Here is a 57,671-nt window from a genome sequence, read left to right on the forward strand (position 1 = left end):
CGCGTTGGGGTAGTCCACCAGCACTTCCAGCAGGTGGGTGCGCATGCGCAGGTCGAGGTTGTTGGTCGGCTCGTCGAGGATCAGTAGCTGCGGCGGCCGGGCGGCGATGCAGGCCAGGGACAGGCGCGCCTTCTCGCCGCCGGACAGCCCCGCCACCGGAGTCTGCACCGCATCGGCCTGGCGGAACAGGAAGTCCGCCAGGTGCGCGCGTAACTGTTCCTGCGGCCAATCCGGCACTAGTCGCGCCAGGGCTTCCTGCACATTGGCATCGGCGGGCAGGGTGTCGTAGTGCTGGTCGATGTAGCCGATCTGCTCGGGCGCCGGCAGCAGCCAGTCGCCACGGCGCCAGACCCGCGGGTCGCCGAGGATCGCCCGCGCCAGGGTGGACTTGCCGCTGCCGTTGTTGCCGGTCAGGGCCAGGCGTTCGCCGCCGTCCAGCTGCAGGTCGATGCCGCTGAGCACCGGCGCATCGGCGTAGCCGACGCTGCCGCCACGCACCTGGATCAGCACCCGCGACGACTGGCCCGTCGCCGGCAGGTGGAAGCGTGGCACGATCACCGGCTCCGGGCGCAGCTCGGCCAGTTGCTCGCCGAGCTCGCGCTGCTGCTGCAGGATCTGCGCCTGCTTGCGCCCGGCGGTGGTGTTGCCGCGGCCCAGCTTGGTCGGCGAGCGCACGGTCGCCCACTTGCTGTTCTGGATCGCCTTGACCCCGCGCTTGCGGGCGCCGGCGGCGCGGGCCTGTTCCTGCATCAGCGAGTCGTGGGCGTCGTCACGGGCACGGCGCACCTCGGCGATGCGCTTGTCGAGCACGCCGCGCTGCAGGTCGCGCTCGGCCATGTAGTCGGCGTAGCTGCCGTTGAACACATCCAGGCGCCCGTGGTGCAAGTGCCAGAGCGTGTCACAGGTCTGGTTCATCAGGGCCACGTCGTGGGTCACCAGCACCAGGGTGCCGTGGAAATGCTCGAGCATGCGCGCCAGCGAGCGGCGGTTGGCGGCATCCAGATGGTTGGTCGGCTCGTCCAGCAGCAGCAGGTCGGGGCCCAGGGCCAGGGCCTGGCTCAATGCCTGGTTGACACGCTGCCCGCCGCTGAGTGACGACTCGCCGTCCAGTACCTGGGCCACATGGCCGACACGCAAACCGCCGTGGCGCTCGAGGTGCCCCTCGCTGGGCGCCAGGCTGCCCTGCAGCAGGCGCAGCAGTGACGACTTGCCGCTGCCGTTGTCGCCGATGATGGCGATGCGCTGCCCCCATTCGATGCGCGCGTCGAGTTCGCTGAAACAGTGTTTGCGGCCATGGTGCAAACCCACGCCGAGCAGTTCGATCATTGCCATTGGATGGCGGCCCTCCTGGCCGGGCCGGTCAGCGTCGTGGCCAGGGCATCGAGCAGGATGCGCCGGATGGCCGCGGCCTGGGGCCGGATGAAGAAGTGGTCGCCGGCGAAACCGTGGTGGCTGCAGCCGGCGCTGGTCTCGTCGGCCCAGGCGACGAGGTCGGCGGGGGCAACATGGGGATCGTCGTGGCCGGCCAGCACGTGGATCGGCACCGGCAGCGCCGGGCGCTGCCGGTAATGGTAGTCGCCCACCAGGCGAAAGTCGGCGCGCAGGGTCGGCAGCACCAGGCCGAGCAGGTCCGGGTTGGCCAGCACGCCCGGGGGCGTGCCGTTGTAGCCGCGCAACTGCTCCAGCAACTGTATGTCGTCGAGCCGGTGCAGTGGCGGCTCGAGGCGGCATACCGAGGGCGCGGCGCAACCGGAGGCGAACAGCCGCAGCGGCAGGGCCAGGCCTTGCTCGCGCAGGGCCTGGCTCAGCTCGAAGGCCAGCAGCGCGCCGAGGCTGTGGCCGAAGAAGGCGAAGGGCAGCCCGTCGTCGCTGGCGCGCAGCATTTGCAGCAGTTCGGCGACCAGGCGTGGCAGGTCGTCGCGCGGCGTCTCGGCCATGCGCGAGCCGCGTCCTGGCAGCTGTACCGCGCACAGTTCCAGGTGCGGGCCCAGGTGCGGGTGCCAGTGCAGGTAGTCGGCGGCGCTGCCGCCGGCGTGGCTGAAGCAGAACAGGCGCAGGCGTGGCGCGCTGACGGTACGGCGTATGAACCAGGTATCGCGAGGGGGCATCGGCTCATCCTTGGCGAGGCGGCAGGGGCTGATCCTGGCGCAGCAGCGCCAGGGGCAGGTTGATCGACGGCAATGCTGGCTGGAAACGGTGGCGCGTGGTCTTGTAGGGCAGCACCTGGCCGGCGGCGATGGTGCCGTACAGGCGAGCCAGGTCGAAGGCCTGGCCATCGGCCCAGGCGCTCACGCTGACCCGGCCGTCGGCGTAGTCCAGCAGCACGCAGGGGATCTGCCGCAGGCCCAGCAGGCGCGCGGCGAACAGGCGATGATTGCCGTCCATCACCAGGCCGCTGCCGCGCTCGACCGGCAGTGCGGTACGCCACTGCTGTTGGCTGAGAATGTCACGCGCCAGCGCCCGCGCATGGCCTTCGTCGATTGCCTCGCTGGCGCGCAGGGTATCGATGGCGGTCAGTTCGATGTCATAGCGGTGGGGCATGGTTCACCTCGCCAGGCGCAGGTCCAGCAGGGTCATGCCGTTGTCCAGCCGGCAGGCTTCGGCAAGGGCCAACCCGGCCTCGGCGGCGAGGGCCAGGTAGTGCGCCTGGCTGCGCTCGCGGCCCGCGCCGATCAGCAGGTTGTGCAGGTCGAGCCAGCGCGCCAAGTCGAAGCCGGGGTCGGGCGCAAGCATCAGTTCCACCAGCAGCAGGCGGCTGTCCGCGCCCATGGCGGTGGCGCAGCGGCCGAGCAGGGCGCCGGCGTGGGCGTCGTCCAGGCGGTGCAACTGGTGGGTCAGCAGGTAGGCGTCGGCAGCGCTCGGCAGTGCCTGCGCGGCATCCTCGATACGCACAAGGCAGGCGCAGCCGGCGAGGTCGAAGGCCGCCTGGATCGCCTGGTCCTGGGCCTGGGCGTCGGCCGCCAGGTAGTCGGCATGCAACCCCGGGCGGCCGGCGCAGTGCTGCAGATAGCGGTAGTAGGGCAGGCCGTGGCGCTGCTCGAATACCGGCCAGCCGAGGCGCACGGCCTGGTACAGGTCGCCCCAGCTGGCGTAGTGCTCGGCACCGTAGAGGCTGGCCGCCAGGTATTGCGATTGCGGATGGTCGCGGCGCAGCAGTGGCGAGGCGCCGGCATGCACGAACCCGTCCTCGTGCTCGGCGAACAGGCCGATACCGCACAGCGCCCGCAGCAGGCGCTGCAAACCGTCGACCGGGCAGCCGCAGGCGCGGGCGAGTGGCTCGATGGCTACCGGTTGTTGGCCGATGTGCTCGGCCACGCCCAGGCGCGCGGCCACATGAATGGCCTGGGATATCTGGAAACCGAAGATCCACAGGCGCAACTGGCGGGCATCGGACATGGTCGCGGGCTCCTTATTCTGGGACAGGTTGGCGTGAGTGGGCGCCGACCAAGGGCGCGGTGCGCTGGTGGAAGCGGCCGAGCATCAGCACCGCGCCCAGGCCGAAGGCCACCAACAGGCCGCCGTTGATGCCCCACAGGCCCAGGCCACCGGGGAACGCCAGCAGGTAGCACAGCGGCATGCCGAGCACCCACAGCAACCCCATGTTCAGCCACATCGGGCCCCAGATATCGGGCAGCCCGCGCAGCGCCGCGAGCATCAGGTTGCGTAGCGCGTCGAGGGCCTGGCTGAAGGCGACCACTGCCAGCATGCCGGTGGCCAGCGTTGCCAGGGCCGGGTAGTCGGCCCGCGCCGGATCGAGGTAGGCGTTGATGATCTGCCCTGGCAGCAGCAGGTAGACCAAGGCGAGCGCGGCCATCACCGTGCCGACCAGCAGCGACGCGGCCAGGCCGATGCGGCGCACCGCCTGGCCGTCGCCACGGCCCATGGCCCGGCTGATCAGCAACGTGCAGGCCTGGCCGGCGCCCATCGGGATCATCAGCGCCACGGTGGCGCACTGGATGACGATCTGCTGCACGCTCAGCGCGCCGACGCCCAGCCAGCCGACCATGATGTTGACCAGGCTGAAGGCCAGCAGCTCGCTGGCGAACTGCACGGTGATCGGCACCCCCAGGACGAAGAATGCCTTGAGCCGATCCGGCGCCCACAGCCGCTCACGGGTGAACAGCCGGTAGCGGCGCATGGCCGGAGCCAGGGCCAGGTAGCCCAGGGTCAGCGCCAGGATCACCCAGTTCAGCGCCGACACCGCGTGCGCCCAGCCGGCCATGCCCAGCGCGGGCAAGCCCCAGGCGCCTTGCAGCAAACCGTGGCCGAGCAGCAGCACGCCGCCCAGGTTGATGGCGCTGAACAGCATCACCAGGCGCCCCTTGCCGGCTGGGAAGAACAGCTGGTGGCAGCAGGCGGTACACATGAAGGGCAGCATGCCCCAGGCCATGCCGCGCCAGTAACCGGCGGTCAGCGCCTGCAGGGCCTGGGGTTCGCCGAGCAGCGGCATCAGCGTCGGCAGGGCCAGCAGCGCGAGGGCGGCAAGGATGCCGATGGCCACGCTCATGAACAAGCCCTGGCGCAGGTCGATGCCCACCCCCTCGGCATCGCCCTGGCCCAGGCGCCGGGCAATGCAGATACCGGTGGCCAGCAGTGGCGACAGGGCGATGACCTGGATGCTGGTGCACAGCACCGTGACCAGGGCACCGGCGGCCAGCTCGTCGGGCCCCAGGCGGGCGATCAGCAGCATGCCGATGACGTTCACGGCGATGTGCAGCACGCGCACGCCGAGGATCGGCGTGGCCAGCTTGATGATTTCGCGGCACCAGGTGCCGAGTGTGGTTTCAGTCATGGAGGGTCCGTGGTACAGGTGAGCCGCAGCGATGAAGGCTAGAGCGCCGGGAGCGGTGGCGACAGGTGCAATTCCTCATGGTTGCGCGGTATCGCCGGGAACATGCACGCGAACCAGGGTGAGGCCGTGACGTTCGTGCACACTGACTTCGTGGCCGAGGATCGCGCACAGGCGCAGGACGATGGCCAGGCCCAGGCCAACCCCTTCTGGCGGGCAAGGGCCGTCCGCCGCCTGGTAATAAGGGCTGAAGATCCGCTGGCGGTCCTGCTTGGCGATACCCGGGCCATCGTCCCACACCTCCAGCGCCACGCCGCGGCCGGTGCGCCTGGCCGCCACCAGGACTCGGCCCCGGGCGAACTTGCAGGCATTGGCCAGCAGGTTCTCCATCACCCGCGCCAGGCGATGATGGTCGCTGTGCAGGCTCAGGGCGCTGGCGCGCACGCGCAGGTCCAGGCCACGTTGCAGGGCGACATCCTCGAAGCCCAGCTCCAGCTCCTGCAGCAGCGACTGCGCCTGCAGCACCTGGCAGCAGGGTGGCGCCGTGTCGCCGCGCAGGCGCGCCAGGTCGAGGAAGTCGCGCACGTAGGCCTGCAGATTGAGTACCACGTACAGGGTCTTGCCCAGCAGCACGCGGCCTTCGTGCGCATCGCACTGCTGCACGGTGTGCAGCAGCAGCTGCATGGCGTGCAGGCGCTGGCGGAAGTCGTGGGAGGCTTCCTGGAAGAACCGGCAGTCGCGGTCGACCTGGCAGGCCAGCTCGCGGCGCTGACGCGACAGCTCCTGGTTGTGGCCGCGCAACTGGGCAAGGTTGCGTTCGATCTCGGCAAACAGCTCCTGGGCGCGACTGCGCAAAGCCATCAGCACCGCCACGCAGGCCAGCAGAAGCGCCAGCAAGGCCTGGCGGCCCAAGCTCTGGTAAGGCGCCAGCACCGGCGCCAGGGCGCTGCCGAGCACCAGGGTCATGTCGCTGTCGGGCACCCGGCGGAAGGTCAGCAGGTAGCTGTCGCCGTGGGTGTCCTCGCTGATGCTGCTGGCCACCGGCACATGCTGGCTGCGGCCGAACGCCGGGCTATCCGCCAACGCCTGGGTGGCCGCTGACGGCTTGCGTGCGGCGGCGTAGGCGACGTGCCCTTCGGCGTCAAGCAGGTACAGCTGGCGATGGGCGCGCAGGGACGGTGCCAGGTGGGTGTCGAGGTAGTGGGCGAGCGCGTCGCCGTCGAGGTGCTGCGGCAGGCCCGCGACCATTTCACAGGCAAGGATCTGCTGGGCCCCGCGCAGGTTTTCCAGCAATCCGGCCTTGAAACGCTGCAAGACGGCACCGCCCAACAGTGCGAAAAGCAGCGAAAGGCCCAGCGTCACCGCCAGGGCGGCGCGCCAGGAGCGGCTGCGGGCCCTGGCCAGTGGCAGGGCAAGCGCCTCAGTGCCAAGCGGTTGGTGTGTCGTAGTCATGCAGATACCCAAGGTCCATTGCACGGGACACCGCGTGGGTGCGGTTGGTCACACCCAGCACACGCATCAGGCCGGTGACATGGTTGTTCACCGTGCCCAGGCTCAGGCCCAGCTCGGCGGCGACCTCCTTGGAGGCCAGGCCGCGGTGCAGCAACTGCAGGATCTCCTGCTGCCGGCGGGTCAGGCGCACGGCGTTGGCGGGGGCGCGGTCATCGCTGATCGGAAAGGTTTTGCGGCCTTGCAGGATTTGCTGCATGGCCGTGGTGAAGTCCTCCAGGTTGGCGGCCTTGACCACATAGCCGAGCAGCCCCATGGCCTGAGCCTGCGCGCTCCAGTCCTGATTGTGGGTGGCCGTCACCACCGCACAGCGTTGTGCCACGCCCAGGCGATGGAAAGTTCTCACCAAGGAGAGCCCGCAGGCATGCGGCACATTGATATCAAGTAATATCCGATGCCAGTCATGTTGATCTTTGAAAGTTTCGATGGCGCTGGGGGCACTGTCGCAAATGAATACATTCAGTGAGCTGTCCATCTTCAACAAGAGTGTTCGGGTGGCATCGGCCACCAAGGGATGATCTTCGACGAGCAATATTCTTTTTACAGTCTGAAAGTGCATCGTTTCAATCCTCGTCACCGGCGCGGGGTGAACCAAAGGCGATGGCGGCCTGCGCTGCCTGAACCTGCGCATACATTGATATGCCTGGGCGCGTGGGCAGGTTCAGCGGGCGGGCGACTCGTGACGCGACGAGGGCATGGCCGCGGTGCTGACGGAGGGGGAGTTGCACGATGAATCAATTTGCTTGCGGATCATGAGGGGTCTTCCTTGATATTGTAATTCCATACCCTGGAACCGGGCCAGGCACTCATACTCTAGTCCGGATATGCGACGCTGGCACGGGGAAAGTATAGGGGTATTATGACCGTGGTTCATCGGCGAAGTTTGCAGGACAGGTAAATTTCTGAAGTTTCCTGTAAAGCGCAAAGTTATTAAACAGCTAGTTTGGCTAACCTTCGCCCCGGCAAGGCCGGGGCGAAGAGGCTGATTCACGCCACCCAGCTGCCATTGACAAAACCGCGGTAGTCGGCCGGCACGAACCACAGGAACAGAATGCCCAGCCGGCCTTGTTCGAGCTTGTCGCGCCAGTGGGGCATCTGCGGGTCGATGAGGTGACCGTCGCCGGGCAGCAGGCGTGCCTGGTGAACCTGGCGCGGGGTTTCCACGCAGATCGGCCAAGCCAGCTGGCGGTCATGCTCCGGCCGGGCTTCGATGGGCAGCGACATCACCCAGGCGAATGCCTGCACATCGTCCTGGTGGCGGGGCAGGGTGGCACCATCCTGGTAGATGGTCAGCGCGTTGTGGCCTGGCTTGACGGGCTCGGGCAGGACCTGGTTGAGCAAGGCGCAGACCATGCCGTGCAGGTAGAAGGTGAACGCGTCGCGGTGGCACCAGAAGCGTTGCTCGGTCTTGCCGTTGACCCGGTCCAGCAGCAGGAAGCGCCCCTCCATCATGAAGCGCAGGTAGCGGCGGGCAATCGCCAGCTCCAGGGGCGGCAGCACCTGTTCGAAGGTCACGCAGCCATCCTCTGCCATGCGTGCGCTCAAGGTCTGCAGGTGCCTTCGCCAGGCTTCGCGGCGCGTGGCCAGGCTGGCCGGCTCGTGCAGGATGCCGGCTTGCAGGAACAGCGCGCGGGTGGCCGGGTCGAGCGTTGCCGGCGTCAAGCGGCCCTCGCGCAGCGCGGCCAGGGCCTGCTGCTGTTGCGCGGTCAGCCAGCGCATGGCGACGATGCCCTTGACCGGGTCCTCGAGCCACAGGGTCGGCGCGCAGGACTGCGCCCAGTCGGGGTCGACCACCTGGCGGCGCAGGGCCTCAGGTACCTGCTCGAAGCGCTCGTAGAGGCCTGGTACCAGCGCCAGGCCAGGGCCGTCGAGGCCGCCGGTGTGCAGCGTCGGGCGATAGTAGGCCGGCAGTTCGTCGAACAGCGCCGGGTCGAGCTGGCAGCGCTCGGCAAGGAAACGCTCGCGCCGCGGCAGGCGCTCGACCGCGGTGACCAGGCCGTGCTTGTCCAGCCGCCGCCTTACCCGGCCTGGCAACGCGCGGTAGCCGGGCTCGTCCAGGCCGTTGGCGGCGATGCGCAAGGCGTGTTCGGCATAGCCCGGCGACCAGGCGGGCAGGATCACCCGCTCTTCGAGGAATTGCCCGGGGCGCTGGGTGTAGAACGCCATGAACACCAGCGAGGTGACATGATAGTCGCGCCCGCGAAACGGCACGCGGCGCAGGCGCCCGCTGTCGAGCACGCGCCACAGGCGCCGGGCCTGGCCACGCCAGCCGAGGCGGTCGATCGGGGCGAGGAAACCGTAGTCGATCAGTTGTTCGAACAGGTGCTCCGGATAGTCTCGCACCGCGTCGCCGTCGACCTGGCCGCGGGCCAGGCGCACCAGCAACTCGCACATGCGCGGCTGCTCGAGCACGGCGAACGACACGTAGCGCGAGCGGGTGGCGTGGGTGCTGTAGTTGCGAAACCCGACGATGACCTTGCACAGGTCGTTGACCGCCCACCGCGGGTGGATCTCAATGGCTTGCATGGTGGTTCCTCCTTTTCAGGCCGGCCGCTTCAGCCAGCAGACGCGCGCCTCCCAGCGCATGACGAATCAGGTGTACCCGCCACTTCCAACGGCGGTGCCGACGCACGCCGTCGCACAAGTGGCCTTCAGCGCCATCGAGCAGGTCGCCGATCAGCGCGTCGTGCACCCAGCGCACCAGCAGGTGCCACATCAGCCAGTGGTACGGACTTAGGCGCAGGCAGGTGAAATGGCTCAGGCAGGTGCGTCCGTCCTCCAAGGCCTGGATGCGAAAGCCATGCACGCCCCGGTAGCCTTGCGGGGTGATAAAGCGGAACAGCGCCTCCTGGCCCGGCACGTAGCGTTCCAGACGATAGCGGGTCGCGCCGTGGCCGCCGATGCAGCCTTCGCCCATGGGCCCCTCGCAGCGGTCTCGCGGCCAAGTGGCGTGCGGCCACAAGGGGGAGTCTGCGGCGTCGAAGCCGGCCAGCAGCGCGCCGACCGCCGCCGGGTCGCTGCGCAGCGGGCGCTGGTGCAGGCTGACCACATTGGCTCGCTCAAGTCGTGCCAGGGCCTTGAACTCGGCGGGCGTCATCGCGCCGCACCGTCGCGCAGCAGGCGCTCGGCCTGGCGCCGCACTTCGCTTTCACCCACCAGTTGCGTGGCTTGCTCCAGCACTTGTCGCCAGCCTTGGCCGCCGCCGCCCTGGTCCAGGCGCCGGGGCAGCTGCTCCAGCCACTGCAAGGCCAGGCAGCGAAGCTCGCGGGCGATGATGGCGAAGGCAATGAAGCCGCCCTGGACCCGGTCGGCGCGTCGGGCGTCGGTGGCCACCGCGCGAATCGAGGTGCGCTGGGCCTCCTTGCGCACCTGCAGGCGCACCGGGCGGCGAACCGCATGCCCGGCGACCGTCACCTCGTAGTCGCCGTCGGCGACATGGCCGCCACCGCTGTGCGCCGCGCCGGGCAGCCAGTACACGGCAACCTGGCGTGGGTTGAAGAAGGCGATCTCGCGGCCGCGGTACTGGGCGAAATCGGCGCAGCTGAACTGGGTCAGCAGGAAACCGCGCTGGCTCGGGTGCGGGGTGACCGTGGGCAGGGCGCCAGGGTCGCAGCGGTACATGCGTTCGAACAGCAGGTACAACGGGTCGGCACGCCAGCTCAGCCAGCGGTAGCGCACCTGGCGCAGGTGGTGTCGGGTCATTTCGAACATGTCGGCTCCTGGTCCTTCAGCAACTGTTCCAGATGGCGGATGGTGGGTTGGCGGTAGAACGCCTGCAGGCGCACTTTGTGGCCATGAACCTGCTCGACCGCGGCGAGCATCTCGATGACTTTCAACGACTGGCCGCCGAGCGCGAAGAAGTCATGGTCGATACCGAAGCCGTCGCTGCCCAGCAGGCGCTGCCACAGCGCCTGCAACCGCTGCTGCAACGGGGTGCTCGCCTGGCTCGCCGGGGCGTCGTGAGGCACTGCCTGGCTGTGCAGGCGGCGCAGGTCGGGCTTGCCGTTCTCGGTCAGGGGCATCTGGCCGATGATCAGCAGTTCATCGGGCAGCATGTAGGCGGGCAGGCACTCGGCCAGGTACTGGCGCAGCGCCGCCGGGTCGCATGGCGGGGCGGGCGGGGTCGGTTCGCGCAGGCCGCTGTGGCCGACCCAGATCGAGGGGTCGTGGTAGTAGGCGCGGTCATTGGCCAGGTCAACCTGCACCGGCTGCAACGCCTCGTCGACCTGGTACGGGCCGGCATGCTCGAAGCGCGCGCCGGTCCATTCCCGCCACTGCGCCAGGCTGCCCTCGATACGCTGCGACTCCAGCGCCACCCCCAGTTCCCGGGCACCCAGGCGCAGGTGCACGCGCAGCCAGAAGTCCAGGGGTTCGCCCTGCTCGTCGCGGCTGTCCGCCCATTGCTGCACGGGCATGCCCACGGGCATCCCCACCGGGCGTACCGGGCCAAGGAAGTGCTCCAGCCCATGGCGTCTGGCCAGGGCCCGGAAACCTTTGGCCAGGGTGCTGGCCAGGCCCTGGCCCTGGCAATGTTCGGCGACGATGCCGGCCAGCCCGACCACGGTGTTCGGCGTGATGCCCGCGTGGTGCTGTTGCAGTGCCAACTGCAGGGCTGCGTCCCAACCGGCGGGCACGGTCTGTGGTTGGCCGTCCCAGTACAGCGGCACGCCGTTGGCCACGCAGGCAACCTGGTCGGCGGCGTCGACCAGGCAGAACTGGTAGTGAGGGAACAGGCTGTACAACGATTGCCAATGCCGCGTCAGCACCTGGCTGCCAGCGAAGTAGCGCGGCCAGGTGCCCTGGTGGATGAGGTTCATGTGTACCCGCAGTTCCGGACGCTGGGCCACGCTGAACTGGCGCAGTACCTGGCCGCGGGCTTCGATGCGCGCCACCTGGCGCTCGCGCAGCTCGACGAAGGCGCGCAGCCGGCCGCCGTCGTCTTCCTGCCAGGTGACGGCGGCGCGGGCTACATCCGGGTGGCTGGCCAGCGCCGACTCGATATCGCCCAGCTCGACGCGGTTGCCGCGCACCTTGACCTGGTGGTCGAGGCGGCCGATGTAGTGCACCTGGCCCTCGGCGTCGAAGCGCGCCAGGTCGCCGGTGCGGTACAGCCGCAGTGGCGCCTCGCCCGGCAGCAAGGCCTTGCTGAAGAAGGCCTGGCGGGTCTGCTCCGGCGCCTGCCAGTAGCCTGGGCTGAGGCTTGCGGAGGCCAGGCACAACTGGCCGGGAACGCCGATCGGCAGGGGCTGGTCGTGGCGGTCGAGAATGAACGCCTGCACATGCGGCAGTGGCCGGCCGATGGGCACCCGTTCGCCGACGCAGGGCTGCGCGCAATCGTGCCACAAGGCATCGACCGTGGCCTCTGTGGGGCCGTAGTGGTTGGCCAGGCGGCAGTCGAACGTGGCCAGGGCGCGCTCGGCCAGCGACCGGTGCAGGGCCGCCGCGCCACAGATGATCAGGCGCAGGGCCGGCAGGCGGCGCCCCCCGCGCCGCGCGGCCTCGACCAGCGCTTCGAGCATGGCCGGCACGGTCTGCAGCACGGCGATACGTTGCGCCTCCAATACCTGCAGCAGGTGCTCGGCGGTGCGCGCCAGCCCCGGCGGCCAGGGCACCACCTCGGCGCCCGCGCACAGCGGCCAGAGCATGTCCAGCAGCGATGCGTCGAAGGTTGTCGCGGTCCAGAACAGCATGCGTTCGCCGGGTTGCAGCGCATGCCTGGCTTGGGTCGCCTCGATCAGCGCCAGCAACCCGGCATGGTGCACGGGGATGCCCTTGGGCTGGCCGGTGGTGCCGGAGGTGAACAGCAGGTACGCCAGTTGCCCGGCGCTGGCTTGGCTGGCCAGGCGGGGCTGGCCCGCAGGCTGTTGCGCAAGGCGCTCGATGAACAGGGTCGGTACGCCCAGGGCGTGGGCCTGTTCGTCCTGGGCCTCGCGGCTGACCAGGATGGCCAGCCCGGCCTGGTCGGCCACCGCGCGCAGGCGGGTCAGTGGCCAGTCCGGGTGCAGCGGCACGTACAGCGCTCCGAGCCTGAGCACCGCCAGCAGGGCAATGACCGCTTCGGCACCGCCATCGAGCAGCACGCCTACCGCCTGGCCGGCGCCAACGCCGCTGGCGACCAGCGCGCGCGCCAGGCGGTCGACCTCGCCGGCCACGGCCGCCTGGTCAAGGCTGCCGTGGACGCTGGCCAGGGCCGCGGCGGTGGGTGCCTGGCGGCAGCGGGCCTCGATCAGCTCGAGCACGGTGCCGGGCACAGGGGTGCCGGCCCGCGTCGGCGGGTTGAAGCCCCGCAGCACCTGCCGCGCGGCCTCGGCGGACAGCAACGGGTAGCTCGCCAAGGGTTGGTGCGGGTCGTCGATCGTCGCCTGGAACAAGGTCTGCAAGCTGTCGAGCAAACGCTCGATGGTGTCGGCGTCGAACAGGTCGCTGTTGTAGGTGCAGAAGAACTTCACGTCGCTGCCCACCGGATCAAGGCCGATGGCCAGGTCGAAGCGGGCGCCGTGGTTCTCGGCGGCGAACACCTCCTTCGGATAGAGCTGGCCCTGGCCGAGGTCGACACTGACGAAATCCGACTTGTCGTTCTGCACCCCGGCCATCACCGAGAACAGCTTGGGTCGTGACAGGTCCTTGTGGTGGTCGAGGGCCTCGATCACGTTGACGCAGGGGTAGCGGTAGTGCTCGAACGCTTCCATCACCGTGCCGCCGACCTGCTCCAGCAAGGTGGCGAAGGTCATGTCGGGGGCGATCCGGGTGCGGATCGGCATGGGCACGGCATAGCAGCCCAGGCTGTCCTGGTCCTGGGGCGAGCGCCCGGCGATCGGGCAACCGAGCACCAGGTCGTCCTGGCCGCAGACCCGGTGCAGGTACAGGTTCAGCACGCTGAGCAGGAACATGAACGGGGTGCTGTTGCGGCTGGCGCAGAAACGCCCCAGATCGCGCGCCAGGCCGCGCGGCAGCCAGGTCTTGACAGTGTTGCCGTTGTAGGTCTGGACCACCGGCCGCGGCCTGTCTGTGGGCAGTTCCAGTGGTGCTGGCAGGTCGGCGAACTGGCGCAGCCAGTACTGCCGATGCACCTCCAGCTCGCCGCTGTGCAGCGCGTCGTTGCAGCGTCTGGCGTAGTCGAGGAAGCTGCCGCGAAGTGGCGGCAGCTGTGCCTGCCGGCCCTGGCAGGCGGCGCCGTAGAGCGTGGCGAACTCACGGATCAGGTTCAGTGTGCTGGTTTCGTCCCAGATGATGTGGTGCACGGTGAAGATCAGCTGGAACTCATCGCCCGGGTACGCCACCAGGTGCAGGCGGTAGAGCACCTCGCTGGCGAAGTCGAACGGGGCCAGGGCGTATGCCCGGGCCAGTTGCTGCTGTTCGGCCAGCACCTGTTCCGGGGCCAGGGTGGTGCGTTCGATGAACAGCTGTGCCGGGTCGAGTACCTGCGGCTCGCCCAGGAACTGGCAGGGTCGGCCATCGGCGTAGCCCAGGCGCAGGCGGAATACGTCGTGACGGTCGAGCAACTGCTGCCAGGCGGCGAGAAACGCTGCGCGGTCGACCCGGTCGAGGAAAAAGTGGTTGAAGCTGACGTTGTAGACCGCGCTTTCCGGCGCCAGCTGGTAGGCGAACCACTCGGGGATCTGGCTCGGGGCCAGGGCTTGCGGGGTCATGCGGTTTCCTCCAGCGCCTGGGCGCAGTAGTCATGCAGTTCGGCGATGCTTGGGTGGTTGAACAGGTGGCGCACCTCCAGCCCCTGGCCGAGTACTTCGCGGCAGCGGCTGGTCAGCTCGACAGCCAGCAGCGAATGGCCGCCGAGCAGGAAGAAGCTGTCATCGATACCGACCCGCTCGAGGCCAAGCATCTCGGCCCAGATTGCCGCCAGGCGCGCCTCGCGCTGATCGCGCGGGGCGCGGTAGGGCACCTCGCCGGACGGGGCGAAGCTGGCCAGCGGTGGCAGCGCGGCGCGGTCGATCTTGCCGTTGGGCAGCAGGGCGAAGGCATCCAGCAGGCAGATCGCGGCAGGCACCATGTAGTCGGGCAGGTGCTGCCGGCAGAAGGCACGCAGACTCTGGGCCGAAGGCGCCGGGCGCTGTGGGGCGATCACGTAGGCGACCAGTTGCTGCTGGGCGTTGCTGTCGCTGGCGCCCATGACCAGGCTCTGCTCGACCGCTGGATGGCGGCGCAGCACCGCCTCCACCTCGCCGGCCTCGATGCGGCAGCCGCGGATCTTCAGCTGGAAGTCGCAACGGCCGAGCATGTGCAGCTGGCCGGTGGCGTCCCAGCGGCCAAGGTCGCCGGTCTTGTACAGGCGCCCGCCTGGCTGGCTGTCGAACGGGTCGTCGATGAAGCGCTCGGCGCTGCGCCCTGGGTCGCCGAAGTAGCCCTGGCCGACGCACAGCCCACCGATGTGGATCTCGCCGGTGACCCCGGCCGGTACCCGCCGCAGGTTGGCGTCGAGCACGTACAGGCGGGCGTTGCCGATGGGGCGGCCGATCGGCTGGTACGGCTGGGTGGCGGCAGGCGCGGCGTACAGGCACAGGTGGGTGACGTCGTCGGAGCACTCGCTGGGGCCGTAGGCGTTCATCAGCGCGGTGCCCGGGCACTGCTCGAACCAGCGCCGCGCCAGGGCGGTGGCCAGCGGCTCGCCGTTGCTGATCATCCAGCGCAGTCGGGGCAGTGCGCGGGGGTGGCGCTGGTGTTCATCGAGCAGCAGCTCCAGGTGCGAAGGCACCGTCTCGACCACGCTGACCTGGCAGTGCTCCAGCTGGTCCCACAGCGCCTGCGGCTCCCACGCCTGCAGGCCGGTGAGCACGCGGGTGCGCGCCCCGGACAGGAGCGCGACGAGAAACTGCCACACTGCCACGTCGAAGGTCTGCACGGCGATCTGTGCCACGCAGTCGTCGCCGCGCAACTGCAGGTCGTGGGCCTTGGCCAACAGGTGATTGACCATGCCCAGGTGGCTGACCATGGCTGCCTTGGGCTCCCCGGTGGAACCGGAGGTGAAGATCATGTAGGCGGTGTCGCCCAGCTCGCTGGCCGGTGCGTGGGGCCACTTGGCGGGGTAGCGCTCGAGGCTGGTCGGCTCCAGGCACAGGGTCGGGCAGGGCGCCTGCAGGTGTTCCAGCGCCGGCGCACAGGCCGGGTCGCAGAGGATCAGCGCCGGTGCGCTGCGTTGCAGCATGCGCCCGTTGCGTTCGGCGCCCTGGTCCGGGTCGAAGGGCACGAACGGCGTCCCCAGCTTGAACAGCGCGAGCATGGCCGCCAGGTAGTGGCAGCCGCGGGACATGAACAGCGCCACTCGCTCGCCCCTGGCCACGCCTTGCTGGCGCACGGCGTGGGCGATGCGGTTGGCCAAACGGTCCAGCTCCAGGTAACTCAGGCTCAGGTCGTGGTGCTCGATGGCGATGGCCTCGGGCTGGACGGCCACCCAGTCGGCCAGCCAGGTGAGCAGGTGACGGTCGGGCAAGGGGTCATGGCCGGCACTGCCCCAGCGGCGCAGGCAGGTCTTTTCGTCGTCGTCGAGCATCTCCAGATCGGCCAGGCGCGCCTTTGGGGTGGCGATGGCCGAGACGAGCAGGGTACGCAGGTGACCGATCATGCGCTGGGCGAAGGCATCGTCGAACAGCGCCGCGTTGTACTCGATCTGGCCGGTGATCGCGCCGGGGCTGTCTTCCAGCGCCAGGGTCAGGTCGAACTTGGTGAAACCACTGGCGCGCGGCAACGGCTCGACGCTGGCGCTGCCGAGGGCAAAGCGCCGGGCCAGGGCCTGCTGCAGCACGAACTCGACCTGGAACAGCGGCGCGTGGCTGTTGCTGCGTGGCGGTTGCACGGCCTCCACCACACGGTCGAACGGCACGTCCTGGTGGGCATAGGCGGCCAGCGCCTGCTGCTTGACCTGCTGCAAGAAGGCGTCGAAGGCCAGTTCGGCGCGTGGCTGGTTGCGCATCACCAGGGTGTTGACGAAGAACCCCACCAGCGCCTCGGTCTCCTGTGGGAAGCGGTTGGCCACCGGCGAGCCGACGAGGATGTCCTCGCTGGCGCTGTAGCGTGACAGCAGGATGTTGAACACTGCCAGCAACAGCATGTAGGGCGTCACCCCCTGGGCCCGGGCGAACTGGCGCAGTTGCGTGCTCAGCTCGGCAGGCAGCGCCAGGCGCAGGGTCTTGCCGGTGTAGCACTGCTGCGCCGGGCGCGGATGGTCCAGAGGCAGGGCCAGCAGCGCCGGGGCGTCGGCCAGCCGCTCGCGCCAGAACGCCAGCTGGCGCTCGACCCGGCTGCCGTCCAGCCACTCGCGCTGCCAGTGGGCGTAGTCGGCGTACTGCACCGCCAGCGCCGGCAGCGATGCCGGCAGGCCCTGGCTCAGGGCCTCGTAGGCCTGGCCGATCTCGCGCAGCATCACCCCAACCGACCAGCCGTCGCAGGCGATGTGGTGCACGGTCAGCGACAGCAGGTGATGGCGGCTGTCCAGGCGCAACAGGTGGGTGCGCAGCAGCGGCGCCCGGTCCAGCTCGATCGGCGCATCGGCCTCGCCGCGCAGCCAGTCCAGGGCCTGCTGCTCATCGGCCATCTCGAGGATCGGCAGTTCCAGGCGCGGCAGCGGTTCGCAGCGTGCCTGCTGCTGACCGTCGCGGTCCTCGATCAGCGTGCGCAGCACGGCGTGACGCTGCACGTGCAGCTCGATCGCCTGGCGCAGCGCCTCGACGTCGATGGCGCCGCGCACGCGCAAGGCGCAGGGCATGTTGTACAGGCCGCCGACCTGCTCCAGGCGCTGGTGCAGCCAGAGCCGTTGCTGGGCGGCCGACAGGCACGGCGGCGCTGCGCTGGCCTGCAGCCCGCCCTGGCCGCGTCGGCGCCGTTGCGCCAGGCTTTGCGCTGGCTGGGCGTGGTGGTGTGGATCCTGCTCTGATGGGTTCATCGTCACATCCCTTTGCTGGTGGTGGCGCTCATGCCTGGTCGGCCTGGTAGGGCCGGGGGAAGAAGTCCGTCACCCGCAGGTGCGGTTGTGCCGCGCAGTCGTGGTGAATGGCCCTGGCCACGGCGAGATCGAGCACGCCCATGCCGAAGGGCGAGAAGATCCGCGGCCGGGTCGGGTCCGGAGTGACCTGTCCGCGCAGGGCCTGGCTGATGTCGCCGGCGATGAAGCGCTGGTGGCCGGCCTGTCGCCAGGCCAGTTCCAGTGAGGTGGCGGCCTTGAGGCAGTGGCCGACGTCGTCGGCAAGGTTCTGCGCCGCCAGCATCACCCCAGGGGCCAGGTCGCGCAGCGACAGGTGCAGCACGGTGGGGGCGTGGTCGAACCAGGCGGTCTGGTCGATGCCCGGGCGCACTGCCGAGGTGGCGAACAGCAGCAAGTCGCTGTCACGCACGCACCGCTCCAGCGGCTGCACCTGGGCATCCAGGCCCAGCGCCTGGCAGTGCCGGCGCAGGCGCTCGGCACGCGCAGGGTCCAGATCGCACAGGTTGACCTGCTCCAGCGCCCAGCCCGACTGCAGCAGCAGGCGCAGTGTGCGCCAGGCGATCGGCCCGCAGCCGACCACGCCGAAGGCCGCGCTGCGCCCTGGCGTGGGGTGCAGGCAGCGCGCGCCGAGCACTGCCGAGGCCGCGGTGCGCGCGGCGCTGATAAGGCTGCCTTCGAGGCAGGCCAGCGGATAACCGGTGCGGCGGTCGTTGAGGATGATCAGCGCGGAGGCCCGGTCCAGACCGTGGCGGGTGTTTTCCGGAAAGCTGGCGATCCACTTCAAACCGGCGATCGGCTGCGCGTCGTCGAGCACCGCGGGCAAGGCGATGATGCGGTTGCGGTCGCTGTCGGCGAAACGCAGGAAGTAGCTGTCGGGGTTGCCGGCGCGGCCTTCGGCGGCGTCCAGGTATGCCTGCGCGACCAGTTCCAGCAGGCGGCCGGGATTGGCCTGCAGCCAGGCTTCGATGGGGGCGGCGCCAAGCAGCGACAAGGCGGGCGGGTGGTTGTCCATGGGGGTCTCCTGGCGGCTCAGGCGCATGATTCGGCGGCCGCGACGGGCTGGCCGGTGTGCAGATGGGGAAAGTGGCGGTACACCCACTCGGGGTTGTAGAGGGTGTCGACGTAGCGGTCGCCGAGGTCGGGGGCGATCGCCACCACGCAGGCGCCGGGGGCAATGTGCCGGGCGTGCCGGCGTACGCCGGCCAGCACCGTGCCGGAGGAGCCACCGAGCAGGATGCCGCGCCGGGCCAGGTCGTGGCACAGGGTCACGGCTTCTTCCTCGGGCACCATCAGCAGTTGGTGATGGCGGCAGTGATGGCGGATTTTCGGCGCCTGACTGGTGCCCAGGCCGGGGATGTGACGGGGGCCGGACGGTTGGCCGAAGGTCACCGAGCCGACACTGTCCACCGCGACCACCTGGGTGTGCGGCGAGTGCTCGCGCAGGTAGCGCGAAACCCCGGCCAGGGTGCCGGTGGTGCCGGCACCGACGAATACCAGGTCAGGTTGCGGAAACTGGCGCAGGATCGCCGGCCCGGTACTGAGCATGTGCGCCTCGACGTTGTTGATGTTGCCGTACTGGTTGGTCCAGACCAGGTTCGGGTCTTCGCCGAGCATGCGTTCGATCAGGCCGATGCGGCTGCCGAGGAAGCCGCCGTTGCGGTCGCGCTGCTCGACGATCACCAGGCGTGCGCCATAGGCGCGGATCAGCTTGGCGGTCTGCGGCGAGATGTTCGGGTCGCTGACGCAGATGAACGGATAGCCCTTGCTGGCGCAGACCATCGCCAGGGCCAGGCCGAGATTGCCCGAGGAGCTTTCCACCAGGGCCTTGCCAGGCCCCAGGCGGCCTTCGAGCTCGAGCCGCTCGACCATGCGCAGGGCCGGCTTGACCTTGATCGAGCCGCTGAGCGAGAAACCCTCGAGCTTGACGAATACCGGGGTGTGGGGCAGCACTTCGCGCAGCTCCAGGAACACATCGTCGAACACCAGGTCGGCGGGAGAAGAAATCACCATGTAAGCGTCCTTGCGAGGGTCAGTGGGAGGTGTCGGGCACCGCGGCCTCGCTGCGCAGCAGCAGGTTCACGGTGGCCTCCACGGTGGGGTGGTCGAACAGGTCCTCAAGGCTCAGCTCGACGCCGAAACGCTGGTGGATGCGCGCGTTGAGCTGGGTCGCCAGCAGCGAATGGCCGCCGAGGTCGAAGAAATCCTCGGTCACGCCGATCTGCTCGATGCCCAGCAGCTCCGACCAGAACCCGGCGATCTCCCGTTCCAGTTCGTTGCGCGGCAGCACTTCGGGCAACGCCGCAGCGTCGCCGGCGGGGCTGGCCGACGCTGGTGCGGTCAGGGCCTCGCGCGGCGCGTCGATCCAGTGCCGGCTGCGCTCGAACGGGTAGCCCGGCAGCACCACGCGCTGGCCCTGGCCATCGTGCATGGCGTCGAGATCGAGGGCGACGCCGCGGGCCCAGAGCTGCCCGGCCAGGTCGAGCAGTTGCTCGTGCAGGGTTGCCTGGGCGCTGTCCAGGCAGGCGGCGCAGGCTTGCGGCCAGGGCAGCGCCGCGGCGTCCACCAGGCAGTGCCCGGGCGCCTTAGCCAGGCGCGCCAGGCTGGCGCTGAACTGCGCGCTATCGCGCGGTTGGCGCCAGTAGTCGGCATCGAGCGGGCGCACGGGGCTCACCGGCTTGCCGTCCAGGCTCGACAGCCAGGTGCCGGTCTGCTCGCCGCCAGCGGCGCGTGGCGCGCTCACCTCGCTGGCCTGGCCGGCGAGCAGGCGCGCCGCGTCGCCCAGGGTCAGGCGCCCGGCCTGGCAGGCCATGGCCAGTTCGCCAAGGGCGTCGCACAGCACCAGGTGCGGGCGCAGGCCCCACGCGTGCCACAGCCCGGCCAGGGCGTGCAGGGCGGCGAAGCCACGCCGCGCCAGGCCGGCGTCGGGCCCGAAGGCGTCGGCGCTGGCGGCGAGGGCGCAGGCCACCGGGCGGCAGTGCGCGGCCAGCGCCGCGACACCTTCGACCAAGCCTGGGCCGTCGCGCAGCACCAGTACCAGGTCGGCTGGCGGCGGCGCGGCCAGGCGCGCAGGCGTGCCTTCGCGCAGGCGTGCGAGCAGTTCGGCGCCGCTGCGCGCCAGCAGTGCCAGGCGATGTACCTGCTGGCTGCGTCGGTTGGCGGTGTGGCAGACATCCGCCAGCGCGGCTTCGGGGTTACGTTCCAGCCAGTCGGCCAGCTGCGCCTGTTTGCGCGCCACGGCGTCGGCCGACTTGGCCGACAGGGTCAGCAGCCGCGGGCCCGCGTCGGCCTGGCTGGCGGGGCGTGGCGGCGCCGCCTCCAGCAGCACGTGGGCGTTGGTGCCGCCGATGCCGAACGAGCTGACCGCCGCCCGCGCGATGCGATCGGCCGCCGGCCACGGGCGCAACCGGGCATTGACCTGCAGGCCGTGGAGGCTGGCCTTGTCGGTGAGCCGGGTGAAGTGCAGCGAGGCGGGAATCTGCCGTTGCTGCAGGCACAGCACGGCCTTGATCAGCCCGGCGGCGCCGGCGGCGGCGTTGAGGTGGCCGAGGTTGCTCTTGAGCGAACCCAGGTAGCAGGGCGCGTCCGTAGCGCGCGGCTGGCCACCGTACACCTCGTCGAGGGCGGTCAGCTCGATCGGGTCGCCGAGCGCGGTGCCGGTGCCGTGGCACTCGATGTAGCCGACCTCTGGCGCCTGCAGGCCGGCCATGGCCAGCGCCCGGCGCAGCACCGCGACCTGCCCGTCGATGCTCGGGGCGGTATAGCCGACCTTGCGTGCCCCATCGTTGTTGATCGCCGAGCCGCGGATGACCGCCTCGATGCGGTCGTTGTCGCGCACCGCGTCCTCGTAACGCTTGAGTAGCACCAGGGCGACGCCCTGGCCTGCCACCGTGCCCCGTGCCTGTTGGTCAAAGGGGCGGCAGTGGCCGTCCGGCGACAGGATGCTGTCAGGGCGATGCAGGTAGCCCTGCTGCTCGGCGGCCTGCACCGAGGCGCCACCGGCCAGGGCCATGTCGCATTCGTGCAGCAGCAGGCTGCGGCAGGCCTGGTGGATGGCCACCAGCGAGGTGGAGCAGGCGGTGGCGATGTCCAGCGCCGGGCCGCGCAGGTTGAGCTTGTAGGCGATCTGCGTGGCGTTGCCGCTATTGGCGTAGAGCAGTTGTACCGCGTCGGTGCCGGCCATGGCCTGGGCGTTGGGCAGCAGGTTGTTGACGAAGTAGCTGCTGGCGTCGGCGCCGACGAACACGCCGGTCTCGCGGCCGTTGCGCTCGGGGGCCAGGCCGGCGCGCTCGAAGGCGTGCCAGGCGGTTTCCAGCAACAGGCGCTGCTGGGGGTCCATCAAGCTGGCGTCGCGCGGCGAGAAACCGAAGAAACCGGCGTCGAACAACTGGCGTCCCGGCAGCGGCACGCCGGCCCTGACGAAGTGCGGGTCGGCCAGGCGCTCGGCGGGCACGCCGCGTTCGCGCAACTGCTCGTCGCTGTACGACTCGATGGCTTCCTGGCCCTGGGCCAGGGCCTGCCAGAACTGTTCGGGGTTGTCGGCGAAGGGGAGGCGGCAAGCCATGCCGATGATGGCGACGGCATTATCCATGGACGGGTTCATCGCTGCATTCCTTGTTCAGGTGGTCAGGCGCGCACGGCGTGCGCTGAAGGCCGCGGCGCGGCGCTGTTCGTCGTTGTCGGGCTGCGCCTGGCCGGCGGCGCCGTCGAGAAAACGCGCCATGCTGCGCAGGGTGGGGTGGCGGAACACCTCCACCACCGTCAGCTCGCGGGCGAAGGCCAGGCTGATGTGCTGCTGCAGTTGCATGGCCAGCAACGAGTCGCCGCCGCGCTCGAAGAAGTTGTCCTCGGCGTCGATCTCGCCATGGCCGAGCAGCGCGCTCCAGATCTGGTGCAGGCGCTGCTCGCTGGGGTCGCTGAAACTGCGTGGCGGCGCGCTGAGGGTGTCTGGTGCCGGCAGCCGGGTGCTGTCGATCTTGCCGTTACGGTTGAGTTCGAAGGCGTCCACCGCGATCAATCGCGCCGGCACCATGTACCCCGGCAACTGGCTGGCCAGGGCCTGGCGCAGCGCCTGGGCGTCGGTGGTGCCGCTGAAATACAGCAGCAGGCCCTGGCCAGCGACGGCGATGCACTGGTCGACGCCGGCGCACTGCCGGGCGGTGTTTTCCAGCTCGCCAAGGTTGACCCGGTAACCATTGATCTTGACCGTGCGATCGATGCGGCCGCGGTAGCCGAGGCTGCCGTCGGTTTCCCAGCGCACCGCGTCGCCGGTGCGGTAGAGCCGGCGCCGTCCCAGGCCGTCGCCCGGATCGAGGGTGACGAAGGCGGCCGCGCTGCGCGCCGGGTCGTTCAGGTAGCCGCGTGCCAGGCCCGGGCCGCCGAGGTACAGCTCGCCGACCTGGCCGATGGCGGCGGGCAGGCCGCGTTCGTCCAGGACATGGGCGCTGGTGCCGCGGATCGGTCGGCCGATGGCGATGTCGCTGCCCTCGCGTGCCAGGTACTCGCGGTCCAAGGGCTGGAAGGTGCTGAAGGTGGTGTTCTCGGTCGGACCGTAGACGTTGTACACCTGTTGCGGGCAGCCTTCGGCGCAGGCCAGCAGCTGGTCGACGGTCACTGGGTCCATCACTTCGCCGCCGATCATCAGGTAGCGCAGGCCGCGGAACATCGCGGCGTGGCCGGCGGCGACATGGCGATCGAACAGGCGGGTGGTGATGAACAGCACGCTCACCGCCTGTTCACGCAGGTAGCGGGCCAGCGCCGGGCTGTCGAGGGCGCAACCCACCGGGGCCAGCGCCAGGGTGGCGCCGTTGAGCAACGCCCCCCAGAGCTCGAAGGTGGCCGCGTCGAAGCTCAGGGTGGCCAGCTGGCCGAGCACGTCGCCGGGGCCGATGCGCACATAGTCGGCCTCCACCACCAGGCGCAGGATGCCGGCCTGCTCGACCATCACGCCTTTCGGCTGGCCGCTGGAGCCCGAGGTGTACATCACGTAGGCAAGGGCATTGGCGTCTGCTGGCGGCAACGCTCGGGCTGGCATTTGCAGCAGTGGCGCGTCGTCGATGACCCGCGCCGGCAGGTTGAGCTCGGCATGGCGCTCCAGCGCCATCACCGCGCCAGCCAGCAGCGCCGGACGGGCGTCATCGAGCAACTGGCGCAAGCGTGCGGTGGGGTATCCAGGGTCCAGCGGCAAGTAGCTTGCACCGGCCTTGAGCACCGCCAGCAGGGTGGCGATGGTCGCCATGCCGGGGCCGGTGAACACGCCGACGTGCTGCCCGGCCAGGCTCGCGCCGTGGCTTGCCTGCAGCGCCAGGGCGAGGTTGTCCGACCAGCGATCGAGTTCGGCGTAGCTGAGCGCTTGGTCGGTGCCGCGCAAGGCCAGGCGCTGGCCATGGCGGGCAACGATCTCAGCAAAGCGCAGCAGCATGCCGCCAGCTGCGGCCTGGTCGGCCCGGCCTTGCCAGGCCACGGGTGGGTACAGGGCCTGCAACGCCGTGCGCAGGGCGCGGTCCGGGGCTACTTCGGCGAGGTCGCACAGCGCCTGGCGCAGGTACAGGGCGAAACGTTGCGCCGAAGCGTCGCACCACTGTTCGCAACGGTGCACCAGCTCGATGCGCAGCGCGCCGCTGTGGGGGTCGATGCCAGTCTGGTTGACCAGGGTGAAGTTGGTCTGCTCGTGGCAGTGCCCAGGGCTGACCTGCAAGTGGCGCAGGTGCTGCAGCCGGTCGAAGACATGGAAGTGGACGAAGTTGAACAGGCTGTCGAACAGCGCGCCACCACCGCGCTCGCGGAGGATTTCCCGCAGCGGGTACTGGGCGGCGTCGCCGAGCCCGGCGCGGTAGTCGCGCAGGCGTTGCACCAGCTGGCGCGGCGGCTCGTCGGCGCTGAGGGTGACCACGCAGGGGGTGGTGTTGAGGAACAGGCCAAGCATGCGCTGCCCCTCGTCCTCCACCAGCCGCCCATGGGAGGGCATGCCGCAAGCGACCTGGCGCCGCCCGGTGAAGCGGCTCAGGGCCTGCAGGTGAGCAGCCAGCAGCACCAGGTCGAGGCTCACCCCCAGGCCGCGGGCAGTATCGCGCAGGGCGGCGTCCAGGGCGCCGTCCAGCGGCACCTCGAGACGCCGCAGGTGACCCTCCGCGTGGCGCGGGGCTTCGGCCAGCAGGGTAGGCTCCAGGCTGTCGCAGGTGGTTTGCCAGAACGCCCCCAGCTCAGCCTGGGCGCGCCAGTGGCGCTCGCGAGCCACATAGGCGCTGAAGTCCAGCGCCGCGGCCGATGCCTGCGTCGCTTCGCCCTGCAGGCGACGGTCGAGGTTCTCCAACACGGTGGTGAACAGGCGCGCCACGCTCCAACCGTCGAGGATGGCGTGGTGGCAGGTCAGCGTCAGGTACCAGCCACCGTGCAGGACATGCGCGGTCGCCCGCCACAACGGTGCCTGATCACCGTTCAGCGGACGTTGCAGCTCGTCCCGGTGGAAAGCTTCCAGCCAGCGTTCCTGGGCTGCCGGCTCGAGCGCGCGCAGGTCTTCCACTTGCAGCGGCAGCGGCAGCGCCGCGCGCACGCGCTGCCAGTGGCCCTGGGCGCTGGCAGCGAACAAAGTGCGCAGCACCGCGTGGTCGCGCATCAGCGCCTGCAGCTCCTCGCGCAGCGCCGCTTCGTCGAACGGGCCGCGAACGCGACAGGACATGATATCCAGGTAGGTGGCCGCCTGTTCGAGCTGGGAATGGAACAGCATGCCCTCCTGCAACGCGGTCAGTGGGTACCCGTCCTGGTCGCCGGCCTGGCGCGCGAGCGCCGCGCGTTCAGGGTCGAGCAGGGCGAATGGCGCGCAGGCGGCGCTGGCGCGTGCCTGCCAGGGCGCCAGTTCAACGGCGAGGGCTGCCAGGGTCGGGTGGCGATACAACTGGCGCGGGCTGAAGGTAAAACCGGCGGCGCGCACCAGGCGCTGGACATCGAGGATGCGCAACGAGTCGCCGCCGCAGGCGAAGAAGTCGTCGTCGGCGGCGACTTGCGGCAGTTCCAGCACCTTGCGCCAGATATCGGCGAGCAGCGTTTCGCGCTCACCGGCCGGCGCCCGACCCGCTTCGGCGCGCTCCGCCGCCAGCGGCGCCAAGGCACGCAAGGCGGCGATGTCGACCTTGCCGTTGGCGGTCAGCGGCAGGCGTTCGACCTGGCGCAACTGCTGGGGCTGCATGTGAGCCGGCAGGTGGTCGCGCAGGTGCGCCTGGACGCTGGCCAGGGGCACTGGCCGGCTGGCGCTGAACCAGGCCTGCAGCACGCCGCGGCTGGCGTCGTGGCGCACCACCGCGTCGTCGATTTGCGCCAGGCGCAGCAGCGCGGCCTGGATATCACCCAGTTCGATACGGAAGCCGCGCACCTTCACCTGATGGTCGTTGCGCCCCTGGTACTCCAGCGTGCCATCCTCCAGCCAGCGGCCGAGGTCGCCACTGCGGTACAGGCGCAGGCCATGCCGTTCGACAAAGGCGTGGGCGGTCAGCGCCGGCTGGTTAAGGTAGCCCCGCGCCAACCCGGCGCCGGCAACGTGCAGCTCGCCGGTGACCCCTGGCGGGCACAGCTGGCCGTGGGCGTCGAGCACCAGCACGGCGAGGTCGGGCAGCGGTCGGCCAATGCGGTTGCCGCCGAGGTCGTCGTGGCGCACCACGGTATGGGTGACGTGCACGGTGGTCTCGGTGATGCCATACATGTTGCTCAGGCGCACACGCTCGCCGTACTTGCTGAACCACGGCGCCAGAGCCCTGGCCTGTAGGGCCTCGCCGCCGAAGATCACCTGGCGCAGGGGCAGGTGGCCGGGGTGGCGCAGGTCTTCGGCGAGCAACCGCACGAACGCGCTGGGAGTCTGGTTGAGCACCGTCACGCCATGCTCCAGCAGCAGCGCGCGCAGTGCCTCGGGGTCACGGCTGGTGGGCTGTGGCACGATCACCAGGCGCGCGCCGTGCAGCAGCGCGCCCCAGATCTCCCAGACCGAGAAGTCGAAGGCGTAGGAATGGAACAGGCACCAGCTGTCGTGCTCGTCGAAATCGAACAGCGCGCGGCTGGTGGTGAACAGACGCATCACGTTGTGATGGCTGAGCATCGCGCCCTTGGGCGTGCCGGTGGAGCCGGAGGTATGGATCACATAGGCCAGTTGCGTCGGCGCGATGCGCGGAAGCGGCTGCTCGTCGTGCGCATCGCCGTCGTCGTCAGCGCCGTCGAGCAGCACCACCGCCATGTCCCGCAACCCGCTGCGCTCCAGGGCGGCGCCTTGTGCCACCAGCAAGGTCAGGGCGCTGTCCTGGCACACCGCGGCCAGGCGCGCGTGGGGGTAGTCGGGGTCCAGCGGCACATACGCGGCGCCGGCCTTGAGGATGCCCAGCATGCCCACCAGCAGCTCGATGCCGCGGTCGGCGCAGAGGCCAACCAGCGTGTCGGCCGCCAGTGCCTGGCCGTGCAGTTGCCGATGGCGCCGGCGCAGGCGGCGGGCCAAGTGGTCGCTGGCGCGGTCCAGCTCGGCGTAGCTCAGGCGCCGGCGGCCGTCCTCGAGCGCCACCCGCCCAGGCATGCGCCCGGCGACCTCGGCAAACGCCTCGACCAGCGAAATACCTGGCGTGCTGGCCAGCATTCGCACCGGCTGCAGCAAGGCCTGGCGCTGTTCGGCGCGCAGCAACTGCAGGTCGCGCAGTGGCACGTCGGCCTCGAGCAGTTGCTCCAGCAGGTACTGGTAATGCTCGCCCAGGCGGGCCATGCGTGCGGCGGCGAAGCGCCCTCGGTCGTACTCCAGGGTGGCGCGCAGCCCGCCATCGTGGCGGCGCAAGGACAGGAACAGCGGATAGCGGGCGATGCCGTCGTGCACTTCGACGAAGCGTGCCTGCACGTCGTCCAGCGCCAAGGTGTGCTGTTCGTTGGCGTTCTGCAGGGTGAATACCGCCTGCATCCAGGGGTGCACGCGACCGTCACCGGCGACCTCGCCCATCGCTTCCAGCGGTACGCCCTGGCAGGCCTGGGCCTGGCGTGCGAGCTGGGTGACCTGGGCGAGCAGTTGGCCGAAGCCGGCGTGTTCGTCCAGGTACAGGCGCAGCGGCAGGGTGCTGGTGAACAGCCCCAGCACCTGATCGTTACCGGCGCCGCGGTTGGCCGATGGCACGCTGATCACCAGGTCGCGGGTGTTGCAATAGCGGCCCAGCAATACCGCATAGGCGGCGTACAGCGCGCAGAACAGTGAAGTCCCGCGTGCCGTGCAATGCTGTTCCAGGCGCTCGATCAAGGTTGCCGGCAGGTCGAAGTGGCAGTGCCCGCCATCCTCGTCGCCAGCCTGCTCAAGGCCGCTGTCGCGGGGCAGGTCGAGGCCCTCGTAGCCGGCCAGCAGTTCACGCCAGAAGGCTACCGCCTGTTGGCCATCGGTGCCGTCGAGCCAGGCCTGCTGCTCGGCGAGGGCATCGGCATAGTGCTGCTTGACGGCCACGGCCGCCAGCGGCTGGCCGCGGCGTCGGGCGTTGTAGGCCTGGCTCAGTTGCTCGCGCAGCAGCTCGAACGACCAGCCGTCGGCCAGCAGGTGCGGCAGTTGCAGCAACAGCACGTGCTGCTGGGCATTCAGGCGCAGCAGGCGCAGGCGATACAGTGGCGCGCGGTCGAGCGGCAGCGGCGTGCGCAGGGCCCGGCGCAGCAACTCGGGCAGTTGCGCGGGTGCCACCTCGATTGGCGTCAGGGCCGGTTCGGCGACGGCATCGTAGACCTGCCACAGGCCCTCGGCGTCGGCCTCGATGCGCATGTGCAATTGCCGATGACGCGCGGCGACCTGCTGCCAGGCCCATTGCAGGGCTTCGACATCCAGCGGCCCGTCGAGGCGCTGCACCACCGCCAGGTTGAAGCGTTGCGGCCCGCCTTCGTCATAGCGGTCGCTGAAGTACAGCTGGCGTTGCGCGGCGCACAGCGGCAAGCGCGCGGCCACACTGCGTGGTTCGGCGGGCACGGCGCGCTGGCCGGCGGCGTCCAGGTGGGCGGCCAGTTCCGCCACGCTGGGCTGGCGCAGCAGGTCGGCCAGGCTCAGGCGTACGCCGAACTGCTGGTCGATGCTCACCAGCAGTTGCGCGGCCAGCAGCGAATGACCGCCGAGCTCGAAGAAAGACTGTTCGGCGCCGACCTGGGGCAGCTCGAGCAGCGTCTGCCAGATGGCCGCCAGGCGCAGCTGGGTCGGCCCCTGCGGCGCTACCTGGGCCACCAGGTCGCTGCGGGGTGGGCGTTTCAGGGCCTGGCGATCGACCTTGCCATTGAGCGAGCGCGGCAGACGCGCCAGGCATTCGAAGCGTTGCGGCACCATGTAGGCCGGCAACCGCTCAAGCAACGCCGCGCGCCACGCGGCAGGGTCGCCCTGGCCGGCGTCGCGCGGCACCACATGGGCGCTCAGCTCGGTCTGGCCGTCGCTGTCCCAGGCCAGTACCACGGCCTGGCGGATGCCGGGCAGCTGGTGCAGCGCGTGCTCGACCTCGCCCAGTTCGATGCGGTGGCCACGCACCTTGACCTGGAAATCCAGGCGCCCGTGGTAGACCAGCCGGCCGTGGTCGTCCCAGCACACCCGGTCGCCGGTGCGGTACAGGCGCGCCGGCTGGCCTTCCAGGCCAAGCGGGTCGAGCAGCGGGAAGCGTTCGGCATTGAGCGCCGCGCGCCGGTGGTAACCCTCGGCCAGGCCGGCGCCGCCGATGTACAGTTCGCCACTGGCGCCCCAGGGCAGCGCCTGCCCCTGCTCATCGAGCACATAGCAGCGGGTGGCGCCGACCGGGCGGCCGATCAGCGCGTGCTGGCCCGCGTCGCTCAGGTGCTGGCGGGTCGACCAGATGGTGGTCTCGGTGGGGCCGTAGACCTGCACCACCTGGGAGGCGCAACCCAGCAGGTAGCTGGCCAGGTTGGCCGACAGCGCTTCGCCCCCGCACAGCAGGCGTACCCGTTCGGGCTCGGCCGGGCGCCAGCCGGCCAGGGCCAGCAGCGACCAGAACGAGGGCGTGCCCTGCAGCAACGTGGGGCGCAGTTCATCGAGGGTGCAGGCCAGGGTCGCTGGTTCGCGCAGTTGCTCGTCGATCAGTTGCAGGCAGGCGCCGCAGGTCAGCGCGCCGAAGAGCTCCAGGCCGAAGATGTCGAAGCCGACCGCGGTGGCGCCGAGGACCCGGTCCTGGGTGTTCAGGCCCAGGTCGGCAACGAAATCGGCGACCAGGTTGCCCAGGGCCCCGTGGGTGATGCGCACGCCCTTGGGCTTGCCGGTGGAGCCGGAGGTATAGATCAGGTACGCCAGTTGCCCAGCCGTGGGCGCCTGCAGGGTCACCGGGTGGGGCGTGGCGCGGGCGGGCAGCGGCGAGTGGCACAGCTGGCGCACGTCGATGGGCAGCGCCTGGTCGGTGATCAGCAGGTCCATGGCGCTGTCGGCGACAATGTCGCGTAGGCGTTCCAGCGGCATGTCCGGGTCGATCGGTACGTAGGCGGCACCTTTGCCCAGCACCGCGAGCATGGCGATCACGGCCTGGTCCTTGCGGCGCAGATGGACACCGATGCACGCCGCAGCAGGGCACTCGCCCAGGCGTTCGGCCAGTGCCGAGGCGGCGCTGGCCAGCTGGCGATAGCCGAGGGTGGCCTGGCGGTATTGCAGGGCCGGCGCCTCGGGCTGGCGCTGTACCTGGTCGAGGAAGCGGCGCATCACGCCGTCCTGGCCGAGGGCGCGGCTGCCGGGCTCGCCGGTGAAGCCCCGCAGCTGCTTGGCCATGGCCGGTGGCAACAGCCAGCGGGCGTCAAGTGGCGCCTCGGGCTCGGCCAAGGCATGCTCCAGCAGGTGCGCCAGGCTGGCGCCCAGGCGCTCGATGAAGGCTGGGCTGAAACGCTCGAGCGGGTAGTCCAGGCGCAGACGGATACGTTGCGCCTCGACCTGGTAGGCGACCACCAGGTCGCCGACAACCTGGCGCCGCCCCAGGCCGTGGGGCGTCAGGGTTGCCGCGCCGAGGGCCAACTGATCGTCGCCGAAGTAGGCCTCGACCAGGCTGACATTGAACGGCCGCTCGACGCTCAGGCCTTGCGCCCGCAGGTGGCGCATCACCTCGGTGAGGGTGAAGCGGGCGTGCCCGCGCGCCGCCTTGCGTTCTTCACGTAGCGCAGCGACCAGCGACTGCAGGCTGTCGCCGGGGTTGATCTCGACCGGCAGCGGGTAGTTGTTGATGTGGCAGCCGAGCACCCGGCGCGTACCGGCGGGGCGTTCATCCACCGGATAGTTCAGCACCAGCGAACGGGCGCCGCTGTAGCCGCGCAGCACCTCGGCCAGCGCCGCGGCGAGCACCACGAACGGCGTGGCACCCTGGCTGCGGGCATAACGGCGCACGTTGCGGGCCAGCGTATCGTCGAGGTCGAAATAGTGCGAGGCACCGAGCCCGTGCGCGGCCCCCTGGGCGTCGCGCTGGCGCGGCAGCTCGACATTCAGCGCCCGGCCAGCCAGGCGCGCGCACCAGTGGCCGACATCGGCGGCATCGCTGGCGCCGACCGCCAGCGGCTTGGCCAGCGGCTCCGGCAGCGGCAGTGGGTGGCCCTCGCGCTGGCACTGGTAGCTGGCGGCCAGTACCTGGACGAACTGCAGGGCCGAGGTGGCGTCGGCGATGATGTGGTGGAAGTTCAGCACCAGGCGCTGCTGGCCGCCCTGGCGCAGCAGGTCGAAGCGAAACAGCGGGCCGGCCTGCAGGTCGAACGCATGGGCCAGCACCTGGTCGATGGCCGCGTCCAGGTCTTGGTCGTTGGCCACTTCGCGTACCGCGAGCACGTCATCCAGCGGCTGCCCGGGCAGTTGCCAGAGCGCCTCGCCGCGCAGTTCGAAGCGCCCCAGACAGGCGCTGTAGTAATGGTTGACGAAGTGCCCCAGGGCCGTGCGCAGCGCTGGCAGGTCGAGCTCGCCGGCGATCCGGTAGACCAGCGGGGTGTTGTACAGGGTGCTGTCGGGGGCCAGTTGCCATTCGAGGAAGAACCGGTGCTGGTAGGGGTTGGCGCGGGCCTCAAACATGTTGCTGCTCCTTCAGGCGGATCCGCACCGGGCGGTTCATGGCCAGGGCGAAGTGGAAGTGGTGTTCGAGGGGCTCGTCACTGGCCTCCCAGTCGCCGGCCCGCACCAGCTCGGCCAGCAGCACCTTGAGCGAGTAGCGCGAAAACATCTGCCCGGTGCAGTTGTTGGGCCCGCTGGAATAGGCCAGGAACGGCTGGCGGTAGCGTTCGGGGGCCTCCTGGAAACGTTCGGGGTGGAAACGCTCGGGATCCTCGCCCCACAGTTCGGGCAGGCGCAGCACGTGGTAGATGTCGGCCACCAGCTCGCTGCCCTGGCGAACGAACCGGCCGTTCAGCAGCAGGTCGCGGCTGGCCGCGCGGAACAGGAACGGCTGCGCCGGGTGCAGGCGCAACACTTCGTGGACACAAGCGTGCAGCAGCGTGTCGTCGCGGCGGATGTAGGCGCTGTGGTCCTGGCCTTGCGTGCGCAGCTCCTCGCGCAGGGCCTGTTGGTAGTGGCGATGGCGGCCCAGCTCGTCGACCAGGGCGAGGAACGACGGAAACGGCGCGACATAGCCGGCCAGCACCGCGCCATTGAGGCCGGTGGCAAACGCCTCGTCCTGCTGCGACTGGTAGTGCTGGTCGATGTAGGCACTGAGGCGGTGCGTGTAGTCGGTGCTGTTGAGCAACCCCGGGTCGTTGCCGATGCGCGCCACCAGCTGGCGCTTGAGTTCGTCGAAGCGGCGGTTGAAGTGCGCCGGCTTGTGGTAGGCGAACGCCTGCCCGAGCAGGTCGACCTGCTCTTCGAGCATCTGCCCCACGCCCTCCACCGGGCCTTGCAGGTCCATCACCGAGCGCAGGTACACCTCGGCGGTGAACTCGCTCAGCTCGGGGTTCACCAGCAGGGTCGGGGCACCTTGCCACCAGCGCCGCACCCGTTGTTCGCTGAGGCTGCGCATGGTCTGGATGAAGCGTTCCGGGCCGCTGACCAGATGGGCGATGATGTTGCGTTTCTGCTTGGCGTCCTGGCGTTCCTTGCTCAGGCGCATGCGCCCCAGGGCGTCGGCGATCACCAGGAATTGCCGGCCATCGCCGACCAGCTCGCCCTGGCCCATCCGCGGGTGCTGCATCAGCCCGCGGATTTCCTCGACGCCGATCAGCACGTGGTAGTCGCCGGCGAAGGTCGGCAGGCGCAGGTAGCGACGCCAGCTGCCATCGGCGCGCCGCGCCAGTTGACCGATGTAGTGGTAGGGGCGGGTGCGGTCGCGCAGCGCACGCGAATTGCGCCAGCGCTGGGGCAGCAGCCAGGGCGCGGCGAGCACACCGAGCACACGCCGCAGGCGGCTTTGCAGGGGGGTGGCGGCGACCAGGGTGAAGGGATGGCCGGCGTGGCTGTGCAGTGAACGGTTGTCGAGCGCTTCCATGGCATACCTGCGGATTCGTGGGGGAGGGGGAAGGGCGGTCAGGCGTCCCGGGCCAGGGCCGGCAGGCGCCAGCCCGCCAGTTGCTCCAGGTGGCCGGCCACTTGCAGGGCGAGGTCTTCGCGCCAGGGCCGGGCGATCACCTGGACGCCGATCGGCAGGCCGTCGCGGGACTGGCCCACAGGCACCACCGCCACCGGCCAGTTGACCAGGCTGTAGCAGATTGAATAGCTGAAGTCGCCGACCTCGGCGTAGGAGCGGCCGTGGCCCTTGGCTACCGTCGCGGCCACCGGGCAGACGATCACGTCGTAGTCATCGAGAAACCGCAGCATTGCCTGGCGGCAGCGGTCCAACTGCATCCAGATACCGCGCAGCTGGGTGACCGTGAGGCGGCTGCGACGGGTCAGGGCGTGGTACTCGCGCAGCAGTGGCGAGACCTCGCGCAGGTTCAGTTGCTGGATCAGGTCGGTGAGCCACTGGCCCTCGTCGCCACCGAGCAGGACGCTGTCGGCCAGCAGTTGCTGAATCTGCCCGAGCACCTCGGGGCGCCGCTCGTCGAGCCGCGCGACTTCGCCGCGCAGGGCATCGGCGGCGCGGCCCATGGCCTGGCGCACGTCCGCTTCGGCGGGGGCGATGCCGTCGTCGGCATACCAGGCCACCCGCAGGCTCGCCAGCGCTTGCACCGGCGCGGTCTGCCAGGGCACCGGGGCCACATGGGGGTCGCGACCATCGGGGCCGGCCAGCAGCGGCGCGGCCAGGCGCAGGTCGGCGATGCTCCGGGCCATCGGCCCGAAGCTGATGAACGGGCTGAACATGCCCATGCAGTCGAGCGGGAAATGCCCGGTCAAGGGCACGCGGCCCTGGGTCAGGCGCAAGGTGCAGATGCCGCTGTTGTGCGCCGGCACCCGCAGGCTGCCGCTGGCATCGGAGCCGATGCCCAGCAGCGAGCCGGCGGCGGCGATCAGCGCGGCTTCGCCACCGCTGCTGCCGCCAGGGCTGCGGCTCAGGTCATGGGGGTTGCGGGTTTGCCCGTAGAGCAGGTTGTCGGTCTCGTAGCCGATGCTCAGCTCGGGGGTGTTGGTCAGGCCCAGCAGCAGCGCGCCTTCGCCACGCAGGCGTGCCACCACGGTGGCGTCGGCCTCGCTGGGCTGGCCGGCGAGGCCAGCGCAGCCTTTGTCCGGGCTGTAGCCCAGGGCGTGGCAGGTGTTCTTGACGCTGAAGGGCACGCCGAGCAGGCGCTTGTGCTGCAGGCGGGGCAGGTTGCGCTCGATCCATGCCGCCTGTTCGTAGGCCATTGCCCGGTTGCTCTGGACCAGCGCGTTGATCTGCGGGTTGACCTTGTCGACCTGGCGGAAGTAGGCGTCCAGCACCTGTGTCGGACGGATCGCGCCGCGCTTGACCGCTTCTGACAGGGTGTTGGCATCGCAACCGAGTATGTCCACGTATCGCTCTCCATCGCTCGTCGGCAGGACAAACGCCGCGGGACCGAGTGTCGGTACCCAGGGCGGGGCTGCGATGCAGAGTGCCAACGGGGGGTAGGAGCGTATATGTGCAATTCATCACGGTTTGCCCAGGTCGCGCTGTCGCGCTTGCCGGCCATGAGGAGGGCTTGGAGGGGGGGAGCGGAGGGGTATTGCGGGTCCAGGGGTACAGCCTGCCTTGGCAGGCGCCCAATAAAAAACCCGCCACGAGGGCGGGTTTTTTTGCAGCTATCCGAAAATTACTCCGGACGAACCTGCGCAGCCTGCATGCCCTTCTGGCCTTTTTCGGCTACGAAGGAAACAGTTTGGCCTTCTTTCAGGCTTTTGAAACCGTCGGTTTCGATGGCCTTGAAGTGTACGAACAGGTCGTCGCCGCCGCCTTGAGGAGTGATGAAGCCGAAGCCTTTTTCATCGTTGAACCACTTGACGGTGCCGGTTTGGCGATTGGACATGGGGTGAATCTCCAGAAACATGATTTTTTATCGGGGTGCAGTGTCGCCTAAGCTTCAGTGGCACCGACGACACTATAGTCTAATTCTTCGCATCTAGCCCCTATTACCTTCGCAGGATGTTGATCCAGGGCAAAAGATGCGACGGATCGCCGGAAAATCCGGCCTATTTCGGCTTGCAGCTGGCCTGGACCACCTGCTGGGCCTTCTGCATCAGCTTGGCGTCTACGCCGTCCTGGCTGTCGAGGTCCTCGATCTCCTTGTCGTTGAAATTCTTCTTGATGGCTTGGGCACCACACTCGCAGTGCTTCTTGGCTGTCGCCGCATCCACGCCTTGACCGCTCGCCACTTGTTGGCACTGCGCCATATAGGACGCTTCCTTGCCGGCGGGGAAATTGCCTGCGTTGGCAGCCAGGGGCAGCAGCAGGGCGCTCGCGGCGCAGGCAGCCAGAAGGGACTGAAGTCGCATAACCGGACACTCCTTGGTTAATGGTCTCATCAAGAGTAGGTTGCTTCAGAAAGTCTGATAGGAAATTTTCCGCAAGAGTTCACCGCCACGGCGTAAATTCCAAATATTTCTGCCGGCCGCTCTAGCCCCGTGCTAGCATGCCTCCCTTGCGCCACGCCCTGTGCGGGCGCATTTCTTTTTATACCTTCCAGTCACTCTGGTTCGTCCCTGGCAGGCCGAAAGGTCTCTGCCACTGTGAGGCAGGCTTTCCCGCGGGAAAGGCAGGGCGGATCTTGTACTGGCTCATCCCAACCCACGTGACCTTTGGTAGGGGTCACCACTAGGAGAGGAGGCGCCATGCCCGTTATTACTCTTCCCGATGGCAGTCAACGCACGTTCGACCAGCCGGTATCCGTAGCCGAAGTCGCCGCCTCGATCGGCGCAGGCCTGGCCAAGGCCACCCTGGCCGGCAAGGTCGACGGCAAGCTCGTCGATGCCTGCGACAAGATCGACCACGACGCCACCCTGCAGATCATCACCCCTAAAGATGAAGAGGGACTGGAGATCATCCGTCACTCGTGCGCCCACCTGATCGGCCACGCAGTGAAGCAGCTGTACCCGACCGCCCGCATGGTGATCGGCCCGGTGATCGACGAAGGCTTCTATTACGACATCGCCTACGAGCGTCCCTTCACCCCGGACGACCTCGCCGCCATCGAAAAGCGCATGCAGCAACTGATCGACACGGACTACGACGTCGTCAAGAAGATGACCCCGCGCGCCGAAGTCATCGACGTGTTCACCCAGCGTGGCGAAGACTACAAGCTGCGCCTGGTCGAGGACATGCCGGATGAACAGGCCATGGGCCTGTACTACCACGAAGAATATGTCGACATGTGCCGTGGCCCGCACGTGCCGAACACCCGCTTCCTGAAAGCGTTCAAGCTGACCAAGCTCAGCGGGGCCTACTGGCGCGGCGATGCCAAGAACGAGCAGCTGCAACGCGTGTACGGCACTGCCTGGGCCGACAAGAAGCAGCTGGCCGCCTATATCCAGCGCATCGAAGAAGCCGAAAAACGCGACCACCGCAAGATCGGCAAGCAGCTCGACCTGTTCCACCTGCAGGAAGAAGCCCCGGGCATGGTGTTCTGGCACGCCAACGGCTGGACCGTGTACCAGGTGCTCGAGCAGTACATGCGCCAGGTCCAGCGTGAAAACGGCTACCAGGAAATCAAGACCCCGCAGGTTGTCGACCGTATCCTCTGGGAGCGTTCCGGCCACTGGTCCAACTACGCCGAGAACATGTTCACCACTTCGTCGGAAAACCGCGACTACGCGGTAAAACCGATGAACTGCCCGTGCCACGTGCAGGTGTTCAACCAGGGCCTGAAGTCCTACCGCGACCTGCCGCTGCGCCTGGCCGAGTTCGGCGCCTGCCACCGCAACGAGCCGTCCGGCGCGCTGCACGGCATCATGCGCGTGCGTGGCTTCGTGCAGGACGACGCGCACATCTTCTGCACCGAAGAACAGGTGAAGAAGGAAGCCGCCGACTTCATCAAGCTGACCCTGGACGTGTACAAGGACTTCGGTTTCACCGACGTCGCCATGAAGCTGTCGACCCGTCCGGCCAAGCGCGTGGGCTCCGAAGAGCTGTGGGACCGTGCCGAAGGCGCACTGGCCGACGCCCTGAACGAGTCGGGCCTGGAGTGGGAATACCAGCCGGGCGAGGGCGCCTTCTACGGGCCGAAGATCGAGTTCACCCTGCGCGACTGCCTCGGCCGTAACTGGCAGTGCGGCACCCTGCAGTACGACCCGAACCTGCCCGAGCGCCTGGATGCCAGCTACATCGCCGAAGACAACAGCCGCGTGCGCCCGGTGATGCTGCACCGCGCCATCCTCGGTTCGTTCGAGCGCTTCATCGGCATGCTCATCGAGCACTACGCCGGCGTGTTCCCGGCCTGGCTCGCCCCGACCCAAGCCGTGATCATGAACATCACCGACAAACAGGCCGATTTCGCCCTCGAGGTGGAAAAAGCCCTGAACGGTAGCGGATTCCGTGCCAAGTCGGACTTGAGAAATGAGAAGATCGGCTTTAAAATCCGCGAGCATACGTTGCTGCGGGTCCCTTATCTTTTGGTTATAGGGGATCGCGAAGTCGAAACGCAAACCGTCGCTGTGCGCACCCGCGAAGGCGCAGACCTGGGCTCGATGCCCGTCGCGCAGTTCGCTGAGCTGCTGTCGCAAGCGGTTTCCCGGCGTGGTCGCCAAGAATCGGAGTAATGACTATTAAGCGTGAAATGAGAAACGATAAACGAACTGCACCGAAAGCCCCGATCAACGAGAATATCTCGGCACGCGAGGTTCGGTTAATTGGTGCTGACGGCGAGCAGATTGGCATCGTCTCGATTGATGAAGCGCTGCGTATCGCTGATGAAGCGAAGCTGGATCTGGTGGAAATCTCTGCAGACGCGGTACCGCCCGTCTGCAAGGTGATGGACTACGGCAAGCACCTCTTCGAAAAGAAGAAGCAGGCCAACGAAGCCAAGAAGAACCAGAAGCAGATCCAGATCAAAGAAATCAAGTTTCGTCCAGGGACGGAAGAAGGGGATTACCAGGTAAAACTACGCAACCTGGTACGTTTCCTTAGCGATGGGGACAAGGCCAAGATCTCTCTGAGATTCCGCGGCCGTGAGATGGCCCACCAGGAGCTGGGCATGGAGCTGTTGAAGCGGGTCGAAGCTGACCTCGTGGAATACGGCACCGTTGAGCAGCATCCGAAGATGGAAGGACGCCAGCTTATGATGGTCATCGCCCCCAAAAAGAAGAAGTAATCTCCCGGGCACGGCAGGCCTGATGATTATTGTGTAATTTTTATTCGAATGCGGAGTTCCAACATGCCAAAAATGAAAACCAAGAGCGGTGCTGCGAAGCGCTTCCTGAAGACGGCTTCCGGCTTCAAGCACAAGCACGCTTTCAAGAGCCACATCCTGACCAAAATGTCGACCAAGCGTAAGCGTCAACTGCGCGGTGCCAGCTTGCTGCACCCGTCTGACGTGGCAAAAGTCGAGCGCATGCTGCGCGTTCGTTAATTCTGGTTAAGATAGAGGAAGTTACTCATGGCTCGTGTTAAGCGCGGCGTTATCGCTCGTAAGCGTCACAAAAAAATTCTGAAACTGGCTAAAGGCTACTACGGTGCACGCTCGCGCGTATTCCGCGTTGCCAAGCAAGCGGTCATCAAGGCAGGCCAATACGCCTACCGCGACCGTCGCCAGAAGAAGCGTCAGTTCCGCGCACTGTGGATCGCTCGTATCAACGCCGGTGCCCGCACCAACGGTCTGTCGTACAGCCGTCTGATTGCTGGCCTGAAAAAAGCGTCGATCGAAATCGACCGTAAGGTTCTGGCTGATCTGGCAGTGAACGAAAAAGCGGCGTTTGCTGCGATTGTCGAGAAGGCTAAAGCCGTACTGGCTTAAGTACCCACGACAATCATCCGGCGGCGCCTGCGCCGTCGGGTGTAAAACGTCATCGGATAGGGGAAGAGCCTTCAAAAGCTCTTCCCCTATTTTCGTATCTGGAGTCTGTACATGGAAAACCTGGACGCGCTGGTCGCCCAAGCCCTCGAGGCCGTGGAACGCGCTGAAGACATCACTACCCTGGAACAGATCCGGGTCCAATATCTCGGCAAGAAAGGCGAGCTGACCCAGGTGATGAAGACCCTGGGCAACCTGCCAGCCGAAGAGCGCCCCAAGGTCGGCGCGCTGATCAACGACGCCAAGGAACGCGTCACCGACGTGCTCAACGCACGCAAGGCCGCTTTTGAAGAGGCCGAGCTGAACGCTCGCCTGGCCGCCGAATGCATCGACGTGACCCTGCCAGGCCGTGGCCAGACCACCGGCGGGTTGCACCCGATCACCCGTACTCTCGAGCGCATCGAGCAGTTCTTCACCCACATCGGCTACGGCATCGCCGAAGGCCCTGAGGTCGAAGACGACTACCACAACTTCGAAGCGCTCAACATCCCCGGCCACCACCCGGCCCGGGCGATGCACGACACCTTCTACTTCAACGCCAACATGCTGCTGCGCACCCACACCTCGCCGGTCCAGGTGCGCACCATGGAAAGCACCCAGCCGCCGATCCGCATCGTCTGCCCAGGCCGTGTGTACCGTTGCGACTCGGATATCACCCACTCGCCGATGTTCCACCAGGTCGAAGGCCTGCTGGTCGATCGCGGCATCAACTTCGCCGACCTCAAGGGCACCATCGAAGAGTTCCTGCGGGTGTTCTTCGAGAAAGAACTGGCCGTGCGCTTCCGCCCGTCGTTCTTCCCCTTCACCGAGCCGAGCGCCGAAGTCGACATCCAGTGCGTTATGTGTTCCGGCAAGGGCTGCCGCGTGTGCAAGCAGACCGGCTGGCTGGAAGTGATGGGCTGCGGCATGGTCCACCCGAACGTGCTGCGCATGTCCGGCATCGACCCGGAAGAGTATCAGGGCTTCGCCTTCGGCATGGGCGCCGAGCGCCTGGCCATGCTGCGCTATGGCGTCAACGATTTGCGTCTGTTCTTCGACAACGACCTGCGGTTCTTGGCTCAATTCCGCTAGGCCCAATCGACGCAACTTTCAGGAGAACAGCATGAAATTCAGTGAACAGTGGCTGCGCGGTTGGGTAAACCCGCAAGTCTCCCGTGACGAACTGGTCGCCCGCCTGTCCATGGCCGGCCTCGAAGTCGACAGCGTGACCCCTGCTGCCGGCCAGTTCAGCGGCATCGTGGTGGGCGAGATCCTCACCACCGAACAACACCCGGACGCCGACAAGCTGCGCGTGTGCCAGGTAAGCAACGGCGCAGAGACCTTCCAGGTGGTCTGCGGCGCCCCGAATGCCCGCCCAGGCATCAAGATCCCGTTCGCCATGATCGGCGCCGAACTGCCGGGCGACTTCAAGATCAAGAAGGCCAAGCTGCGCGGCGTCGAATCCTTCGGCATGCTCTGCTCGGCTTCCGAACTGCAGATCAGCGACGAGAACGACGGCCTGCTGGAACTGGCCGCCGACGCCCCGGTTGGCCAGGACATCCGTCAGTACCTGAACCTGGACGACGCCAGCATTGAGATCGGCCTGACCCCGAATCGCGGCGACTGCCTGTCCATCGCCGGCCTTGCCCGTGACGTCAGCGCCCTGTACGACGTGCCGGTCACCCGCCCGGTGGTGCCAGCCGTACCGGCTGCCCACGACGAAGTGCGCCCGGTCGAAGTCAGCGCCCCGGCCGCCTGCCCGCGCTACCTGGGCCGCGTGATCCGCAACGTCGACCTGAGCAAGCCGACCCCGCTGTGGATGGTCGAGCGCCTGCGCCGCAGCGACGTGCGCAGCATCGACGCCGCCGTCGACATCACCAACTACGTGATGCTCGAACTCGGCCAGCCGATGCACGCCTTCGACCTCGCCGAAATCAACGGCGGCATCCGCGTACGCATGGCCGAGGAGGGCGAGAAACTCGTCCTGCTGGACGGCCAGGAAGTTGCCCTGCGCGCCGACACCCTGGTGATCGCCGACCACACCCGCGCCCTGGCCATTGCCGGCGTGATGGGTGGCGAGCACAGCGGCGTCAACACCGAGAAGACCCGCGACCTGTTCCTCGAGAGCGCCTTCTTTGAGCCGATCTCCGTCGCCGGCAAGGCCCGTTCCTACGGCCTGCACACCGACGCCTCGCACCGCTATGAGCGCGGCGTGGATTCGCAACTGGCCCGTGAAGCCATGGAGCGCGCCACCGCCCTGGTGCTGGAGATCGTCGGCGGCGAAGCCGGCCCCGTAGTCGAAGCCGTGAGCGAGCAGCACCTGCCGAACATCGCGCCGATCACCCTGCGCGACGAACGCATCACCCAGATGCTCGGCATGCAAATGCAAGCCGCCCAGGTCGAGCAGCTGCTCAACGCCCTGGAGCTGAACACCAGTGCAAGTGGGGCAGGGGAGTGGACTGTCACCGTCCCAAGCCACCGCTTCGACGTCAGCCTGGAAGTCGACCTGATCGAAGAGCTGGCCCGCCTGTACGGCTACAACAACCTGCCGGTCCGCTACCCGCAGGCCCGCCTGGCCCCGCAAGCCCGCCCGGAAACCCGTGGCGAGCTGCCGAACCTGCGCCGCCTGCTGGTTGCCCGCGGCTACCAGGAAGCCATCACCTACAGCTTCATCGACCCGAAACTGTTCGAGCTGTTCACACCAGGCGTCGAGCCGCTTCTGCTGGCCAACCCGATCTCCAACGACATGGCCGCCATGCGCGCCTCGTTGTGGCCGGGCCTGGTCAAGGCCATGCAGCACAACCTCAACCGCCAGCAAGACCGCGTGCGCCTGTTCGAAAGCGGCCTGCGCTTCGTCGGCCAGCTCGGTGACCTCAAGCAGCAACCGATGATCGCCGGCGTCGTCACCGGCAGCCGCCTGCCGGAAGGCTGGGCCAACGGCCGCGACAGCATCGACTTCTTCGACGTCAAAGCCGATGTGGAAGCCCTGCTGGGTTACTCCGGTGCCCTGAGTGACTTCACCTTCGCCGCCGGCAAGCACCCGGCCCTGCACCCCGGCCAGACCGCCCGCATCGAGCGCGACGGCAAGGAAGTCGGCTATCTCGGCGCCATCCACCCCGAGCTGGCCAAGACCCTCGGCCTCGACCGCCCGGTGTTCGTCTTCGAGCTGGTGCTCGGCGATGTAGTCGAAGGCCGCCTGCCGAAGTTCAGCGAGCTGTCCAAGTTCCCGGAAACCCGTCGTGACCTGGCTTTGATCGCAGGACGTGATGTAGCTTCTAGCTCGGTGCTTGAAGTAATTCGTGACAATGCGGGCGAATGGCTCACAGACCTCAGGCTGTTTGACGTCTACCAGGGTAAAGGCATTGATCCTGATAGAAAAAGCCTGGCGGTCGGCTTGACCTGGCAACATCCATCGCGCACTCTTAACGACGATGAGGTGAATGAAACCCTGCAAACCATCCTCACCTCGCTTGAACAAAGGTTGAACACCACGTTAAGGAAATAACGGCATGGGTGCTCTGACGAAAGCTGAGATGGCCGAAAGGCTGTACGAGGAGCTGGGGCTTAACAAGCGTGAGGCCAAGGAGCTGGTCGAGCTGTTTTTCGAAGAAATTCGGCACGCGCTTGAAGACAACGAGCAGGTCAAGTTGTCCGGTTTCGGCAACTTCGACCTTCGCGACAAACGCCAGCGGCCGGGCCGCAACCCTAAAACAGGGGAAGAGATCCCGATCACCGCGCGCCGCGTCGTCACCTTTCGTCCAGGGCAGAAGCTGAAAGCCCGGGTAGAGGCCTATGCTGGAACCAAGCCATAACGACGAGCTGCCCCCCATCCCGGGCAAACGCTACTTCACCATCGGTGAAGTCAGCGAGCTCTGTGCGGTAAAACCGCACGTGCTGCGCTACTGGGAGCAGGAATTCACGCAGCTCAACCCGGTGAAGCGCCGTGGCAACCGGCGGTATTATCAGCGCCAGGACGTGCTGATGATCCGCCAGATCCGCGCTTTGCTGTACGACCAGGGCTTTACCATTGGCGGGGCGCGGTTACGGCTCTCCAGTGATGAGGTCAAGGATGAGTCCAGCCAGTACAAGCAGCTGATTCGGCAGATGATTGCGGAGTTGGAGGATGTGTTGGTGGTGCTCAAGAAGTGATCAGAGCCGACGAATGGAAAGTTTTTTGAAAAAAAGCTTCCATTAATCAAAAGGTTAGGGTACATTTCTTCTCGTTCTCGGCAACATTGAGAACCGCCTTGTCGGGGCGTAGCGCAGCCCGGTAGCGCACTTGCATGGGGTGCAAGGGGTCGAGTGTTCGAATCACTCCGTCCCGACCATTATTGAAACGAAAAAGCCCAGTCGGTGACGACTGGGCTTTTTTGTGTTTTTTAATTGGCTTAAGCTAAATGCAGTGAATGTTGAGCCAATTGAGTAAATCTATTTATTAATAATGGTGAAGCTTTATAGTCCTGGCTGAATGTCACGAGCAAGTGGAAGCGAACTGCCATGGAGCTATTTTGCCCCGTGTTTTTAGCTGGTAGTATCTCCCTATTTGGCTTTTCATGGATTTCACAAAGTATGTTGGGGGCGATCCGATGAGATCAGTAGAGCTATTCGCAGGGGCGGGTGGCCTGGCCATGGGATGCGAGATTGCAGGTTTTGAACACCTTGCTGTCGTTGAGTGGGATAAATGGGCTTGTGATACCGTTCGAGAGAATCAACGGCTTGGTCATCCTTTATTAGCGAGCTGGCAACTCCAGGAGGGTGATGTCCGATCGTTTGACTGGTCGACTGTGCCAGAAGGCATTGAGTTACTCGCCGGCGGGCCGCCATGTCAGCCGTTTTCCATCGGGGGAAAGCATAAGGCGCAGGGTGACACGCGAGATATGTTTCCAGCTACAGTGGATGTGATCAGGCAGCTGAAGCCTCAGGCGTTTCTTATTGAGAATGTTAAAGGGCTTACGAGGGTAACTTTTGCCAGCTACTTCAACTACATCCAACTACAATTACAGTTCCCCGAGCTGCCACCTCGCGATAACGAAGATTGGAGTGAACATCATAGTCGGCTTAAGCAAGAGATGGCTAGTTTTCACCGTTCAGAACTTAGCTATAACGTTACGGCTACTCTAGTAAATGCGGCCGATTATGGCGTCCCTCAGAAGCGGGAACGAATTTTTTTGGTTGGCTTTAGGAATGATCTCAATGTCAGCTGGAAATTTCCCTCTCCTACGCACAGCTATGATGCATTGCTTTACGATCAGTGGGTGACTGGGAATTATTGGCGTCGGCATGGGCTGCCAGTTCCTATTCTCCCCGAAAAGCTCATGACCAGGGTTCAACGGCTGAAAAATCAGAAAGATGGATTGAGCACCCTTCCATGGCAAACGGTTCGAGATGCAATTTACGATCTACCTGATCCCTGCACTTCTGCTTCGTCTACAATACCCAATCATCTCTATCAGGCCGGGGCGAGGGTGTATCCAGGCCATACAGGTAGTCCTCTCGATCTCCCAGCCAAGACCCTCAAGGCGGGGGGGCATGGAGTTCCGGGTGGAGAGAATATGCTAGTCCGTGATGATGGGTCGGTCCGCTATTTTACTGTTAGGGAAAGTGCGCGCATCCAGACTTTTCCGGATAGCTTCAAGTTTCATGGCAGTTGGTCAGAGACTATGCGGCAATTGGGTAATGCTGTTCCAGTTTTATTAGCGCAGCAGGTTGCAGCGAGTGTGGCGGAGCAGCTTAGGGGGGCAGTGTCCATAGCTCAGCGGCTTCGCTGAAGCTGAATGTAGCTACAGAGCAGCTAACATACTGACGCTTCAAAAATCATGTTTGCCAAGGAAATCTGGGTAGGGCGTACTCGCCATGCGCCCAAGAAAAAATTCTAGTAGGGAAAAATATGGCACAGGAATTCGATCTTACACCTGACCCGCGTATTTTGCAGATGCTGGGTGAAATCAATCTACCTCAATGGCGCTGTTTGGCTGAGTTGATTGACAACTCTATCGATGGATTTGTGCATGCAACGCGGGCCGGTGCCCCCATTGAAGGCCCAGAAGTATCTATTTCCCTGCCAATGGCGGATAATGAGAGCGCCAGAGTCACTATTAAGGACAACGGCCCAGGGATGTCGTTTGAGTCTTTAGAAAATGCTGTAAGAGCTGGTTGGTCAGGTAATGATCCTTTATTCAATCTTGGCCTATTTGGTATGGGTTTCAACATCGCTACCGCTCGTCTAGGCCTGGTAACTGAGGTTTGGACGACACGTGCTGGTGATGCTGAGGAAGTAGGTGTGCGGATTGATCTTGAGGAACTTAGTGCTACTAGAAGTTTCAAGGTCCCGCGGCAAACTCGCCCTAAAGCTGATCATGCGTCACATGGCACAACCATTGTAGTAAGTCGGCTCAAGCAAGATCAAAGGTCGTATTTGGCGAGAGGCAATAACCAGAAGACGATGCGTAAGCATCTTGCCAGGACTTATTCATCCTTACTTGGGCAATCTGAAGCAGGTAGAATCAGATTGACAGTGGGGGGTGTTCGTCTTTCTCCGCGTAGGCACTGTATCTGGAATGAAGGTCGCGTAGTGAACTTTCCAGATGGCTCATGTGCTAGGGCGGTTGAATATATTGATTTAAATCTAGCTTCTCGCCTTTATTGCACAAGTTGCATGCGTACGCTTGCGGTTTCTGAGAAGGTCTGCCCGACGGCGAGTGGGCGTTGCAATATTGTAGAAGTGAAGCGTCGGATTCATGGTTGGATCGGACTTCAGCGATATCTTCATAATACTGAATTTGGTCTCGACTTTATTCGTAATGGCCGAAAAATAGAGATTGCTAATAAAGACCTATTTGAGTGGAGTGATGGAGACGTTTCGGAGGTAGAGTATCCGACTGACGACCAGCGTGGACGTGGTCGCTTTGTCGGTGAAATCCATATTGACCATTGCCGTGTAAGCTATACAAAGGATCGCTTTGAGCGGGATGACCCTGCCTGGAGCGAGATGATAAGGGTAGTGCGAGGTGAAGGCCCGCTGCGCCCCATAGTTGCAAGGCAGCGTGGCTATGAAGGCAACGATAGCCCTCTGTATCGCCTATTTCAAGCTTTCCGGCGTTCGAGTCCGCAAGGAAAAAATGGATTATGGTCACGAGTACTGGTGGTAAAGGACAACGACCGAGCCATGCAAATGGCGGATCTTTTTGAGCAGGGTGAATCCGACTATTTAGCCGATGATCGGTGGTGGGAGCTTGTGCTTGAACAAGATCGAGATGTGCTAGGAGAAAAAGTGGGAGGCGAAAATGAAAGTTCGCTTCCGGAGGGTTTTTTAGATGTTGAGTCTCCGACCCCTGAAGCCCCAGGAGTTGTTACTGATCAAATACTGATTGAGCCAATGCCTGCTCCAGTATTTGCCCATCGGCCAATTTACGAAATGTCGAGAAAATACATTCATCCGACATATCGAGTTGAATACGAGGTGCAGGCTTATAGTGTAGATACAAAAGATCCAGGCTTCCCAGTTGGTCTTCCCTGGCTGTTGAAATTAGAAGATGTTTCGACCCGAACTTACGCCTTCATGGTGGATTTGACGCATGATATGTTTCGCTCTACCACCATGACGCCAATGGATGCATTGCTTATAGAGCTTACTTATCGAACGGTAGAGTTTTTGAAGGGGCAGGCTCAAGAGCCTCCTTTTGCGCTTGTATTGGCTGATTTTCGAAAACAATATTGCATTGATTCTCGTTTGGATCCACAGGAGATCATTGCCTCGGCATCTTCGGTAATTTCGGATCTTGCTCGTGCAATACCTCAGTTAATACCGGATTCGGAAGGAAGCAATATATTCCAAGAGTTGGACGAGCGGGATAAAGAAGTTATTGTTCGGAGAATGGCTCATCGCGGCGTTCCTGATCATAAGGCGTTAATTTCTGACGGTCGTTTTTGGGAGTATGCTGATCCTGAGGCTATAAGAGCTTTCTTTAGTCGCAGGCCTGATTTGTTCCTAGATGGTAAGTTCTGGGAGGATGCGTATACTTCACTAGATTTTGGTAGTGTGGTAGTGACTAGTCAAGTGCGTGAGTCTGTGCGAACTCGTTATGACGCATACTTACGTGATTTGGTCTGGATTATTAATCAGTCGCCGTCCGACATTGAGCGCGCAAGCCGAGATGTGATTGTCAGGGCAACATGTTCTGTTCGGCTTCTTAAATCGGATACTTTTGACTGATGAATGAATCTTATCTTGACGCCTCCCGGCTTATAAACGGTACATGGCAAGCATTCGAGCGCGATATTGCTCGCTTGCTTGTATGTAATGGCTTCCAGGATGTTAGATTGGTTGGTGGTTCTGGGGATCATGGCGCCGATGTCCTGGGTGTGAAGAATGGCGAGCTTTGGGTCGTTCAGTGTAAGTTCACAACTGTTGGATATCCTTCCGCAAGTGCCGTGGATGAGGTTGGTGAGGCTGCTCGATTTTACAAAGCTGACAGAATTTATGTTGCTTTGAATAGAAGGCCTGGCCCGGCAGTTTACGAAGCAATCAAACGTTGGGCGGCGTTGGGTATTAAGATAGATGTACTTGACCCTTCTGTACTCATCGAGCTTGCCAGAAAAAGCCCCGAATATTCATCGCACAGGCGTGAATTGAGAAGCTATCAAGACGAAGCGGTGAGAAAATTTGTGGCTTCTCTTCGTGAAACTGGGAGGGCTCAAGTTGTTCTTGCTACTGGTCTTGGTAAAACCGTAGTACTAGCTGAGAGCGTCTCGGAGTTATTGCGGGATAACGCTGTGCCAGGAGGGGCAATATTGGTGCTGGCGGGAACGCGAGAACTTGTTGATCAGCTCCAAAGGTCTTTTTGGGACCAACTCCCGAAGTGGGTGAAAACCCATCGATTAATGGCTGGTGAGAAGCCTGATGAATGGAATGGAATAACATTTGCGACTGTTCAGAGTGCTGTGTCTAAGCTCGATGAACTTCCAGATTTCGGCTTGGTTCTGATTGATGAGGCACACCATGTTGGCTCGGAGACTTTTCGTCGCGTAACTCAACGTCTCTCAAGTGCAATGATTGGTGGAGTTACCGCCACGCCTTGGCGAGGAGATGGTTATGATATTGACGAGTTATTAGGGTCGCCGGTCATACAAATCGGTATAGCGGACGGCCTGAAAAACGGATTTTTATGTGAGGCAGACTATCGTTTGCTTGCAGATAATGTTGATTGGAACGCTGTTCAGAAAAGCTCCCGTCATAAATATTCTGTCTCGCAACTGAATAAGTTGTTGTTGATGCCGGTCAGAGACGAAGAAGCTGCAAGGGCTGTAAGGGAAAGTTTTGATAAGGAATGCCGTCGCTCCGTTATCGTGTTCTGCGCGTCGGTGCATCATGCAAAAAGCTTTGCAGCAACTTTACAATTATTTGGGTTCCGGGCACAGCCTATTACAGGTGAAATGACGGCGCGAGAGCGAGATCGCACGATGGCGGCGTTTCGGAAGGGACATTTGGATGTTGTCACCACTCGAGATTTATTCAATGAGGGTGTAGATGTACCAGACGTCGACATGATTGTATTTATGCGTGTAACGCATAGTCGCAGGATATTTGTTCAGCAGCTCGGGCGAGGCCTCCGCATAAGCCCGAAGAAAAAGAAGGTCGTTGTCTTGGATTTTGTCAGTGATCTGAGACGGATTGCGGAGGTTGTTGAATTGGAGAAAAGTGCGCGAGGAGATATTGAAAGACTCTCGCTGCCTGGTGTTGTGCAATTTCGCGATGAAAGCGCAGGGAGTTTTATGCTGGATTGGATGCGTGATCAGGCAGATCTATTTATGCGCGAGGGTGATCCTGTCCTTGAACTACCGGCTTTTGAGTTTCCAAGGCCTCATAATCGAGGAACGGTGCAGTGATGCTTCCTGAGAAGATTAGGATATCCATTAGGGATAAAATTTGGTCGCTTGCTGATCAAATAGGTTGGTCTTCACTTAATGATTTGGATCGCTCTAAGCTCTATGAGAGGTGGACTAAAGATCCGGACGTTGGCGGCCAACTAGCTCACTTTATGGATCCGAGAAAGGTTCGTGTTTACATCAAGGACTCTCTTATAAAGCCATACGAGCGCGCTAAGCTGCTGGCTGCGGAGGATGATATATGGCGAGCTTTAGATATGTCTCCACCAAGAGATGTGAGCGGGACTTTTATTAAACCACACGGTTGTCAGTTAGATGATGGGCGAGTCGTCTGCTGGGGTAAGAGTAGAGACTGGAAGTTGGTTCTAATGGCCGCGTTTGAGCGCGCTATAAACAATGGAGGTGTCTCCCATGGTGTTGTTCTTCTAGAGACCGGTAAAACAAGTGATGAGTCATCGAGGAAATTGGTGGTTGAAGCCTCTTTGCGGCTAGGTATTAAAAAAATTGCATGGTTGGACTAAATTATGCGTGATACTTTCGCTGGGTGGTATGGTAAAGATAGCGTTCAAATTGAAAGGATATGGAATGAAGGCCTGTTCATTCCAGATACGAACGTATTGCTGCATTGTTTGCGCCACCCGGCGAAAGTTCGTGACAGGTTGTTGGGGGTTTTTGAAGCATTGAGTGGTTCTCTATGGCTTCCGTATCAGGTAGGTCTTGAGTTTCACAAAAATCGACTTGGCGTTGAGTATGGTGCAATTGATGCGTATGAGTCTTTAATCAGAGATCAAGAGTCAATTGTTGAAAAGTCACGTGACCGATTTCGGCAGCTTAGAGCGCATCCCACTATTGATGTAGATAGAGAGTTGTCAGCGCTAGAAATGTATATTTCTGACTTCAGAGGGCGAATGGAGGCGGCACGAGACTCCCATCCAAAAGAAGAGATTTCTAAGGCGGTGGATCGGCTTACCAAAGTTTTCGAAGGTAAAGTTGGGCTGAGACTGTCGACGGAGAAACTAATTGCGATAAAAAAGGAAGGTGAGGATCGTTATGCAAAAAAAATCCCTCCGGGCTACAAAGATGAAAAAAAGGATTGTACAGGCTACGATAGATTTGGGGACCTCATCATATGGAGAGAGATCATATGCAAGGCAAAAGCTGAAAATCGATCTGTAGTTTTTATTACTGATGATGCAAAGGAAGACTGGTGGTGGATTCACAGAGGTAGAAAGATTGGTCCTCGTCCGGAGCTGATAGAAGAGTTTAAGCTGGAGGTTGGTCAGGATTTTCATATGTATGAGTTCGGTCAGTTTTTAAGGTTTGCTGCGGAGCACTTTCCAGTAATTAACTCTAATTTTGACTTGGTAACTAAAAGCCTCCTTGCTGACGAGCAAGCACGTTTGCATCAGAATGCTAGCTCAAATTTGTTTTTTCATGATCAGATTACGATCTTGGAGGATGAGCGAGATCAGCTGATTGGAATGATTTCTGGAACGCCGGGTTACATAAATTCAACGACTGCTGATCTGGCTGTGTTGCGTTCTCGGTTAGATGAGCTTAATAAGCAGATTTCTAGTTTAAAGTCGATGTCTACTCACTCTTCCGGTGATGTTTTGGGTTGAGTTTACTGGGCGGTTTAGTCTGGCTAACTTCACCCGCTCGGCGCCTTCAGAGTTAAGTGGTTAATGTATTCTCTGAAAGCGCTCCTGGGGCGTAAAGTGTTATGCTTTATGCGTCATGCCTAGTTCGGCGTCATCCATTAATGCCTTAGCCAAAGCGCAGAGGTAATGAGAGGCCCAGATTAGCTGCGGCTTATCCTCCATCAGGCCGTCAATAGTCAAATCACGTGCGCAGCCCATTAGTTCGGAAGCTTGTTCACGTGCGTGCTGGCAAGGTATGCCAGCTTCGATACGGAATAACGGGTAGGTCTGTTTTTCGCCCTGGTAGAATATGGTTTTTCCAACGGTAAACTTGGTGTCGTCTGAAGCCATTATTCATTCTCCCTGGTTATGTACTATTTATACTAAGTTCCTAAAAATAGCTCGTGCGTTCAGGGTTTTTTACTATGCGCAAAGTGCTGTAGTGGTTTTTGGTGAGCAGGGCCAATGCAAGTGTTATTTCACTTGAATTTTAATAAATGCCCCTAGGCTCAGTTGGCACCTGTAACTGGATCAGCGCAGACTCAAGCAATGCTTTCAGCGCCTCTATCTCATGCATCGCGGTCATCACCAGAATCGACACCGGCGACTTAGGCTGTAATAACAACGCCTGTTGCACAACTGTTTCCGCACACAGTGCATGGTCAGTGGCCTGGATCAGGATGTCTTCAAGGATGAGCATATTGTGAGGAGGATCGGGAACGATCTTAAGCATGGTGTGGCTCCTGTCGTGATGGAGCAACCACCAAACGCGGCTAAACGAATAGGTGGCAGCTGTACGCGGGTTAGCCGACCGGGACGTCAGGCACCCGGCGCACCCGAAGGTGCCCCACGTACAGCCGCCATAAAGGCGCAGATGTCGATTACTCGGCATTGCACGGCTGTGGTGTCTGACGATGTCGGGCGGCTAAACCCGGTCGTTGAATAGCAACGACATGCCGAGACTAGAGCTCACTGTTTGCGCGTGCAACGGAAAATCAGCGGAGAGAGTATCTTTGGGAAATGGACTACAAGGAAGGGGCTAAATCTGATTTTTCACGAACTCAACACCTTCAACGCCTAATCTTTTTGCTCTGCATAAGCCGACATTTCCATAACTATCACCCGAGGCACCCGATTTTACGAGGGGGGTGAAGCGTGTTACAGCATTCGTGGGCAAGTGGTCGGTCTATGCCTAACCGCGAACAGGTGATAATTGCCGCATGGATTGTGTAGGTAAGCATCGCATCAATGGTTTAATGGTTGAGCATCGCCATGCCGGTAGGACTGTCTGTACTAAGTTAGGCGATGGCAGGGAGGTGGCTGTGCAAGACCCGCTGTTCCGCGTCGTGGCGGGGCATCCGCTGGACCATGCGGTGGAGCAGGCGACCGTCCTGATGTGTGCGGTGCACAAGATCAGTGATCTGGCGATGGTGGAGACTGATCATCTGCCTACGCTGCTGACGGCGGTGCATTACCTCAGTGGCATGGCCAAGGCGTTGGCCCAGGATGTGAATCATGGGCTGACGGTTCGTTTGCCGGCCGAATAGCGATTGAGTACATCGCCCGGGCAATGTTGCCTGGGCGCTTTCCCATTCTGACGTTGTGAGGGAATATTCAGCTGCACTAATCCAGCGCTACCGAGCAAGGTTGTGCGCTGTACCGCCGACGACACCACTTTCGCTATAGGCCCGCCCATGGATGCGACCATTGAACTGAAGATCAAAAACGCACTGCATGATCTATTCGCCGCTGTTGGGCAACTGCAGGCGGCCTATCCTGGCAAGCCTTTTACCCTGGACGGCAGGTTGGTCGGTGATATCGGCGAGGTGGTGGCGAGCCTGGCGTACAGGCTGACGCTCAATGACGGGCTCACCAGGCACCACGATGCGCTTTGTGATGCGGGGCGTAATGTGCAGATCAAGACCACCTTCGGCACCACACTGACATTCCCCGTGCACCACGTGCCTGACTATTACCTCGGTATTCGCATGAACCGGGACGGCACGTTTGAAGAGGTCTACAACGGTCCGGGCTACTTGATTCAGCAGCAACTGGCTGGGCGTAGGCCTACGCGTACGGGGTTGCATGGGAATCTGATGGCCATGCTCAGGCGGCTAAATGGCATGGTGGCTGAGCAGGATCGGATACCGCGGCGTTGAGCGGGGCTGGTTTGGCAGGGTAGGCCCCCATTTCGCTACGAAGTTAGATGGCACCGGCTGCGCCGGTGTTCGCGGGCAAGCCCGCTCCCACAGGATTTGTTTTTCGACTTGTCGCTATGGTGCCAGGTTCACCCCGTTACAGCGGCCCTTGGTGGAAAAGTCGTTGATCTGCCGCGCCTTGTTCACCGACATCAGGATCGTGCAGCCGCCAGGATGGGCCACGTCGTCCCAGTAGTTGGTATGGACCATCACGTTGCCTTGCATCTCGGCGGTGCTGCCGACCACCTCCTTTTGCACGTAGGTGGTATCGCGGTACCAGCCCAACTGCACCCCAGCGCCGTCGGGCAACGGCTCCATGCGCATGGGTGGGCCGAAGAAGTCGATGGCCTGCTTGGCGTCGCGGCCTTGCCATTGGTTGCCCGCCATCAGCTCCGGCAGGGTCGGGATACAGCCGGCCAGCGCAGGCAGCAACAGGCCAAGGACCAGCAGAGGGCGTGTGCTCATCGTGGGGTGTTCGCCAGCATGTCGTCCAGCTCCTGCACCGCCTGGCTGTTGGCCTGCACGCCAATCAACTGGATGAACATGGCCTGGATGGTGGCGACCATCTTCGCCGCCGGCATCTTGCCGATCGACAGCATCTGGTTGCGCGCGCGGTTGTCGGGGGCGCAGACGAAGGCGAAGGTGCGCTGCAGCCAGTAGTCCTTTGGTGCGGCCCAGTCTTTTGCGTTGGTTTTCACATCGCGCACGGCGCCGTCGAAGCGACGTATCGCCCGGGCGCTGTCCAGGCGGATCTGGCGCTGTTTGCATTTGACCTGCACCTCGTAGGCGGCAAGGGTCGGGAAGGCCGGGTCTTCGAACAGCTGCATGACTTGGGCCGATTGCACGCCACCGGGTTTTTGCAGGATGCCGGCGGCATCGGCAACGTAGACCTCGTTGTGCAGGCGTTCGCCTTTGCCGTAGATGATCCAGTAGTCGCCTGAGGCGGGGGCGGCGAGGGCCGGGGTGCTGCAGGTGAGGGCCAGGATGGCCAGCCATTGGCAGAGGGGTGGAAGTTTGTGGCCCATGGAGTCCTTTCCTGGTTTTTGTAATCAAGAAGGAACTATACGAGCGCTGAGTGAGCAGGGTCGATTAGGGCGGTTGTGCTAATGGCTAAAGGCCTGTGTGGGGTTCAGGTGCGGTAAACAGAGCGTCCGTGAATAGGTAGAGCACAATCGATCGGCAATGGGTATGTAGTCCCGTTCTGAAACATGTAACGGTGGGCTTGTGCCTCATTTCCCTCAAGTGATTCTGCTGTACATTCCCTTGGGCAGACCGCACAGGCGGCAGCTGTCGCAGGGGCCGGATTAAGGAGCAAAACATGTCCAAATCAAGGTTGAAAGTGGCTCTTCTAGCCGAGCGCGAAGCGCAGGAGGCTAAAAAAGCCTTTCTCGAGCTTGTGCACGCTGACATTACCGAGCACGCGGAATGTATCCAGCCCATCCCGGCATCGTTGCTGAGTCGGACGGCTCATCTTCGGGCCCGGGCGCAAGCTAATCTTGAGCGTCCCTCTAATATTGTGGCCCCTGAGCTACTAAAGTGAGGTTTTCTACAAATTTTGTAGCCCATGTGACACACAACTATCTGGGTGAGAGGTTGCCGCTATGTGGCCCAAGGGCTACATTATTCAGAGAAACCCTTCATTTTGATGCTCGAGAGCTACAAATGTCCTCTCTCTATGATGTCGCTGAAATGCTTAAAACCGTCCGGCGTGAAGCAAAGCTAAGCCAAGATGCGTTGGCCAGCCGCGCAGGTGTTTCCCGTTCCACAGTGGCGAGGATGGAGACCCTGGCCAAGGGGGACATGAGTGTCTTGGCGCTTGTCCGGCTCCTGGAAGCCGCAGGCTATGACCTGAAGCTGGTGAAGGCTGGTCACGCACGTACGGTCGAGGACATCCTCGAGGAACAACGGTCTGGGGTTGCTTGACCATGATCCTTGACGTCCATGTCCGTTCGAGGCTCGTGGCCAAGCTTTATCGGGACCGTGACGAATATGTACTGCACTATCTTCCCGGAACAGCCCGGGAGGACTTTGTCAGCTTGGCCCTGCCTGTTCGTGAAGCGCCTTGGCGCTGGCCCCGTGATTTATTCCCTTTCTTCCGGCAGAACCTTCCTGAAGGGTATTTGCTGAACGTCATCCGCGAAGCGTTCGGCCCGCTGCTCGATGGTACCGATCTGTCGATGCTGGGCTTGGTGGGTGGTACGGGTATTGGCAGGGTCTCGGTCACGCCTGCAGGTATCAAGCCTGGAATTGTGATGGAGCCTTTGGACCTCGGTCATCTGCTCAAGGCGGAAAACACCACTGAGCGGTTCGCCGAGCTTGTTCGGCAATATGCTCGGGTAGCGGTATCGGGGGTAGTGCCAAAATTCATTGCGGCAGATGCTGTTGCCCGGCGTGTCGAACCACTTGGCAAGCCGACCTTGCGCACCGGATCTCACATCATCAAAGGCTCTGATGAGACGACCCCATTCCTGGGTTTCAACGAGTTCTACACCATGCGTGTGCTGGGCCGGCTTGGTGTGGTGCCCGTAGCTTCATGCCGTATGTCCGAGGATGGCAAGGTTCTGGTAGTGGATCGTTTTGACGTGGACGACCAAGGTAACGCGTGCCGGGGCGTCGAAGATGCCTGTGGGCTGCTAGGGCTGCCTCCACATGAAAAATATGCGCCCACGACAGAGCGCGTCTGGAATGCCTGTCGGGCCTACTTGTCCGCGGAACACCTCAAGGCGCAACGTGAGCACTTTGGCTGGCAGCTATTGACCAACTATGTGGTGCGCAATGCGGATTGCCACGCGAAGAATATTGCACTGCTTTACACCTCGCTGACTGATGTGGCGTTCACGCCCGTCTTTGATTTGGTTACCACGCAAGCCTACCCTCGCTTCGCCAACAACCCGCCTGGACTCTCCGTTGGTGGAAGGCAGACCTGGACACCTGGGCGCTCACTGGAGTCATTTTTCAAAGGTGTTCTGAGCATATCGCCACGGCAGTACGCGGCGATGATCGAGCAGCTTTGCGAGTCTGCCGTGGCGGTTGGAAAGGAAGTCATCGAAGCGTCGAAAAACGAACCTGCGTGGCGTGATGTTGCCAAGAACATGGTGCATGCTTGGAACGTCGGCATGGAAGCCTTGCGCAGCCCGAAGGCGGCTCCACATTTTCGAGGTCTGGATGCTGCCATTGCGGGCGCAGGCTTTTCTGGGCCGGGCAAGCCTGAACGCAGCGGTGAGGTGATTGGCCGTTCTGAATTGTTGGGCAAAAGGTAACATCGCTCTGGATTGCCGGGTGAGGCCTGCGGTGTGCTTCGCCTTCCCGGCAACCCCGATACAGGCCATGCTTTTCCTACGCCCACCCAATCATTGCAGCGACCCCGCAAGCAGCGCCAACAGGGCATCAGCATCCAGCTTGGCACTCACTTCGCCACCCTCCAACAGGCTGTCGGCCAGGTCTCGTTTGCGAGCATGCAGGGCGACGATCTGCTCCTCGATGGTGTTCTCGGCTACCAGCCGGTAAATCGTCACCGGACGCTGCTGGCCGATGCGGTAGGCACGGTCACTGGCCTGATCCTCCACCGCCGGGTTCCACCAGGGATCGAGGTGGATCACATAGTCGGCGGCGGTAAGGTTTAGGCCGCTGCCGCCAGCTTTCAGGCTGATGAGGAAGACTTCACCCGCGCCAGCCTGGAAGGCATTGACTCGGCTTTCCCGTTCCTTGGCCGGCACGCTGCCATCGAGGTACTGGTAGGCGATGCCTTTTTCATCGAGCCAGGTACGGACGATACTCAGGTGGTCGACGTACTGGCTGAAGACCAAGGCCTTGTGGCCATTGTCCAACAGCTCTTCGACGATTGCGGTGACCGCCTGGAACTTGCTGCCAGGCAGGGTCGAGCCGGGAGTCACCAGGGCCGGGTGGCAGCAGAACCGGCGCAGGCGGGTGATCTCCGTCAGGATCTGGAATGATCTGCCTGCTCCGGGCGCCAGATCAGAGACATTGCTCACCGCTTGCTGGCGAAGGGCCTCATAGAGGTGAGCCTCTTCATCGGACAGCGGTACTTTGTAGGTGATCTCTGTGCGCGCGGGTAATTCGTCGAGCACCTGGCTTTTCAGACGGCGCAGGATAAAGGGCTGGATGAGCGCTTTCAGAGCCCGTCGGGCTGCTGCATCGCCCTGTTCGATAGGGGTAGCGAAGCGGCTGTTGAAGTGTTCCTGGCTGCCGAGCAGCCCTGGGTTGATGAAGCGGAACAGGTTCCACAACTCGCCCAAGTGGTTTTCCAGCGGGGTGCCAGTGGCGACCACGCGGAAATCGGCCTGCAAGGCCATTACCGCTTGAGAGCGTTTGGTCTGGGCATTCTTGATGGCCTGGGCCTCGTCCAGCACGACGCTGTGCCAGTGGCAGGTGGCGAAGGCTGCGCTGTCCTGCTGCAGCAACCCGTAGCTGGTGATCACCAGGTCGCCGGGGCCGAGATCTGCCAGACTGCGCGCTTGCTGATACATATGCAGTTTCAGTTGTGGCGCGAAACGCCGGCTCTCAGCCTGCCAGTTGAGGGTCACCGACGTCGGTGCCACGACCAGTTGCGGGCCACCGGCGGCCCGCTGCAGCAGAACGGCCAGAAGCTGTACCGTCTTGCCCAGGCCCATGTCGTCGGCCAGGCAGGCACCGACACCCCATTGAGCCAGGCGTGCCAACCAGGTGAAACCCTCATGCTGATAGGCGCGCAGGTCGGCCTGCAAGGTGCGAGGGAGCTGGGGCTGGTGGTCGCGCATCGACTGTAGTTTATCGAGGTGCGCCTGCCAGCTTTTATCGGCCTTGAACTCACTCACCTCGGCGGCCAGCCCGGCCAGCAACGGGGTAGTCAACGGGCTGAGGCGAAGGCCCTGGTCCGTGACCCGATCAGCCAGATACGCCAGTTCCTCCAGGCGTTGGCGCAAGCGCTTGTCGAGTGCCAGCCAGTCACGCTCGTCGAGTTTGAGGAAGCGTCCGGGGCCGGCCTTGAGCAGTTCCAGAAGCTGGCGCAGTTGCAGTACCTTGCCGTCATCGAGTGCGACTTCCCCTTGCAGGATGAACCAGTCACCCTGTTTGCGCAGGCCCAGCTTGAGCGCGTCGAGGTTCACGCGGCCTTTTATGCGCAGGCGCTCGCCCTCTGGCCAGACGCAGTGCAGCAAACTGCCGTCCAATGCATGCAGTTCGCCGAGTACCTGCAAGGCATCCTGAGGCTGGTCCAGCTGCCATTCCTGGCCATCGCTATTGGCGTTGGCCAGGCCGGGGCAGTCATGCAATACCTGTTGCAGTGCCTGGCGTTCGCCTGCCAGGTCGCGGCAGACCTGCAAGGGTTTGCCGTCGCGCTCGCCAAGCAGGTTCTGCGCGCCCTGGCCCGGGCGAAACCAGCTGCTCTCGGCCAAAGGGCGCACCAGCAGTTGCAAGCGCAAACC

42 protein-coding genes and 1 tRNA gene (2 of these 43 cut by a window edge) are annotated in these 57,671 nt (G+C 64.2%); 18 read left to right on the top strand and 25 right to left on the bottom strand.

Annotation, left to right across the window (positions count from 1 at the left end; translation table 11 throughout):
• The 20 genes from ACVWY1_RS12115 to ACVWY1_RS12210 form a co-directional block, all read right to left on the bottom strand.
• Positions 1 to 1,332, bottom strand: partial view of an ABC-F family ATP-binding cassette domain-containing protein gene (locus ACVWY1_RS12115; RefSeq protein ID WP_457378316.1) — the 5' portion only. Its footprint begins 96 nt before the window's first position; only the first 1,332 of its 1,428 coding nucleotides appear in the window; it begins with the start codon at positions 1,330 to 1,332; its stop codon lies off the left edge, out of view.
• On the bottom strand, positions 1,323 to 2,108 hold the full coding sequence (locus tag ACVWY1_RS12120; protein ID WP_139671606.1) for a thioesterase II family protein: 786 nt from the start codon (positions 2,106 to 2,108) through the stop codon (positions 1,323 to 1,325). Before ACVWY1_RS12120 ends, ACVWY1_RS12115 begins: the two co-directional genes overlap by 10 nt.
• 4 nt (positions 2,109 to 2,112) lie before the next feature.
• Positions 2,113 to 2,541 carry a ParB N-terminal domain-containing protein gene (locus ACVWY1_RS12125; protein WP_139671603.1) on the bottom strand — a complete coding sequence of 143 codons (429 nt, stop codon included), beginning with the start codon at positions 2,539 to 2,541 and terminating at the stop codon, positions 2,113 to 2,115.
• Between the two features lie 3 nt (positions 2,542 to 2,544).
• Positions 2,545 to 3,396, bottom strand: coding sequence for a methyltransferase (locus ACVWY1_RS12130; protein ID WP_139671600.1), 852 nt, complete (start codon positions 3,394 to 3,396; stop codon positions 2,545 to 2,547).
• Positions 3,397 to 3,409: 13 nt separating this feature from the next.
• Positions 3,410 to 4,792: an MATE family efflux transporter gene (locus ACVWY1_RS12135; RefSeq protein WP_139671597.1), complete on the bottom strand. Its 1,383-nt coding sequence runs from the start codon at positions 4,790 to 4,792 to the stop codon at positions 3,410 to 3,412.
• A gap of 75 nt (positions 4,793 to 4,867) precedes the next feature.
• On the bottom strand, positions 4,868 to 6,241 hold the full coding sequence (locus tag ACVWY1_RS12140; protein ID WP_457378317.1) for an ATP-binding protein: 1,374 nt from the start codon (positions 6,239 to 6,241) through the stop codon (positions 4,868 to 4,870).
• Positions 6,210 to 6,929, bottom strand: a complete 720-nt coding sequence (locus ACVWY1_RS12145; RefSeq protein ID WP_457378318.1) for a response regulator transcription factor — start codon at positions 6,927 to 6,929, stop codon at positions 6,210 to 6,212. Before ACVWY1_RS12145 ends, ACVWY1_RS12140 begins: the two co-directional genes overlap by 32 nt.
• Before the next feature lie 356 nt (positions 6,930 to 7,285).
• Complete coding sequence (locus ACVWY1_RS12150; RefSeq protein ID WP_277503458.1) at positions 7,286 to 8,824, bottom strand: hypothetical protein; 1,539 nt, start codon at positions 8,822 to 8,824, stop codon at positions 7,286 to 7,288.
• Positions 8,811 to 9,395, bottom strand: a complete 585-nt coding sequence (locus tag ACVWY1_RS12155; RefSeq protein WP_139671584.1) for an SRPBCC family protein — start codon at positions 9,393 to 9,395, stop codon at positions 8,811 to 8,813. The genes ACVWY1_RS12150 and ACVWY1_RS12155 overlap by 14 nt, the downstream gene beginning before the upstream one ends.
• Positions 9,392 to 10,009: a hypothetical protein gene (locus tag ACVWY1_RS12160; protein ID WP_457378319.1), complete on the bottom strand. Its 618-nt coding sequence runs from the start codon at positions 10,007 to 10,009 to the stop codon at positions 9,392 to 9,394. Before ACVWY1_RS12160 ends, ACVWY1_RS12155 begins: the two co-directional genes overlap by 4 nt.
• On the bottom strand, positions 9,997 to 13,947 hold the full coding sequence (locus ACVWY1_RS12165) for an amino acid adenylation domain-containing protein (protein WP_457378320.1): 3,951 nt from the start codon (positions 13,945 to 13,947) through the stop codon (positions 9,997 to 9,999). The genes ACVWY1_RS12160 and ACVWY1_RS12165 overlap by 13 nt, the downstream gene beginning before the upstream one ends.
• The gene (locus ACVWY1_RS12170; RefSeq protein WP_457378321.1) at positions 13,944 to 17,192 is read right to left on the bottom strand and encodes a non-ribosomal peptide synthetase; all 3,249 of its coding nucleotides are present in this window, start codon (positions 17,190 to 17,192) and stop codon (positions 13,944 to 13,946) included. The genes ACVWY1_RS12165 and ACVWY1_RS12170 overlap by 4 nt, the downstream gene beginning before the upstream one ends.
• Positions 17,193 to 17,220: 28 nt before the next feature.
• Positions 17,221 to 18,243 (bottom strand): 2,3-diaminopropionate biosynthesis protein SbnB, encoded by a 1,023-nt coding sequence (sbnB, locus tag ACVWY1_RS12175; RefSeq protein WP_139671572.1) that lies wholly within the window; start codon positions 18,241 to 18,243, stop codon positions 17,221 to 17,223.
• 17 nt (positions 18,244 to 18,260) lie between these two features.
• Positions 18,261 to 19,241 (bottom strand): 2,3-diaminopropionate biosynthesis protein SbnA, encoded by a 981-nt coding sequence (gene sbnA / locus ACVWY1_RS12180; protein ID WP_277503462.1) that lies wholly within the window; start codon positions 19,239 to 19,241, stop codon positions 18,261 to 18,263.
• 19 nt (positions 19,242 to 19,260) lie between these two features.
• Complete coding sequence (locus ACVWY1_RS12185) at positions 19,261 to 21,831, bottom strand: type I polyketide synthase (RefSeq protein ID WP_457378322.1); 2,571 nt, start codon at positions 21,829 to 21,831, stop codon at positions 19,261 to 19,263.
• A gap of 15 nt (positions 21,832 to 21,846) precedes the next feature.
• Positions 21,847 to 31,239, bottom strand: a complete 9,393-nt coding sequence (locus ACVWY1_RS12190) for an amino acid adenylation domain-containing protein (protein ID WP_457378323.1) — start codon at positions 31,237 to 31,239, stop codon at positions 21,847 to 21,849.
• A complete protein-coding gene (locus ACVWY1_RS12195; RefSeq protein ID WP_457378324.1) occupies positions 31,232 to 32,641 on the bottom strand; it encodes a cytochrome P450 in 1,410 nt (469 codons plus the stop codon). Before ACVWY1_RS12195 ends, ACVWY1_RS12190 begins: the two co-directional genes overlap by 8 nt.
• A 38-nt stretch (positions 32,642 to 32,679) precedes the next feature.
• The gene (locus ACVWY1_RS12200; protein ID WP_277503466.1) at positions 32,680 to 34,080 is read right to left on the bottom strand and encodes an amidase; all 1,401 of its coding nucleotides are present in this window, start codon (positions 34,078 to 34,080) and stop codon (positions 32,680 to 32,682) included.
• Between the two features lie 278 nt (positions 34,081 to 34,358).
• Positions 34,359 to 34,571, bottom strand: coding sequence for a cold-shock protein (locus tag ACVWY1_RS12205; protein WP_007956027.1), 213 nt, complete (start codon positions 34,569 to 34,571; stop codon positions 34,359 to 34,361).
• Positions 34,572 to 34,734: 163 nt separating this feature from the next.
• Complete coding sequence (locus ACVWY1_RS12210; protein WP_046856070.1) at positions 34,735 to 35,037, bottom strand: hypothetical protein; 303 nt, start codon at positions 35,035 to 35,037, stop codon at positions 34,735 to 34,737.
• Between the two features lie 336 nt (positions 35,038 to 35,373).
• Between ACVWY1_RS12210 and thrS the strand changes: the two genes are divergently transcribed.
• The 14 genes from thrS to ACVWY1_RS12280 all read left to right on the top strand — a co-directional run bounded on the left by thrS (position 35,374) and on the right by ACVWY1_RS12280 (position 50,032).
• Complete coding sequence (gene thrS / locus ACVWY1_RS12215; RefSeq protein WP_046856069.1) at positions 35,374 to 37,296, top strand: threonine--tRNA ligase; 1,923 nt, start codon at positions 35,374 to 35,376, stop codon at positions 37,294 to 37,296.
• Complete coding sequence (infC, locus tag ACVWY1_RS12220; RefSeq protein WP_172670897.1) at positions 37,296 to 37,847, top strand: translation initiation factor IF-3; 552 nt, start codon at positions 37,296 to 37,298, stop codon at positions 37,845 to 37,847. The genes thrS and infC overlap by 1 nt, the downstream gene beginning before the upstream one ends.
• 63 nt (positions 37,848 to 37,910) lie before the next feature.
• Positions 37,911 to 38,105: a 50S ribosomal protein L35 gene (gene rpmI, locus ACVWY1_RS12225; RefSeq protein ID WP_003250667.1), complete on the top strand. Its 195-nt coding sequence runs from the start codon at positions 37,911 to 37,913 to the stop codon at positions 38,103 to 38,105.
• A gap of 27 nt (positions 38,106 to 38,132) precedes the next feature.
• The gene (rplT, locus tag ACVWY1_RS12230; RefSeq protein WP_003250671.1) at positions 38,133 to 38,489 is read left to right on the top strand and encodes a 50S ribosomal protein L20; all 357 of its coding nucleotides are present in this window, start codon (positions 38,133 to 38,135) and stop codon (positions 38,487 to 38,489) included.
• Between the two features lie 111 nt (positions 38,490 to 38,600).
• Positions 38,601 to 39,617 carry a phenylalanine--tRNA ligase subunit alpha gene (gene pheS, locus ACVWY1_RS12235; RefSeq protein ID WP_023629191.1) on the top strand — a complete coding sequence of 339 codons (1,017 nt, stop codon included), beginning with the start codon at positions 38,601 to 38,603 and terminating at the stop codon, positions 39,615 to 39,617.
• A gap of 31 nt (positions 39,618 to 39,648) precedes the next feature.
• Positions 39,649 to 42,030, top strand: coding sequence for a phenylalanine--tRNA ligase subunit beta (pheT, locus tag ACVWY1_RS12240; protein WP_457378325.1), 2,382 nt, complete (start codon positions 39,649 to 39,651; stop codon positions 42,028 to 42,030).
• A gap of 4 nt (positions 42,031 to 42,034) precedes the next feature.
• Positions 42,035 to 42,337, top strand: a complete 303-nt coding sequence (ihfA, locus tag ACVWY1_RS12245; protein WP_009394049.1) for an integration host factor subunit alpha — start codon at positions 42,035 to 42,037, stop codon at positions 42,335 to 42,337.
• A complete protein-coding gene (locus ACVWY1_RS12250) occupies positions 42,318 to 42,674 on the top strand; it encodes a MerR family transcriptional regulator (RefSeq protein ID WP_023629031.1) in 357 nt (118 codons plus the stop codon). The genes ihfA and ACVWY1_RS12250 overlap by 20 nt, the downstream gene beginning before the upstream one ends.
• A 102-nt stretch (positions 42,675 to 42,776) precedes the next feature.
• Positions 42,777 to 42,853 (top strand) — tRNA-Pro (locus tag ACVWY1_RS12255).
• A gap of 225 nt (positions 42,854 to 43,078) precedes the next feature.
• The gene (locus ACVWY1_RS12260; RefSeq protein WP_277503468.1) at positions 43,079 to 44,293 is read left to right on the top strand and encodes a DNA cytosine methyltransferase; all 1,215 of its coding nucleotides are present in this window, start codon (positions 43,079 to 43,081) and stop codon (positions 44,291 to 44,293) included.
• 119 nt (positions 44,294 to 44,412) lie between these two features.
• A complete protein-coding gene (locus tag ACVWY1_RS12265; RefSeq protein ID WP_277503469.1) occupies positions 44,413 to 46,737 on the top strand; it encodes an ATP-binding protein in 2,325 nt (774 codons plus the stop codon).
• Positions 46,737 to 48,410 (top strand): DEAD/DEAH box helicase family protein, encoded by a 1,674-nt coding sequence (locus tag ACVWY1_RS12270; RefSeq protein ID WP_277503470.1) that lies wholly within the window; start codon positions 46,737 to 46,739, stop codon positions 48,408 to 48,410. The genes ACVWY1_RS12265 and ACVWY1_RS12270 overlap by 1 nt, the downstream gene beginning before the upstream one ends.
• Positions 48,410 to 48,931, top strand: a complete 522-nt coding sequence (locus tag ACVWY1_RS12275) for a hypothetical protein (RefSeq protein ID WP_277503471.1) — start codon at positions 48,410 to 48,412, stop codon at positions 48,929 to 48,931. The genes ACVWY1_RS12270 and ACVWY1_RS12275 overlap by 1 nt, the downstream gene beginning before the upstream one ends.
• 3 nt (positions 48,932 to 48,934) lie before the next feature.
• Entirely contained in the window at positions 48,935 to 50,032 is a 1,098-nt protein-coding gene (locus tag ACVWY1_RS12280; RefSeq protein WP_277503472.1) for a PIN-like domain-containing protein, read from the top strand.
• A gap of 99 nt (positions 50,033 to 50,131) precedes the next feature.
• Here ACVWY1_RS12280 and ACVWY1_RS12285 read toward each other — a convergent pair whose 3' ends face one another.
• Both ACVWY1_RS12285 and ACVWY1_RS12290 read right to left on the bottom strand, forming a co-directional pair.
• Positions 50,132 to 50,401 carry a DUF3077 domain-containing protein gene (locus ACVWY1_RS12285; RefSeq protein WP_277503473.1) on the bottom strand — a complete coding sequence of 90 codons (270 nt, stop codon included), beginning with the start codon at positions 50,399 to 50,401 and terminating at the stop codon, positions 50,132 to 50,134.
• Between the two features lie 139 nt (positions 50,402 to 50,540).
• A complete protein-coding gene (locus ACVWY1_RS12290; protein ID WP_277503474.1) occupies positions 50,541 to 50,783 on the bottom strand; it encodes a hypothetical protein in 243 nt (80 codons plus the stop codon).
• 589 nt (positions 50,784 to 51,372) lie between these two features.
• Between ACVWY1_RS12290 and ACVWY1_RS12295 the strand changes: the two genes are divergently transcribed.
• Positions 51,373 to 51,597 carry a DUF3077 domain-containing protein gene (locus ACVWY1_RS12295; protein WP_277503475.1) on the top strand — a complete coding sequence of 75 codons (225 nt, stop codon included), beginning with the start codon at positions 51,373 to 51,375 and terminating at the stop codon, positions 51,595 to 51,597.
• A gap of 147 nt (positions 51,598 to 51,744) precedes the next feature.
• Positions 51,745 to 52,209 (top strand): DUF6998 domain-containing protein, encoded by a 465-nt coding sequence (locus tag ACVWY1_RS12300; RefSeq protein WP_277503476.1) that lies wholly within the window; start codon positions 51,745 to 51,747, stop codon positions 52,207 to 52,209.
• Between the two features lie 114 nt (positions 52,210 to 52,323).
• On the opposite strand, the gene ACVWY1_RS12305 is transcribed toward ACVWY1_RS12300, so the two are convergent.
• Positions 52,324 to 52,713, bottom strand: coding sequence for a hypothetical protein (locus ACVWY1_RS12305; RefSeq protein WP_186715410.1), 390 nt, complete (start codon positions 52,711 to 52,713; stop codon positions 52,324 to 52,326).
• Positions 52,710 to 53,273 carry a hypothetical protein gene (locus ACVWY1_RS12310; protein WP_028692035.1) on the bottom strand — a complete coding sequence of 188 codons (564 nt, stop codon included), beginning with the start codon at positions 53,271 to 53,273 and terminating at the stop codon, positions 52,710 to 52,712. Before ACVWY1_RS12310 ends, ACVWY1_RS12305 begins: the two co-directional genes overlap by 4 nt.
• Before the next feature lie 637 nt (positions 53,274 to 53,910).
• Between ACVWY1_RS12310 and ACVWY1_RS12315 the strand changes: the two genes are divergently transcribed.
• Both ACVWY1_RS12315 and ACVWY1_RS12320 read left to right on the top strand, forming a co-directional pair.
• The gene (locus tag ACVWY1_RS12315) at positions 53,911 to 54,171 is read left to right on the top strand and encodes a helix-turn-helix domain-containing protein (RefSeq protein WP_213883658.1); all 261 of its coding nucleotides are present in this window, start codon (positions 53,911 to 53,913) and stop codon (positions 54,169 to 54,171) included.
• A 2-nt stretch (positions 54,172 to 54,173) separates the two neighbouring features.
• Entirely contained in the window at positions 54,174 to 55,508 is a 1,335-nt protein-coding gene (locus ACVWY1_RS12320) for a type II toxin-antitoxin system HipA family toxin (RefSeq protein ID WP_457378326.1), read from the top strand.
• Positions 55,509 to 55,598: 90 nt separating this feature from the next.
• Here the strand turns inward: ACVWY1_RS12320 and ACVWY1_RS12325 are convergent, their stop codons facing one another.
• Positions 55,599 to 57,671, bottom strand: partial view of a DEAD/DEAH box helicase gene (locus ACVWY1_RS12325; RefSeq protein ID WP_457378327.1) — the 3' portion only. 2,019 nt of this gene lie beyond the right edge of the window; 2,073 of the gene's 4,092 nt are visible here — the last part of the coding sequence; the start codon falls outside the window, past its right edge — the gene reads right to left on this strand; it ends in the stop codon at positions 55,599 to 55,601.

This window comes from Pseudomonas sp. TE6288, assembly GCF_054062095.1.

What these genes read in the sequence shown, in the direction of transcription:
- ACVWY1_RS12120 (WP_139671606.1), bottom strand. Translation starts at nt 2,108, where the DNA reads ATGCCCCCTCGCGATACCTGGTTCATACGCCGTACCGTCAGCGCGCCA.
- ACVWY1_RS12125 (WP_139671603.1), bottom strand. Translation starts at nt 2,541, where the DNA reads ATGCCCCACCGCTATGACATCGAACTGACCGCCATCGATACCCTGCGC.
- ACVWY1_RS12130 (WP_139671600.1), bottom strand. Translation starts at nt 3,396, where the DNA reads ATGTCCGATGCCCGCCAGTTGCGCCTGTGGATCTTCGGTTTCCAGATA.
- ACVWY1_RS12135 (WP_139671597.1), bottom strand. Translation starts at nt 4,792, where the DNA reads ATGACTGAAACCACACTCGGCACCTGGTGCCGCGAAATCATCAAGCTG.
- ACVWY1_RS12140 (WP_457378317.1), bottom strand. Translation starts at nt 6,241, where the DNA reads ATGACTACGACACACCAACCGCTTGGCACTGAGGCGCTTGCCCTGCCA.
- ACVWY1_RS12145 (WP_457378318.1), bottom strand. Translation starts at nt 6,929, where the DNA reads ATGCGCAGGTTCAGGCAGCGCAGGCCGCCATCGCCTTTGGTTCACCCC.
- ACVWY1_RS12150 (WP_277503458.1), bottom strand. Translation starts at nt 8,824, where the DNA reads ATGCAAGCCATTGAGATCCACCCGCGGTGGGCGGTCAACGACCTGTGC.
- ACVWY1_RS12155 (WP_139671584.1), bottom strand. Translation starts at nt 9,395, where the DNA reads ATGACGCCCGCCGAGTTCAAGGCCCTGGCACGACTTGAGCGAGCCAAT.
- ACVWY1_RS12160 (WP_457378319.1), bottom strand. Translation starts at nt 10,009, where the DNA reads ATGTTCGAAATGACCCGACACCACCTGCGCCAGGTGCGCTACCGCTGG.
- ACVWY1_RS12165 (WP_457378320.1), bottom strand. Translation starts at nt 13,947, where the DNA reads ATGACCCCGCAAGCCCTGGCCCCGAGCCAGATCCCCGAGTGGTTCGCC.
- ACVWY1_RS12170 (WP_457378321.1), bottom strand. Translation starts at nt 17,192, where the DNA reads ATGAACCCATCAGAGCAGGATCCACACCACCACGCCCAGCCAGCGCAA.
- sbnB (WP_139671572.1), bottom strand. Translation starts at nt 18,243, where the DNA reads ATGGACAACCACCCGCCCGCCTTGTCGCTGCTTGGCGCCGCCCCCATC.
- sbnA (WP_277503462.1), bottom strand. Translation starts at nt 19,241, where the DNA reads ATGGTGATTTCTTCTCCCGCCGACCTGGTGTTCGACGATGTGTTCCTG.
- ACVWY1_RS12185 (WP_457378322.1), bottom strand. Translation starts at nt 21,831, where the DNA reads ATGAACCCGTCCATGGATAATGCCGTCGCCATCATCGGCATGGCTTGC.
- ACVWY1_RS12190 (WP_457378323.1), bottom strand. Translation starts at nt 31,239, where the DNA reads ATGTTTGAGGCCCGCGCCAACCCCTACCAGCACCGGTTCTTCCTCGAA.
- ACVWY1_RS12195 (WP_457378324.1), bottom strand. Translation starts at nt 32,641, where the DNA reads ATGGAAGCGCTCGACAACCGTTCACTGCACAGCCACGCCGGCCATCCC.
- ACVWY1_RS12205 (WP_007956027.1), bottom strand. Translation starts at nt 34,571, where the DNA reads ATGTCCAATCGCCAAACCGGCACCGTCAAGTGGTTCAACGATGAAAAA.
- ACVWY1_RS12210 (WP_046856070.1), bottom strand. Translation starts at nt 35,037, where the DNA reads ATGCGACTTCAGTCCCTTCTGGCTGCCTGCGCCGCGAGCGCCCTGCTG.
- thrS (WP_046856069.1), top strand. Translation starts at nt 35,374, where the DNA reads ATGCCCGTTATTACTCTTCCCGATGGCAGTCAACGCACGTTCGACCAG.
- infC (WP_172670897.1), top strand. Translation starts at nt 37,296, where the DNA reads ATGACTATTAAGCGTGAAATGAGAAACGATAAACGAACTGCACCGAAA.
- rpmI (WP_003250667.1), top strand. Translation starts at nt 37,911, where the DNA reads ATGCCAAAAATGAAAACCAAGAGCGGTGCTGCGAAGCGCTTCCTGAAG.
- rplT (WP_003250671.1), top strand. Translation starts at nt 38,133, where the DNA reads ATGGCTCGTGTTAAGCGCGGCGTTATCGCTCGTAAGCGTCACAAAAAA.
- pheS (WP_023629191.1), top strand. Translation starts at nt 38,601, where the DNA reads ATGGAAAACCTGGACGCGCTGGTCGCCCAAGCCCTCGAGGCCGTGGAA.
- pheT (WP_457378325.1), top strand. Translation starts at nt 39,649, where the DNA reads ATGAAATTCAGTGAACAGTGGCTGCGCGGTTGGGTAAACCCGCAAGTC.
- ihfA (WP_009394049.1), top strand. Translation starts at nt 42,035, where the DNA reads ATGGGTGCTCTGACGAAAGCTGAGATGGCCGAAAGGCTGTACGAGGAG.
- ACVWY1_RS12250 (WP_023629031.1), top strand. Translation starts at nt 42,318, where the DNA reads ATGCTGGAACCAAGCCATAACGACGAGCTGCCCCCCATCCCGGGCAAA.
- ACVWY1_RS12260 (WP_277503468.1), top strand. Translation starts at nt 43,079, where the DNA reads ATGGATTTCACAAAGTATGTTGGGGGCGATCCGATGAGATCAGTAGAG.
- ACVWY1_RS12265 (WP_277503469.1), top strand. Translation starts at nt 44,413, where the DNA reads ATGGCACAGGAATTCGATCTTACACCTGACCCGCGTATTTTGCAGATG.
- ACVWY1_RS12270 (WP_277503470.1), top strand. Translation starts at nt 46,737, where the DNA reads ATGAATGAATCTTATCTTGACGCCTCCCGGCTTATAAACGGTACATGG.
- ACVWY1_RS12275 (WP_277503471.1), top strand. Translation starts at nt 48,410, where the DNA reads ATGCTTCCTGAGAAGATTAGGATATCCATTAGGGATAAAATTTGGTCG.
- ACVWY1_RS12280 (WP_277503472.1), top strand. Translation starts at nt 48,935, where the DNA reads ATGCGTGATACTTTCGCTGGGTGGTATGGTAAAGATAGCGTTCAAATT.
- ACVWY1_RS12285 (WP_277503473.1), bottom strand. Translation starts at nt 50,401, where the DNA reads ATGGCTTCAGACGACACCAAGTTTACCGTTGGAAAAACCATATTCTAC.
- ACVWY1_RS12290 (WP_277503474.1), bottom strand. Translation starts at nt 50,783, where the DNA reads ATGCTTAAGATCGTTCCCGATCCTCCTCACAATATGCTCATCCTTGAA.
- ACVWY1_RS12300 (WP_277503476.1), top strand. Translation starts at nt 51,745, where the DNA reads ATGGATGCGACCATTGAACTGAAGATCAAAAACGCACTGCATGATCTA.
- ACVWY1_RS12305 (WP_186715410.1), bottom strand. Translation starts at nt 52,713, where the DNA reads ATGAGCACACGCCCTCTGCTGGTCCTTGGCCTGTTGCTGCCTGCGCTG.
- ACVWY1_RS12310 (WP_028692035.1), bottom strand. Translation starts at nt 53,273, where the DNA reads ATGGGCCACAAACTTCCACCCCTCTGCCAATGGCTGGCCATCCTGGCC.
- ACVWY1_RS12315 (WP_213883658.1), top strand. Translation starts at nt 53,911, where the DNA reads ATGTCCTCTCTCTATGATGTCGCTGAAATGCTTAAAACCGTCCGGCGT.
- ACVWY1_RS12320 (WP_457378326.1), top strand. Translation starts at nt 54,174, where the DNA reads ATGATCCTTGACGTCCATGTCCGTTCGAGGCTCGTGGCCAAGCTTTAT.